Source organism: Streptomyces sp. NPDC056486 (assembly GCF_042795295.1).
Lineage (GTDB): Bacteria > Actinomycetota > Actinomycetes > Streptomycetales > Streptomycetaceae > Streptomyces.
Window position 1 is genome coordinate 1 of record NZ_JBHTSF010000053.1, and the last position, 54,268, is coordinate 54,268.

At 70.6% G+C, this 54,268-nt stretch carries 44 protein-coding genes and 2 pseudogenes; 26 read left to right on the plus strand and 20 right to left on the minus strand.

Features of this window, described 5'->3' with window-relative positions; translation table 11 throughout:
- Window positions 1-4: 4 nt before the first annotated feature.
- The 3 genes and pseudogenes from ACFQ7F_RS21730 to ACFQ7F_RS21740 all read right to left on the minus strand — a co-directional run.
- Window positions 5-133, minus strand: coding sequence for an LPFR motif small protein (locus ACFQ7F_RS21730; RefSeq protein ID WP_383272786.1), 129 nt, complete (start codon window positions 131-133; stop codon window positions 5-7).
- Between the two features lie 134 nt (window positions 134-267).
- The gene (locus ACFQ7F_RS21735) at window positions 268-636 is read right to left on the minus strand and encodes a hypothetical protein (RefSeq protein WP_383272870.1); all 369 of its coding nucleotides are present in this window, start codon (window positions 634-636) and stop codon (window positions 268-270) included.
- A 135-nt stretch (window positions 637-771) separates the two neighbouring features.
- Window positions 772-900 (minus strand): annotated as a pseudogene (locus tag ACFQ7F_RS21740) (hypothetical protein); the annotation flags it as partial.
- Window positions 901-1,110: 210 nt separating this feature from the next.
- On the opposite strand from ACFQ7F_RS21740, the gene ACFQ7F_RS21745 reads away from it, so the two are divergent.
- Window positions 1,111-1,245: an alpha/beta fold hydrolase gene (locus ACFQ7F_RS21745; protein ID WP_383272788.1), complete on the plus strand. Its 135-nt coding sequence runs from the start codon at window positions 1,111-1,113 to the stop codon at window positions 1,243-1,245.
- 23 nt (window positions 1,246-1,268) lie between these two features.
- On the opposite strand, the gene cpt is transcribed toward ACFQ7F_RS21745, so the two are convergent.
- Together cpt and ACFQ7F_RS21755 are read right to left on the minus strand one after the other, a co-directional pair.
- Window positions 1,269-1,802: a chloramphenicol phosphotransferase CPT gene (gene cpt / locus ACFQ7F_RS21750; RefSeq protein ID WP_383272790.1), complete on the minus strand. Its 534-nt coding sequence runs from the start codon at window positions 1,800-1,802 to the stop codon at window positions 1,269-1,271.
- Between the two features lie 61 nt (window positions 1,803-1,863).
- Window positions 1,864-2,331: a hypothetical protein gene (locus ACFQ7F_RS21755; protein WP_383272792.1), complete on the minus strand. Its 468-nt coding sequence runs from the start codon at window positions 2,329-2,331 to the stop codon at window positions 1,864-1,866.
- 148 nt (window positions 2,332-2,479) lie between these two features.
- Here ACFQ7F_RS21755 and ACFQ7F_RS21760 point away from each other — a divergent pair, with 148 nt between their 5' ends.
- Window positions 2,480-3,703 carry a 4-hydroxybenzoate 3-monooxygenase gene (locus ACFQ7F_RS21760; protein WP_383272794.1) on the plus strand — a complete coding sequence of 408 codons (1,224 nt, stop codon included), beginning with the start codon at window positions 2,480-2,482 and terminating at the stop codon, window positions 3,701-3,703.
- A gap of 36 nt (window positions 3,704-3,739) precedes the next feature.
- On the opposite strand, the pseudogene ACFQ7F_RS21765 reads toward ACFQ7F_RS21760, so the two are convergent.
- Window positions 3,740-3,913 (minus strand): annotated as a pseudogene (locus ACFQ7F_RS21765) (MerR family transcriptional regulator); the annotation flags it as partial.
- A 46-nt stretch (window positions 3,914-3,959) separates the two neighbouring features.
- Between ACFQ7F_RS21765 and ACFQ7F_RS21770 the strand changes: the two are divergent.
- The gene (locus ACFQ7F_RS21770) at window positions 3,960-5,462 is read left to right on the plus strand and encodes a SulP family inorganic anion transporter (RefSeq protein ID WP_383272796.1); all 1,503 of its coding nucleotides are present in this window, start codon (window positions 3,960-3,962) and stop codon (window positions 5,460-5,462) included.
- Between the two features lie 44 nt (window positions 5,463-5,506).
- Here ACFQ7F_RS21770 and ACFQ7F_RS21775 read toward each other — a convergent pair whose 3' ends face one another.
- The 4 genes from ACFQ7F_RS21775 to ACFQ7F_RS21790 all read right to left on the minus strand — a co-directional run bounded on the left by ACFQ7F_RS21775 (window position 5,507) and on the right by ACFQ7F_RS21790 (window position 9,855).
- Window positions 5,507-6,724 (minus strand): acyl-CoA dehydrogenase family protein, encoded by a 1,218-nt coding sequence (locus tag ACFQ7F_RS21775; protein ID WP_383272798.1) that lies wholly within the window; start codon window positions 6,722-6,724, stop codon window positions 5,507-5,509.
- Window positions 6,725-6,766: 42 nt separating this feature from the next.
- Complete coding sequence (gene sfnG / locus ACFQ7F_RS21780) at window positions 6,767-7,891, minus strand: dimethylsulfone monooxygenase SfnG (protein WP_383272800.1); 1,125 nt, start codon at window positions 7,889-7,891, stop codon at window positions 6,767-6,769.
- 189 nt (window positions 7,892-8,080) lie between these two features.
- Window positions 8,081-8,149, minus strand: a complete 69-nt coding sequence (locus ACFQ7F_RS21785; RefSeq protein ID WP_351157943.1) for a putative leader peptide — start codon at window positions 8,147-8,149, stop codon at window positions 8,081-8,083.
- Between the two features lie 164 nt (window positions 8,150-8,313).
- The gene (locus ACFQ7F_RS21790; protein ID WP_383272802.1) at window positions 8,314-9,855 is read right to left on the minus strand and encodes a carboxylesterase/lipase family protein; all 1,542 of its coding nucleotides are present in this window, start codon (window positions 9,853-9,855) and stop codon (window positions 8,314-8,316) included.
- Between the two features lie 147 nt (window positions 9,856-10,002).
- Here ACFQ7F_RS21790 and ACFQ7F_RS21795 point away from each other — a divergent pair, with 147 nt between their 5' ends.
- On the plus strand, window positions 10,003-10,779 hold the full coding sequence (locus ACFQ7F_RS21795; protein ID WP_383272804.1) for a uracil-DNA glycosylase: 777 nt from the start codon (window positions 10,003-10,005) through the stop codon (window positions 10,777-10,779).
- A 79-nt stretch (window positions 10,780-10,858) separates the two neighbouring features.
- On the opposite strand, the gene ACFQ7F_RS21800 is transcribed toward ACFQ7F_RS21795, so the two are convergent.
- The 3 genes from ACFQ7F_RS21800 to ACFQ7F_RS21810 form a co-directional block, all read right to left on the minus strand.
- Entirely contained in the window at window positions 10,859-11,050 is a 192-nt protein-coding gene (locus ACFQ7F_RS21800; RefSeq protein WP_383272806.1) for a CsbD family protein, read from the minus strand.
- 125 nt (window positions 11,051-11,175) lie between these two features.
- On the minus strand, window positions 11,176-11,637 hold the full coding sequence (locus tag ACFQ7F_RS21805; RefSeq protein ID WP_383272808.1) for a VOC family protein: 462 nt from the start codon (window positions 11,635-11,637) through the stop codon (window positions 11,176-11,178).
- Window positions 11,634-12,248, minus strand: a complete 615-nt coding sequence (locus tag ACFQ7F_RS21810) for a DinB family protein (protein WP_383272810.1) — start codon at window positions 12,246-12,248, stop codon at window positions 11,634-11,636. Before ACFQ7F_RS21810 ends, ACFQ7F_RS21805 begins: the two co-directional genes overlap by 4 nt.
- A 62-nt stretch (window positions 12,249-12,310) precedes the next feature.
- Here ACFQ7F_RS21810 and ACFQ7F_RS21815 point away from each other — a divergent pair, with 62 nt between their 5' ends.
- Window positions 12,311-13,285, plus strand: coding sequence for a helix-turn-helix transcriptional regulator (locus tag ACFQ7F_RS21815; RefSeq protein ID WP_383272812.1), 975 nt, complete (start codon window positions 12,311-12,313; stop codon window positions 13,283-13,285).
- Between the two features lie 154 nt (window positions 13,286-13,439).
- Complete coding sequence (locus ACFQ7F_RS21820) at window positions 13,440-14,513, plus strand: S1 family peptidase (protein WP_383272814.1); 1,074 nt, start codon at window positions 13,440-13,442, stop codon at window positions 14,511-14,513.
- 80 nt (window positions 14,514-14,593) lie between these two features.
- Here the strand turns inward: ACFQ7F_RS21820 and ACFQ7F_RS21825 are convergent, their stop codons facing one another.
- Together ACFQ7F_RS21825 and ACFQ7F_RS21830 are read right to left on the minus strand one after the other, a co-directional pair.
- The gene (locus ACFQ7F_RS21825) at window positions 14,594-16,102 is read right to left on the minus strand and encodes a carotenoid oxygenase family protein (RefSeq protein WP_383272816.1); all 1,509 of its coding nucleotides are present in this window, start codon (window positions 16,100-16,102) and stop codon (window positions 14,594-14,596) included.
- 186 nt (window positions 16,103-16,288) lie between these two features.
- Window positions 16,289-17,464 carry an agmatine deiminase family protein gene (locus ACFQ7F_RS21830; RefSeq protein WP_383272818.1) on the minus strand — a complete coding sequence of 392 codons (1,176 nt, stop codon included), beginning with the start codon at window positions 17,462-17,464 and terminating at the stop codon, window positions 16,289-16,291.
- Window positions 17,465-17,676: 212 nt separating this feature from the next.
- Between ACFQ7F_RS21830 and ACFQ7F_RS21835 the strand changes: the two genes are divergently transcribed.
- The gene (locus tag ACFQ7F_RS21835; RefSeq protein ID WP_383272820.1) at window positions 17,677-18,258 is read left to right on the plus strand and encodes a TetR/AcrR family transcriptional regulator; all 582 of its coding nucleotides are present in this window, start codon (window positions 17,677-17,679) and stop codon (window positions 18,256-18,258) included.
- A 109-nt stretch (window positions 18,259-18,367) separates the two neighbouring features.
- Here ACFQ7F_RS21835 and ACFQ7F_RS21840 read toward each other — a convergent pair whose 3' ends face one another.
- On the minus strand, window positions 18,368-18,931 hold the full coding sequence (locus ACFQ7F_RS21840) for a DinB family protein (protein ID WP_383272822.1): 564 nt from the start codon (window positions 18,929-18,931) through the stop codon (window positions 18,368-18,370).
- 201 nt (window positions 18,932-19,132) lie between these two features.
- Between ACFQ7F_RS21840 and ACFQ7F_RS21845 the strand changes: the two genes are divergently transcribed.
- From ACFQ7F_RS21845 to ACFQ7F_RS21855, 3 genes are all read left to right on the plus strand, one after another.
- A complete protein-coding gene (locus tag ACFQ7F_RS21845) occupies window positions 19,133-20,404 on the plus strand; it encodes an alginate lyase family protein (protein ID WP_383272824.1) in 1,272 nt (423 codons plus the stop codon).
- Window positions 20,405-20,655: 251 nt separating this feature from the next.
- Window positions 20,656-21,759, plus strand: coding sequence for a serine hydrolase domain-containing protein (locus ACFQ7F_RS21850; protein WP_383272826.1), 1,104 nt, complete (start codon window positions 20,656-20,658; stop codon window positions 21,757-21,759).
- A gap of 262 nt (window positions 21,760-22,021) precedes the next feature.
- On the plus strand, window positions 22,022-25,246 hold the full coding sequence (locus tag ACFQ7F_RS21855) for a family 78 glycoside hydrolase catalytic domain (RefSeq protein WP_383272828.1): 3,225 nt from the start codon (window positions 22,022-22,024) through the stop codon (window positions 25,244-25,246).
- Window positions 25,247-25,341: 95 nt separating this feature from the next.
- On the opposite strand, the gene ACFQ7F_RS21860 is transcribed toward ACFQ7F_RS21855, so the two are convergent.
- The gene (locus ACFQ7F_RS21860; protein WP_383272830.1) at window positions 25,342-25,530 is read right to left on the minus strand and encodes a hypothetical protein; all 189 of its coding nucleotides are present in this window, start codon (window positions 25,528-25,530) and stop codon (window positions 25,342-25,344) included.
- A 258-nt stretch (window positions 25,531-25,788) separates the two neighbouring features.
- Between ACFQ7F_RS21860 and ACFQ7F_RS21865 the strand changes: the two genes are divergently transcribed.
- The 3 genes from ACFQ7F_RS21865 (at window position 25,789) to ACFQ7F_RS21875 (ending at window position 29,856) form a co-directional block, all read left to right on the plus strand.
- Window positions 25,789-27,294, plus strand: coding sequence for a hypothetical protein (locus tag ACFQ7F_RS21865; protein WP_383272832.1), 1,506 nt, complete (start codon window positions 25,789-25,791; stop codon window positions 27,292-27,294).
- Between the two features lie 161 nt (window positions 27,295-27,455).
- Entirely contained in the window at window positions 27,456-28,874 is a 1,419-nt protein-coding gene (locus tag ACFQ7F_RS21870) for an NAD-dependent succinate-semialdehyde dehydrogenase (protein ID WP_383272834.1), read from the plus strand.
- A 154-nt stretch (window positions 28,875-29,028) separates the two neighbouring features.
- Window positions 29,029-29,856 (plus strand): aldo/keto reductase, encoded by an 828-nt coding sequence (locus ACFQ7F_RS21875; protein WP_383272836.1) that lies wholly within the window; start codon window positions 29,029-29,031, stop codon window positions 29,854-29,856.
- A 22-nt stretch (window positions 29,857-29,878) separates the two neighbouring features.
- Here ACFQ7F_RS21875 and ACFQ7F_RS21880 read toward each other — a convergent pair whose 3' ends face one another.
- A complete protein-coding gene (locus ACFQ7F_RS21880; protein ID WP_383272838.1) occupies window positions 29,879-30,139 on the minus strand; it encodes a hypothetical protein in 261 nt (86 codons plus the stop codon).
- Between the two features lie 471 nt (window positions 30,140-30,610).
- On the opposite strand from ACFQ7F_RS21880, the gene ACFQ7F_RS21885 reads away from it, so the two are divergent.
- The 9 genes from ACFQ7F_RS21885 (at window position 30,611) to ACFQ7F_RS21925 (ending at window position 44,679) form a co-directional block, all read left to right on the plus strand.
- On the plus strand, window positions 30,611-32,245 hold the full coding sequence (locus ACFQ7F_RS21885) for an ABC transporter substrate-binding protein (RefSeq protein ID WP_383272840.1): 1,635 nt from the start codon (window positions 30,611-30,613) through the stop codon (window positions 32,243-32,245).
- A gap of 12 nt (window positions 32,246-32,257) precedes the next feature.
- On the plus strand, window positions 32,258-33,274 hold the full coding sequence (locus tag ACFQ7F_RS21890) for an ABC transporter permease (protein WP_383272842.1): 1,017 nt from the start codon (window positions 32,258-32,260) through the stop codon (window positions 33,272-33,274).
- The gene (locus ACFQ7F_RS21895; protein ID WP_383272844.1) at window positions 33,274-35,229 is read left to right on the plus strand and encodes a dipeptide/oligopeptide/nickel ABC transporter permease/ATP-binding protein; all 1,956 of its coding nucleotides are present in this window, start codon (window positions 33,274-33,276) and stop codon (window positions 35,227-35,229) included. Before ACFQ7F_RS21890 ends, ACFQ7F_RS21895 begins: the two co-directional genes overlap by 1 nt.
- Window positions 35,226-36,233, plus strand: coding sequence for an ABC transporter ATP-binding protein (locus tag ACFQ7F_RS21900; RefSeq protein WP_383272846.1), 1,008 nt, complete (start codon window positions 35,226-35,228; stop codon window positions 36,231-36,233). Before ACFQ7F_RS21895 ends, ACFQ7F_RS21900 begins: the two co-directional genes overlap by 4 nt.
- A 54-nt stretch (window positions 36,234-36,287) precedes the next feature.
- Window positions 36,288-39,608: a serine hydrolase gene (locus ACFQ7F_RS21905; protein WP_383272848.1), complete on the plus strand. Its 3,321-nt coding sequence runs from the start codon at window positions 36,288-36,290 to the stop codon at window positions 39,606-39,608.
- Window positions 39,609-39,684: 76 nt separating this feature from the next.
- Window positions 39,685-40,824: a M20 family metallopeptidase gene (locus tag ACFQ7F_RS21910; RefSeq protein ID WP_383272868.1), complete on the plus strand. Its 1,140-nt coding sequence runs from the start codon at window positions 39,685-39,687 to the stop codon at window positions 40,822-40,824.
- Window positions 40,821-41,768 (plus strand): GNAT family N-acetyltransferase, encoded by a 948-nt coding sequence (locus tag ACFQ7F_RS21915; protein ID WP_383272850.1) that lies wholly within the window; start codon window positions 40,821-40,823, stop codon window positions 41,766-41,768. The genes ACFQ7F_RS21910 and ACFQ7F_RS21915 overlap by 4 nt, the downstream gene beginning before the upstream one ends.
- A 41-nt stretch (window positions 41,769-41,809) precedes the next feature.
- Window positions 41,810-42,916, plus strand: a complete 1,107-nt coding sequence (menC, locus tag ACFQ7F_RS21920; RefSeq protein WP_383272852.1) for an o-succinylbenzoate synthase — start codon at window positions 41,810-41,812, stop codon at window positions 42,914-42,916.
- 116 nt (window positions 42,917-43,032) lie between these two features.
- Window positions 43,033-44,679, plus strand: coding sequence for a PucR family transcriptional regulator (locus ACFQ7F_RS21925; RefSeq protein WP_383272854.1), 1,647 nt, complete (start codon window positions 43,033-43,035; stop codon window positions 44,677-44,679).
- 24 nt (window positions 44,680-44,703) lie between these two features.
- Here the strand turns inward: ACFQ7F_RS21925 and ACFQ7F_RS21930 are convergent, their stop codons facing one another.
- Window positions 44,704-45,858, minus strand: a complete 1,155-nt coding sequence (locus ACFQ7F_RS21930; RefSeq protein ID WP_383272856.1) for a serine hydrolase domain-containing protein — start codon at window positions 45,856-45,858, stop codon at window positions 44,704-44,706.
- A 196-nt stretch (window positions 45,859-46,054) separates the two neighbouring features.
- Window positions 46,055-47,221 carry a mannose-binding protein gene (locus ACFQ7F_RS21935; protein WP_383272858.1) on the minus strand — a complete coding sequence of 389 codons (1,167 nt, stop codon included), beginning with the start codon at window positions 47,219-47,221 and terminating at the stop codon, window positions 46,055-46,057.
- 355 nt (window positions 47,222-47,576) lie between these two features.
- On the opposite strand from ACFQ7F_RS21935, the gene ACFQ7F_RS21940 reads away from it, so the two are divergent.
- The 4 genes from ACFQ7F_RS21940 to ACFQ7F_RS21955 all read left to right on the plus strand — a co-directional run.
- Window positions 47,577-48,326, plus strand: coding sequence for a type VII secretion system-associated protein (locus tag ACFQ7F_RS21940; RefSeq protein WP_383272860.1), 750 nt, complete (start codon window positions 47,577-47,579; stop codon window positions 48,324-48,326).
- Entirely contained in the window at window positions 48,323-49,555 is a 1,233-nt protein-coding gene (locus ACFQ7F_RS21945; RefSeq protein ID WP_383272862.1) for a ricin-type beta-trefoil lectin domain protein, read from the plus strand. Before ACFQ7F_RS21940 ends, ACFQ7F_RS21945 begins: the two co-directional genes overlap by 4 nt.
- 160 nt (window positions 49,556-49,715) lie before the next feature.
- Complete coding sequence (locus ACFQ7F_RS21950; protein WP_383272864.1) at window positions 49,716-53,033, plus strand: right-handed parallel beta-helix repeat-containing protein; 3,318 nt, start codon at window positions 49,716-49,718, stop codon at window positions 53,031-53,033.
- Window positions 53,030-54,268: S8 family serine peptidase (locus tag ACFQ7F_RS21955; protein WP_383272866.1), on the plus strand; the 1,239-nt coding region annotated here is incomplete at its 3' end. The genes ACFQ7F_RS21950 and ACFQ7F_RS21955, both read left to right, overlap by 4 nt.

The following is a 54,268-nucleotide window of genomic DNA, read 5'->3' on the forward strand; positions in this document are numbered from 1 at the left end:
ACTCTCAGTGGCGGCCGTGGGCGCTGTCCGAAGCGCCGCCGAAGAGCCGTGCGACGGCGCGGAACGGCAGGGTGACAACCGTGGCGATGGCTCCACCAATGGCTCGGAGAACATCTGCGATGGCCTTCAACATGTGGGGCCTCCTTAGAGCCGTGGCTCGATAGTGATGAATTGCCGTGCGTCGCCGCATGGCCTCGTACACCCGGTTGCCCCGCGAGAGATCGTAAAAACGGATTCTGCTCGATCGAATTCAAAGATTGGCTGCGCTCAGCCTTGTGTGCTTTCCTCGGTTGTCGCCCGGTCGAGCGTGTCCGCCACCGTGGTGCAGGCGAGCCGGGTCACGGAGCGCAGCTCGGCGTCCGGAGTGCCGGCGCGGCTCAGTACGGCCAGCGACTGGTTGACGGCGACGACGAACGTGGCGAGCTCGTCGAGCGTCCCGGCGTCGGCCGATGAGTCCGCAAGCGCCGCCCGCACCCGCCGGTGCTGCGTGTCGAGCAGGCCGCGCACCTGAGCGCTGTTCCCTTCCTTCAGGGTCAGTGACTGCGCGGCGGACTGGGCGATGAGACATCCGACGGGGACCGACGGGTCGGCGATACGGCCCAGGACGACATCGAAGAACGCCTCGACGGCGCGCACCGGATCACCGGGGTGCGCCGCGAGCGCCTGCTCGTACCGGGCGCCGTAGATCGACGCGTAGCGGTCGAGGCACTGACCGAAGAGGGCGTCCTTGTTGCCGAAGGCGCCGTAGAGGGAGCCACGGCCGAGGCCGGTGGCGGAGCCGAGCGCATCGAGCGACGCGTCCGCGTACCCGCGCTGCCAGAACACCCGCATGGCCTGGTCAAGGGCCGCGCCGGTGTCGAACTGTTTCCGTCCTGCCACGGCGCGCACCTCCTGTTTCATGTCGCCGCGAAGGCGCTGCCCGATCACGCCGTCCGGCACTACGTCGACATCCTCGCCGCCGACCCGGAGGCCCTGCGCTCCAGCTTCGAGTTCTACCGCGCACTCGACACGACCATCGCGCAGAACCAGAAGCGCGGCACTCGACGCCTTACCCTGCCCGTCCTGGCGATCGGGGGAGCGGAGAACCTGGGCGCTTCGGTCGGCGAGACGATGAAGCTCGCCGCCGACGACGTGGAGAGTCTCGTCCTCGACGAGTGCGGCCACTACCCCGCCGAAGAGGCACCGGAGGCGATGCTGTCCGCGCTGACCGAGTTCCTGGCCCCGTACCGTCGGCAACAGGGCTAGGGCCTGTGCCCTGGGGCCCTTGCTCAGGCGGCGCGGGCGGCGATGGCTCGTGCGCACTCCAGGGACTCGGTGGCCGTCGTGTCCACCTCCATGTCGTAGCGCACGCCGTGGTGGACCACTTCCGCCTGGGAGGCGGCCATCCCGGCGACACGGTCGCCCCGCGCCGTCTCCCGGCCCGCGGCGACCGTGCTGTCACAGCGGACGCCGACCCACAGCACCGGCAGATCGCCGAGGGACTTCCGCCACCGCTCCTGCGACGCCGGGCCGCCCAGGAAGACCTCGTCCACGATGACCCGTGCGCCGGCGCGGGCCATCGTCGCGACCCCTTCGATCCACGCCGCCTCCAGCGTCCTGAACTCCGGGCCGACACTCACCCCGCCGTCCGCGGCGACCTCGAATCCCTCCGACGCGCTCCGCATGGACGCGGGCATCGCCTCGACGAGCGTGTCGCATCCGAAGGTCAGCCACGGGTCAGGAAGAACCGCTTGCAGACACCGCGCGATGCCGGACTTCCCGGAGCTGGAACCGCCGTTGAGGATGATCACTTGAGTCGTCACCGCGCCACAGTAGAAGCAGCACCGCGCCACGGGAAACGAATTGCCGTGCCTTGGGCCGGAGTCAGCCCGTGCCGTCGAACGGGCTGATGCGGCGGTACGCGGCGCGTGCGTGAAGGACGCGGCCCGCCGTCGTGCCGATGAGAGCCGCGGCCAACAGACAGCCCATCCACTCGGGATCCCGGTGCCCTGCCCAGGAGATCTCCCCGATGGGGTGGGCGGCGAAGAAGTTCAGCAGCATCCAGCACAACAGGGCCGTCCCCGGTGCCGCGACGAAACGGCCCCGCACTCCGAGCAGTGCGGCAAGCACCGAGAGAGCCGCGAGCGCGAGCCCCGTGCGGTCGAGCGCACCGAGCAGATCGAGCACGGTCACCAGCGCGAAGGCGCCCGCGTACGCGCCCGTCCATATGTAAGGCGTGGCCACAGGCTCGGGAACAACCCGCACACCCTTGGCGATGTATCGCCACTCCACCACCGTCGACTCCTCCCCACCGCCGGTCCGCCGGGGCGCCGATGCCCCGGGGACGTCCATGACCGGCGCCTCCCGCAACGGGACCGACGCATGCGCCGGAGACCGGGCACAGGGTGTGGTCCAGGGCAGATTGTCGCACCACATCCGTGGGCTTCCGCCCCGTCGGGGGTGGTCTCTCCTCTCGTCGTGTCCCCGTCATAATTCTCGGATGGACCTCGCCTCAACTCCCAAGCCCTCCGCGCCGCGACGGCGCACTCGCATCGTCGTCGTCGGAGCCGGACCGGCGGGGCTCACCGTCGCCAACATCCTGCGTGCCGCCTCCGTCGACTGCGTGGTCCTGGAGACGGAGAGCAGAGAGTTCATCGAACAGCGGCCCCGCGCGGGCTTCATCGAGGAGTGGGCGGTGCGTGCCCTGGAAGAGCGGGGGCTCGCCGACCGGCTCCTCTCGCACGCGCAGACACACGGGGAATGCGAGTTCCGATGGGCGGGGGAGCGCCACCGGTTCGCCTACGGCGAGCTGTCGGGGAACCGTCACTTCGTCTACCCCCAGCCGCTGCTGGTGACGGACCTGGTGCGCGCCTACGCCGACCGCGCGGGCGGCGACATCCGTTTCGGCGTACGCGACGTGGAACTGCACGACATCGACACGGACCACCCCGCGGTGTCGTACACGGACCCGGCGACGGGAGAGCGCATACGCGTCGACTGCGACGCCGTCGCGGGCTGCGACGGGGCGCGCGGTGTGACGCGTACGTACTTGGGGACGGAGCGGGCCACCGTCGCCCGGCACGACTACGGCATCGGCTGGCTCGCTCTCCTCGCCGAGGCGCCGCCGTCATCGGACTGCGTCGTCTTCGGTATCCATCCGCGCGGCTTCGCGGCCCACATGGCCCGTAGCCCCGAGGTCACCCGCTACTACCTCGAGTGCCCGCCCGGCGACGACCCCGAGAACTGGTCCCACGAGCGTGTCTGGTCCGAGCTGCACACCCGTCTGTCGGTGGCGGGGGCGCCGCCGCTCACCGAGGGGCGACTGATCGAGAAGCGCGTCCTCGACATGCACAACTACGTCGTGGAGCCCATGTCCTACGGGCGGCTGTACCTCGCGGGCGACGCCGCCCACCTCGTCGCTCCGATCGCCGCGAAGGGCATGAACCTGGCGCTGCACGACGCGCTGCTGCTCGGTGACGCACTCGTCGCCTACTGCGCGGAAGGGGACGACAGCGACCTGAGCGGCTACTCGGAGGCCTGCCTGCCGCAGGTGTGGCAGTACCAGGAGTTCTCCCAGTGGCTCTCGGAACTGCTGCACGGGCCGTCGTCGGGTGTCCCGTTCAAAGCGGGCGCCGCGGCTGCCAGGCTGCGCAGGATTCTCGGCTCGCCGGCGGCCGCGGCGGCCTTCGCGGAGATCTACATCGGGAAGGGCACGGGCGATTGACGCCCGGAGCCGGGGAGGTGCTCAAGCAGCGTGGTGGCGGACGACCATCAGCCGGGCGACATCGGCCTCGGTGTACAGGCGGAATCCGCCCTGCGAGCGGGCGGAGGGGATGACCAGGCCGGTGTCCTGATAGTGCCGGATGGTGCGCAACGACAGCTCGGTCCGTGCGGCGACCGTGACGTTAGGGTAGGGCCGCCCCTCTTTCCGCACGCCCCGGGTGATGCCAGGCGCTGCCCGAGCACGACAGGTACCTCTCTTGCCCCCGTCCGCATCGCCCTTTGCCGCCCGGCTGCGTGACCTGCGCCCCGGCTGGCTGTCCGACCCGAAGGTCTGGCGCACCGAGGTGCTCGCCGGTCTCGTGGTCGCGCTCGCGCTGATCCCCGAGGCGATCTCCTTCTCCATCATCGCCGGGGTCGACCCGGCGATCGGCCTGTTCGCGTCCTTCACGATGGCCGTGACCATCTCCGTCGTCGGCGGCCGCCGCGCGATGATCTCGGCGGCGACCGGCGCCGTGGCCCTGGTCATCGCGCCTCTGAACCGCGAGCACGGCTTCGGGTATCTCGTCGCCGCCGTGATCCTGGCAGGTGTCTTCCAGATCGCCCTCGGCGCGCTCGGCGTCGCCAAGCTGATGCGGTTCGTGCCCCGCAGCGTGATGGTCGGCTTCGTGAACTCCCTCGCCATCCTGATCTTCATGGCGCAGGTCCCCGAGATGCACGACGTGCCCTGGCCCGTCTACCCGCTGCTCGCGGCCGGTCTTGCCCTCATGGTGTTCTTCCCGAAGGTCACCAAGGTGGTCCCGGCCCCGCTCGTGTCCATCGTGATCCTCACCGCGATCACGGTCGCCGCCGGGATCGCGGTGCCGACCGTCGGCGACAAGGGTGAACTGCCGTCCTCCCTGCCGGTGCCCGGCCTGCCCGATGTGCCGTTCACCATGGACACGTTGACGACCGTCGCGCCCTACGCGCTCGCCATGGCGCTGGTCGGCCTGATGGAGTCCCTGATGACCGCCAAACTCGTGGACGACATCACCGACACCCGCTCCTCCAAGACGCGTGAGTCCATCGGCCAGGGCATCGCCAACATCGTCACCGGCTTCTTCGGCGGCATGGGCGGCTGCGCCATGATCGGCCAGACGATGATCAACGTAAAGGTGTCCGGGGCCCGCACCCGCCTGTCCACCTTCCTCGCGGGCGCCTTCCTGATGGTCCTGTGCATCGCCTTCGGGCCCGTCGTCTCCGACATTCCGATGGCCGCCCTGGTCGCCGTGATGGTGATGGTCTGCTTCGCGACCTTCGACTGGCACTCCATCGCGCCGAAGACACTGAAGCGGATGCCCGCAGGCGAGATCACGGTCATGGTCGTCACCGTGGCGTGCGTGGTCGCCACGCACAACCTCGCCGTGGGCGTGGTCGCAGGCTCGGTCACGGCGATGGTCATCTTCGCCAAGCGTGTCGCCCACCACGCCGAGATGACCGCCGTCCCTGACCATCACGACGGCAAGGTGACCTACTCCGTCACGGGCGCGCTGTTCTTCGCCTCGGCCAACGACCTCGTCGGACGGTTCGACTACGCCGGAGACCCCGACAAGGTCGTCATCGATCTGACGGCCGCCCATATCTGGGACGCCTCCTCCGTCGCCGCCCTGGACGCGATAGGGACCAAGTACGCCCAGCGCGGCAAGACGGTGGAGATCATCGGCCTGAACATGCCGAGCGCCCGGATTCACGAGAAGCTCAGCGGCGAACTCACCGGCCACTGACCGTCCTCGTGCCGAGGGTCACCGCCGATGGGCACTGCCGAGAGTCACGAATACCAAGTGGGCTCCGGGAGTTCACCGGTCAGGACGTGACGGCCGACCTCGCGGCGCTTGTAGGCGACGGGATCGTGCAGGGTGTGGGTGCGTACGTTGCGCCAGAACCGGTCGAGTCCTTCGGCGGACGCGGTGGCGCGGGCGCCGGTGACCTCGAAGACCTGGTTGGTGATCTCCAGCGCGACCTCCGTGGCCCGCGCCTTCACCGCCGCGACCCGCACCTCGAACGCCCCACGGGACTGCTCGGTGACCGCGTCCGGCTCGTCGTGCAGCGCCTGGCCCTCCAGGGCGACGGCGTCGGCCAGTGCCTCGACGGCCCACAGCTTGGCGGTGAGATCGCCGTAGATGTCGATGACGTACGGCTCATCGACGGCCGTGTCGTGGCCGCCGTGCAGCCAGGGACGGGACTTGGCCGTGGTGTAGGCGGCGGCGGTCTCCAGGGCACCGGCGGCGATGCCGAGGTAGAAGCTGACGAAGACCAGCTGAATGGTGGGGACGTTGAGCGTGTTGTAGACGCGCGGCGTGAACTCCTTGTCGACGTATCCGGCGGCCGACGCCCATGGTGTGCGTACGCCGTCGAGCGTCACGCCGCCGCTCTCGGTGAGCCGCTGGCCGATGTTGTCCCAGTCGTCGTGGAAGGTCAGGCCCTCGCTGTCGGAGGGCACGATGGCGAAGACATGCTTGTCCGTGCCGTCCAGAACGCCTTCGAGCACGGTGACGTCCGAGACCTTGCTGCCGGTGGAGAAGGTCTTGCGGCCGGTGAAGACGAGGTCGTCGCCGTCCTCCGTGACCACGACGTCGTGGTCACGCGGGTTGACCGCGCCGCCGAAGAACCACCTCTCACGGGCGGCCGTGGCTTCGACGTGCTCCCACTGCTCGCGGGTGCCGACCAGGCGTGCGGCCCAGTTCCACAGGTAGTGGTAGCCGAGCAGCTGACCGATCGAGCCGTCGGCCTTGGCGACCTCGCGCACGACGCGGTAGGCCGTCGGCCAGTCCTGACCCGCTCCGCCGTGCTCGGCCGGGCCGAGCAGCGTGACCAGACCGGCGTCCTTGAGCAACTGGACCTCGGCGTAAGGGGTTTCACCTGCCTTGTCACGGGCGACGGCGTCGGTGGCCAGTACGGCCGCGACCTCGGAGGCGCGGTCGATCCAGGCCCGGGAGTCCTCGGGCGTGGGGAGGGTCTGCCAGTCGGCGGGTGCGACGGTGCTCATATTGCTGCCTCTCTACGGGAGTTGGGGCTGGGGAAGGGTGTGTCAGTGCGCGGCGGAGGCCTCGAGTTCACGGACGATCGGGAGCACCTTCTTGCCGAAGTACTCGACCTCCTCCAGGTAGTGCAGGAACCCCAGGAGGAAGAGATCCACGCCGAGGCGCTTGTAGGCGACGATGCGTTCCGCGATCTGTTCCGGGGTGCCGATAAGACCCGTACGGAACCCGTCGTTGTACTGGACGAGGTCCTCGAAGGAGGAGTCCTGCCACATGCCCTTGCCGTCGGTGGCGGACCGTCCTGCCTGCTTCACGGCGGCGCCGAAGCCCTCCACCGCATCGGAATCGGCCCTGGCGACGATCTCGCGGAGCGTCTCGCGGGCCTCTGCCTCGGTGTCACGGGCGATGAGGAAGCCGTTGAGGCCGAAGCGGGGCGCGGTGCGTCCGGCGGCCGCAGCCGAGGAACGTACGTCCTTGATCTGCTCGGTGACGCCGTCGAAGTCCTTGCCGTTGGAGAAGTACCAGTCGGACACGCGGCCCGCCATCGCGCGGGCGGCCGTGGAGTTGCCGCCCTGAAAGATCTCCGGGTGCGGGCGCTCGGGGGTGTTGAGGGGCTTGGGCTTGAGGGAGAAGTCGCGGATCCGGTAGAAATCACCGGCCAGTTCGGCGTGGTCCTTGGTCCAGATGTCGCGCAGCGCCCGGATGAACTCCTCCGAGCGGCGGTAGCGCTCGTCGTGCTCGAGCCAGGGCTCGCCGAGCGCGGTGAACTCGTCCTTGAACCAGCCGCTGACCACGTTGACGGCGAACCGCCCGCCCGACAGATGGTCGGCGGTCGCGCCGAGCTTGGCGAGCACCCCCGGGTGCCACAGGCCCGGATGGACGGCGGCGATCACCTTCAGGCGCTCTGTGGCGAGCAGCAGGGCGAGGCTGAAGCTGGTCGACTCGTGCTGGAACTCGGCGCCGTAGCTGGCCATGTAGCGCACCTGGCTGAGGGCGTAGTCGAAGCCGTTGTTCTCGGCGAGGACGGCCAGTTCGCGGTTGTAGTCGTAGCCCCAGTCGGTGCGCTGCTCGATCTTGCTGGTGACGAGGCCACCGCTGACGTTGGGCACCCAGTACGCGAAGCGCGCGGGTTCGGTGGGGGAGGGTGCGGGGGCGGATGGTGGCACGGATGACATAGGGCACTCCTAAGGGGGTTTGGGGAGGTTTCGGGCATGCCGAGGCGCGCGACGGGACGCGTTGATCAGAGGGTGTGCGTCACGCGGCGTCGATCACGCACGACGGAAGAGTCCGCGGACGTGCGGACATGTGCGGACGCGCCTTCGGCGGATCAATGAAAGGAGGGGCCGAGCGGAAGAGGCCGGAGGTCAGCGGCGACAGAAGGCGCCGGCGAGACGTCCGAGGTCGATGTGGCGGCGTTGGGTGAGCCTGCGCATATCGATCAACTCCTCGCTGGACAAGGCCGGATCCCGCACATCGGACGACGGGAAGATGCCGGTCCGTTCACACGTTAGCGAGGGACACCGCCCGGGGTCGATTCGGCATTGACGAGGGGCTGATAGGGCATCCCTTTCACCGGTCTCTCTTCACCGGTCTCTTTTCACTGGCCCCCGATCAGCGGCAGGACAGGGAAGTCGTGGTTCTGCCAGATCCGGCGGGATGACTCTTCCGGATACGCGGTGACAGCCGGTCGCGTGTCGAAGAGCTGCACAAGGCGTTGCCCGGCGTCGTACGCGGGCCAGCCGGGATCGCCGTGCGCGGCGAACGCCGTCCACGCGGCGCGCATGCGGGCGGACAGCGCTTCTGCCTCCGGGGGCGGGCCCTCGCCGATCAGCGCGGCAGGCTGGCCGCGGTCGAGGTTGCCGAAGACGAGCGGCACGTCGAGGCCGTGGCAGGCGCCGAGGACACCGTCCATGCCAGGGGCGTGCCAGGTCAGCTCGTAGACGTGGGCGCGGCCGCCGGCGGCGGTCTGGGCCTGGGCGAGGTGAAGGCTCGGCATGCGGAACAGCGAGTCGGAGAGCACCAGTTCATGCAGCTCGTCCGGGCCCGCGGCCGGAAAACCGTCGCGGTAGCGGCGTGCGCCGTCCTGCCCCGGGCCGAAGACGTCCAGGGCGGTCGCCGCCTGCTCCTGCGTCACCTGGCCGAGCAGGCCGTCGAGGGCGGTGAGCAGCCGCGTTTCGTGGCGGGTATGGCCGACGAGGAGCTCGATGCCGCGGCCGGCGCCGTCGGCAAGCGCCTGCCAGGGAGTGACCGGCAGCGCATCGCCCTCGACGACCGGCGAGAACATGATCGACCTGTGCGCCACCTGGCCCCAACGCCCCGCCCACTGGACCGTCTTGGCGCCGACCGCATCACCGGCGGCGGACAGCAGGGCCGGGTCCACGGTGGACAGGTCGGCCACCGTGGGCCTGAGCCCCAGCTCGGCGGCGCAGGCGGAGGCGATGTCGGCGGCGAGTTCGGGCGAGAAGAACGTGCCCTGCACACTCTGCGCGACGGCCCGTCCGAAGAGCCCGGCCGCACTCGGCATCGCGAGGAGCGCGGCGACCGATCCGCCACCCGCCGACTGGCCGAAGACCGTGACACGATCGGGATCGCCGCCGAAGGCCCGGATGTTGTCCCGCACCCACTCCAGAGCGGCCACCTGGTCGAGCAGCCCCCGGTTGGCCGGCGCCCCCTCGATCTGCCCGAAACCCTCAAGCCCCACACGGTAGTTGAACGTCACCAGGACGACGCCGCCCTCGCGCGCGAGACGGCCGCCGTCGTACTCGGGGAGACCGGACATGCCGATCGTGTACGCGCCGCCTTGGAGCCACACCATCACCGGCAGCCCTGCGCCTGGCCCAGGCTCGGGCGACCAGACGTTGACCGTCAGCCATTCGTCGCCCACCACGTCCGCCGCCAGCGCGTCCATGCCGAAGTGACCGCCCTGAGGGGGCGGCGGTCCGTACGACTGTGCCGTCCGGACCCCGCCCCATCCCCGTACCGGCCGCGGCGCGGCGAAACGCAGCGGGCCGACCGGCGGCTCGGCGAACGGGACGCCACGGAAGACCGCCATCCCTGCCTCCCGGGTGCCGCGCAGGGCTCCGGCCACCAGGCGGACCACGGGCTCGGCCCCGGACGGCTCCGACGCGGCTACGGTCATCACAACTCCCTCTCCGGTCGGGCGGGAACGCGATCACAAGGCTTCGCGCGGCCCCGGACACAGGGGAGCATCTCGCCGTATCAGGATGCCGCGCCAGCCATTTACGGATGGGCACGACAGGCATCGGCACGATCTAGTGTGGCCCGCATGAATTCGCTGTCCGAGCTGGACGCGCGTATCTCGGGGTGTGCCGCGTGCCCCCGGCTTGTCGCCTGGCGGGAGGAAGTGGGGCGGGTCAAACGGGCTGCCTACATGGACTGGACGTACTGGGCCAGGCCGGTACCCGGGTTCGGACCGGCGGATGCGTCGATGCTCGTCATCGGGCTCGCGCCCGCGGCGCACGGCGGTAACCGGACGGGCCGGATGTTCACGGGCGACCGTTCCGGAGACGTCCTGTACAAGGCGATGTACGAGCTGGGCCTCGCGTCGAGCCCGCTGGCGGTGTCCATGGACGACGGCCTGACGCTGCGCGGGGTACGGGTGACGTCACCGGTGCACTGTGCCCCGCCCGAGAACAAGCCGACCCCGGGGGAGCGGGACATGTGCAGGCCGTGGCTCGTGCGGGAGCTGGAACTCCTTGGGCCGCGCCTTCGGTCGGCGGTGATTCTGGGGGCGTTCGGATGGCAGGCGGCGTTGCCCGCGTTCACGGCGGCGGGGTGGAGCGTGCCGAAGCCACGGCCGCGGTTCGCGCACGGCACGCGGGTGACGCTGGAGCGTGCGGAGGACTCCGGGCACTCCGGGCACTCCGGTCCGGGTCCGGGCCTGGGCCTGGGTCCGGTCACCCTGTACGGCTGCTTCCACGTGAGCCAGCGCAATACGTTCACGGGCCGGCTGACCCCGGACATGCTCAAGGACGTCCTGCGCGATGCGGCGGGCGAGGCGGGCATTTCACCGTACGCACCGCCGGACGGCGCACCTCAGTAACCGGCGAGGCACCCACCACCCGCGTCAGAACGACCGAAGCTCCCGCACACGGATGTGCGGGAGCTCGCGGCGGAGTTGGTCAGCTGTCGCCGGGCTTGAGGTTCTCCCGCGCGCCCTGGGCGCGGTCGCGCGCGTCGCCCATGGCCTTCTTGACCTCGCCCTTGGCCTGGTCGCCCTTGCCCTCGGCCTGCTTGTCACGGTCACCCATGACCTTGCCGCCCATTTCCTTGGCCTTGCCCTTCATCTTGTCCATGCCGCCCTTGTCAGCCATGACAACTCCTTTGTCGTTACAGCGCCCACCGGTCACACACATGGCGTGGGCCTCTGCAATCAACGTAGGCCGCCGGTGCGGACCCCGCCCGTCCAGCCGTCACGCACGGTCACGGCGGGGCCAGGTCAGTCCAGGCAGAACTCGTTGCCCTCGGGGTCGGTCATCACGATGTAGCCGGAGCTCATCGGGGGCGCGGGCTCGTCGCGGCGTACTCGCTTCGCTCCCAGCGCGACGAGTCGGTCGCACTCGGCCTCCAGGGCCGCCATCCGCTCCTCTCCCTCAAGCCCGGGAGCCGCACGGACGTCGAGGTGGACGCGGTTCTTGGCGACCTTGTCCTCCGGAACCTGCTGGAAGAGCACGCGTGGGCCGTGCCCGGTCGGATCCTCGACGGCCGACCTCGAGTTGCGCTGGTCCTCCGGTACGCCGATGCGCGCGAGGAACTCGTCCCACGCCGCAAGGGCGTCGGCGCCCTCGGGCAGGTCCACGCCGGGCGGGCCGGGGATGACGTAGTCCAGAGCGTCGCGCCAGAAGGACGACAGCGCACGCGGGTCATGGGCGTCGAAGGTGATCTGGATGGTGCGGCTCATCGGGTTGCTCCGTTCATGGCGGGATTCACGGGATTCACGGGATCCGCGTGACTCGTGTGCAGGTAGAGGTCGCGCAGCAGGCAGACCTCGGAAAGATGGTGGATCAGCTCGCGGTGGATGTGCAGCACCAGATCGGCCATGGGCGCCTCGGGGAAGGGCTCCTTCTCACCGATGGGGACCCGGAGCCCGGCATCGCCGAGGCCGCGTACCCCTGCCAGCCAGAGATCGAGCTGAGCGTCGAGCTGGTCGAGCGCGGTGGCCGCGCTCCCGGCGTACTCCCAGCTCTCGTACGAAGCCTCCGGCGCGCCGAAGTGCGCGGCGTTGCGCGCGGCGAGCACACCGACGATGACGTGACCGAGCCGCCAGGCGATCGTGGTGAAGGCCGCGGGTACCGGCTGCGGGAAGGCGAAGTCGATCGCGAAATCCCCGGCGCCGACCTGCACGGGCGCCGTCGAGCTGCCGCGCGGCCGCACGCTCCAGGCGTCCGGCACTGGCGACCAGAAGTACTCGTCGTCGGTGAGGCCGTCGAGCCGGTCCCGGAGCTGATGGTTCCAGTGGATCTCCCACTGCTCGCGCAGCGACCGGTTCCAGTCGAGTTCGTCTGCGTTCATGGGGCCACCCTGACACCCCAGGCGGACAGAATCGGTCCGCTATCTCTGGCAGGGTGTCCGCCATGGCCGGGGCACGCGGTGACGAACGAGGTACGACGGAGCGGGTACTCACCCTGCTCGGGCTGCTGCAGCAGCGCCAGGTCTGGACAGGGCCCGAGCTCGCCGACCGGCTCGGGGTCACGCCGCGCACCGTACGGCGCGATGTCGAACGGCTGCGCACGCTGGGCTATCCGGTGCATGCGGGCCAGGGCGTCGGCGGCGGATACCGGCTCGGGCCGGGGCAGGAGCTGCCGCCGCTGCTGCTCGACGATCAGGAGGCGATCGCCACCGCGGTCTCGCTGCTCGCCGGCGCGGTCGCCGGTGCCGGCGACGCCGCTCTCCAGGCGCTGACCAAGCTCGACCAGGTGCTGCCCGCCCGGCTGCGGCACGAGGTGCGCGCACTCTCCGGCTCGGTGGAGTTCTTCGGCGGCGGCCGTACGCCCGTCGACCCCGGGGCGCTCATGACGCTGGCCAGAGCCTGCCGCGACGAGGTCGAGGCGGGCTTCGACTATCCGTCCGGGAGCGAGGTGCGACGGCGGCGGGTCGAGCCCTACCGCCTGGTCGCCTCCGACCGGCGCTGGTACCTCCTCGCCTACGACCTCGACCGTGAGGACTGGCGCACCTTCCGTGTCGACCGGATGACCGACGCGTCCGCACGGACCTGGCGCTTTCGCCCGCGCGATGCGCCCGACGCGGCGGCGTACGTACAGGAGGGTGTGGCGAGCCGGGTCTACCCGCACCAGGCGCGCTTCCTCGTGCACGCGTCGGCCGACACGGTGCGCGCGCAGATTCCGGCGGCGGCGGCCGTCGTGCGACAGCGGGGGAGCGAGCGCTGCGAGGTGGTCAGTGGCGGCGAACGCCTCGACGCCGTGCTGATGCACGTGCTCCTGCTGGGACACGACTTCGAGGTCCTCGACCCTCCGGAACTCGGGAAACGCTGTCGCGAACTGGCGCAGAGACTGCTGTCGGCCGGAGCGACGATCGCACCGCCTCAGTAACGCGGTTGAACGCAACTCTCGTCTCTCCCGTATCTAGAACCGAACATTCCCCCGGCTTCGGTCGGCGGTCGAATTCGGGATCCGCACAGGAGGCGACGAGTTGAGGCACAAGCGAATACCCAGGCGAAAGGCCGTTCTGGCAGGTGCTGCGGCGATGGGCATGGTCGCAACGGCCGTCCTGCTGCAGCAGGCCAACGCTTCGCAATCCGGCACCGAGACCGATTCGGGGTCCGCCGCCAAGAGGCTCAGCGCGGCATCGGCGACGAAGCTGGTCGAGCCGTTGGCCTCGCAGCTCGGCGACGCCTACGGCGGGGCGTTCTACGACGAGGGTGAGCAGCAGCTCGTCGTCAACGTCGTGGGCAACGACAACGCGGTGAACGTCCAGGTGAAGAGAGCTGGAGCGGTGGCGCGCAGCGTCGACAACAGCACGGGTGAACTCGGCGCCGCCGCGAAGACGTTGGCCAGTCGGGCCACCATGGCCGGAACCGCGTGGGCCACAGACCCCAGGACCAACCAGGTCGTGGTCACGGCCGACCGCACGGTCACCGGTGAACGGTGGGACAAGCTTGAGGCGACCGTCAAGTCGCTCGGCACAGGAATGGCCCGCATCCAGAAGTCCGCGGGAGAGTTCAAGCCCTTCGCCGCGGGCGGTGACGCCATCTTCGGCGGCGGCGCACGCTGCTCGCTCGGCTTCAACGTGACGACCGAGGACGGCAGTCCCGGCTTCCTCACCGCGGGGCACTGCGGGGTGGCAGCCGAGAGCTGGTCGGATGCCCAGGGCGGCGCGGCCATCGCTACGGTCCAGGACGCGACGTTCCCGGGGGACGGCGACTTCGCTCTTGTCACCTACGACGATCCGGCCGCCGACGCCCCGAGCGCGGTCAACACGGGCGACGGCCAGACCGTGGAGATCGCGCAGGCCGCCGAAGCGGCGGTCGGCCTTGAGGTGTCCCGCATGGGCAGCACCACCGGGCTCCAGGACGGCGTGGTCACCGGGCTCAACGCCACAGTGAACTACGCGGAAGGGACCGTCACCGGACTCATCCAGACCGATGTCTGTGCCGAACCGGGAGACAGCGGAGGCTCATTGTTCACCAATGACGGGAGCGCGATCGGCCTCACTTCGGGCGGCAGCGGCGACTGCACCGCGGGCGGTGAGACGTTCTTCCAGCCAGTGACCACCGCACTTGCGGCGGTCGGCGCCGAGATCGGAGCCGGCGGCAACTGAGGTTCGCGCCGGCCTCGGCCGTCCGGCGGCGGCCAAGGCCGGCGCGGCGCATCAGAGCCGGAGACAGTTCCGATCCGGGGCTACACGTCCGCCACCCAGCTTCCGTGGAAGCCGAGCGGTACCCGCCCCGGCAGGCGGACGCGGGCCAGCGGGTGGCCGGTGAAGTCCTGTGCCGCGAGGATCACCAGGTCGGTCGCGCCGCGGTCGGGGTCGTGCACGTAGGAGAGGACGTAGCCGTCGTCCTCGTCCCGCGCGCCCCGGCGCGGCACGAACACCGGCTCGCTCGCCGCCGCGCCCTTCGGGAAGCGGACCACCTGCTTGCTGCCACGCAACATGTCGTGCTTGAGCAGGCAGTTGGTGAACTTGTCGTCCGGCACAACCCCGTCGACCGTCTCGTACGCGCGCCACATCTCGGCCGCGCTCGCCGCGTACCCGAAGCGGTGCCGACGGGAGATCAGGGATTCGTTGACGCGGGGGAATTCCTGCGGCAGATCGTCGATGCGGGTGCTGCGGACCCGTCCTGCGCGCAGGTCGATCGTCCAGCGGTCGAGTGTCGGCGCGCCGAGCGCGGAGGGGCCGCCGTTGCCCCGGCCCGCCGCGTAGAAGGGGGCGGGCATGCTGGTGTACTCCATCACCACCGTGTCGCCCTGGTCGTAGGCGTTCAGCGTGTGCGAGTAGAAGACCGGGTCGATTTCGAACCAGCGGGTGGCGCCTCCGGCCCGCGGCATGATCCCTACGCGCATGGGGTGTTGACCGTTCCAGACGTACGGCACCTTCGCGCCCGCCTCGGCAGCCGCCGCGTCGAACGTGATCGGGACGTCCACGATCACCACGTACTTCTGCGTGAGGGCGAAGTCGTGCATCATCGGCGCGTCCGTCACCGGGATCTTGCTGGACCGGGCAACGCGCCCGGTCCCGTCGATCATGATGTGCCGTACGTGGTCCCAGGTCGGGTAGTACGCCACCGCGTGCAACTCGTCCGCCGCGGCGTCGTACTTGGTGTGCGCGGTGAACGCACCCCGCAGCGTGGAGCGGAAGTCGTACGGGCGCACCGTGCCGAGTTCGCCGTCCAGCTCGTACGGCAGCGGCCCGCTTTCCTGGAGCGCCAGGATCCGTCCCTTGTACGGGATCACATGCGTGTTGCACGCGAAGTCGTCCGGCGGTACCCGGCCCGGATATGTCTCGCCCAGCTTCTTCGCCACCTGCGAGGAACGCACCCAGCGGTTGCGGTACCACTCGGCTCGTCCGCCGCGCAGCCGTACCCCGTGCACCATGCCGTCGCCCAGCATCCAGTGGTGCGCCCGCGGGTCATCGAGGCCCAGCGCGTTCGGTCCCGTGCGCAGGAAGCGGCCGTCGAGGTCGCGCGGCACGCGGCCGGTCACCTTCAGGTCGAACGCGGTCAACTCCTCGGTGACCGGCGCGAAAGCGCCCTCCAGGAACGGCAGTGACTTCGCACCACCGCCCGCCGCTGTTCGCGTCGCTGCTCGGGCTGCCGGGGCGTCATGCCCGAGCCCGTAGGTCCCGACCACGCTGCCCGCCGCCGCGAGCGCCGCACCTTGGAGAATCCTCCGTCGCGTATGACTGGTCATCCCGTCTCCCCGTTCGCCTTCGGTGCCCGGCGGAGGACCGCCGGACTGTTCGCTGGTGACGGGGACAAGCCTGCGCCGAAGGAGGCCGCAGATCAGGAGGTCTGGGGCCCGGGCCAGGGGTGGTGCTGATGCCACCCATCAGTCGGGGACGGCATCGGCGACGGCGGCGCCTGCGCGGGGCCGGGTTCAGTCGACCGGCTTGCCGGGCTCGTCGTGCGTGGAGCAGTGGATACCGCCGCCACCGGAGGCGATGGTGTCGATCCGGACCGGCACGACGTCGCGCTTGGGGAAGTGCTCCCGCAGAATGCTCCGGGCGCGGTTGTCTGCCTTCCGGTCCCCGAACTCGGGCATGAACACGGAGCCGTTGGCGACGTAGAAATTGGCGTACGTCGACACGAAGTCGTCGCCGTCGCCGGTGATCCTGTCCAGGTCGGGCTGGGGCAGATCGACGATCTCGAAAGACCGGCCCCTGGCGTCCTTCGCCTTGCTGAGCACGGCCTTCGCCTGGTCCGCCGCGCGCGACCAGGAGTCGGCCGGCATACCGGGGAAGGCCCGGTCCAGGAGCACCACACCGGGCGCGGTGAAACGGACCAGGCTGTCCACATGAGCGTCGGTGATGTCCTCACCGCGCACGCCTGCCAGCCAGATCACCTTCTTGATGCCCAGGGTCCGCTTGAGCTCGGCCTCGACCTGATCGCGGCTCTTACCGCGGTTGCGGTTGTCGTTGACGACCGAGCTCTCGGTGATGAGGAGCGTGCCCTCGCCGTCGGTCTCGAAGGAGCCGCCCTCGGCGACCAGGGGCGCCTTCCTGCGGGGGATGTCGTACTTCGAGAGGAGGGTGCGGCCCACCCGGGCGTCGTGGGTGTGCTCCTGCTTGTCGCCCCACCCGTTGAAGTTGAAGTCGACACCGACGACGTCGCCGTCCTGCTCCACGAACACCGGCACGGTGTCGCGGGCCCACATGTCGTCGACGGCCAGCGGGATGACCTCGACGTCGCGCCCGCAGGCCTTCTGGGCCGCGTCCTGCTGATCCGGCCTGGCCAGCATCACGACGTACTCGTACTCCGCGATGGTGCGGGCGACGCGGGCGATGTCCTTGCGTACGTAGGGGAGGTCCTCCTCCCACACCGACTCCAGGGCGGGCCACGACATGAAGGTGCGCGCGTGGCTCTCCCACTCGGCGCCCATGCGCAGCCCCTTGGCCGCCGTGTCCCGGTCACCGGCGGTGCTCGCGGCCCGCGCCTGCTCGTCGCCGGTCCCGCACGCCGAGGCTCCGAGGACCGCAGTGCCGATTCCGGCGATCGCGCGGAGGGCCGAGCGGCGGGAGGGGAGGGACGGGAGCGACGGGAAGTGGGGGGACACGGTGAACTCCGATCATCGTGAGGGGATCAAGCTGTCCATCGGCCTGGCGGGACGCTCTGCAAGCGTGGCGAGCACGGCGCGGACGGAGCCGCTCGATGCCTCGACTCTGCCATGGACTGAAAATTCAGTCAAAGATGCACCCGCTGCGGTGCCGATTTCTGCCGGTCGCCCGAGATCACCGGGCAGCGGACGGCCCGATAGGGTTCGGATCCATGGCGCCTCGCACTACTCAGATCCTCGAAGCGGCCGCACGGCTCATCGCCCGTCGCGGCGTCCGTGGCCTGCGCGTCGAAGAGCTCGCCGCCGAGGCGGGTGTCTCGACCGGGCTGATCTACTACCACTTCAAGGACCGCACCGGGATCCTGCGTCAGACGCTGGAGTTCATCAACGACCGTGCCGAGCGCTACACCGCCGGCCAGGCGTCGGACGCCGGACCGCTCGCTCCGCGCGAGGAACTGGCGGAGATTCTCCTCCTGGAGCTGCAGGACACCCCGATGGTCAGGGAGAACAGCTCCGCCTGGGGTGAGCTGCGGGCGAGTGCCGTCTTCGACGAAGTACTGCGGGACGATCTCGCCAGGGCGACCCTGGCGTGGGTGCAGGAGGTGGCGGCCCTCCTCGGCCAGGTGCAGCCGACGGCCCCGGCACCCGCCCTTGCCGCGTCCGGTGAGCGGCTCACCGCGCTGCTCGAAGGGCTCAGCATGCGCTGGCTCAGCGGCGGCCTGCAGCTCGGCCACGCGCGCGACCTGCTGCGTGGCGCCATCGACGCCGAGCTGGCGCTGTTGCGGGGGAAGTAGGACCTACCGCGTACCGCGGGTCCTGTCGTGGATCCTGTCGGGGTCTTGCTACTTCTTGACTGAAAAGTCAGTCAAGAAGTAGCACCTGATCCTCTCGGGCGGATTCGACTCAGGCCATGCTCGTGGCGCCGTCCATGGACTCACGGATGATGTCGGCGTGGCCGGAGTGCTGGGCGGTCTCGGTGGCGATGTGCATCAGCACCCGGCGAACCGACCACTGCGCACCGGCCTCGAACCACGGGGCCTTCGGCAGCGGCCATGTGGCGTCCAAGTCGGGCAGGCCGGCGATGAGTTCGTCGGTCCGGCGGGCCACTTCGGCGTAGTCGGCCAACACGCCCGCCAGCGTCTCGCCGGGCAGCAGCCGGAATTCGTCGGCCCGACGGGCCCGGTCGGCCTCGGTGATGGCCGTGAAGTCGGTCATCGTCGACGGGCCGCCCAGGATGAAACCCGCCCACATCTTCTCGACCTCGGTGACGTGCTTGATCAGACCGCCGAGACACAGCTCGCTCGCGGTGGTTCGCAGACCGGCCTGCTCGTCGGTGAGGTCACGGGTGGTGAAGCGCAGGAAGTGCCGGTGCTTGGCCAGTGTCTCCAGCCATTCGGCACGCTCGCCGGTGACGGCCGGACCCTCCGTCAGGTCGTCGGGGGTGGTGGTCGGTTCGTTCGCAGCCATGGTCTCCGCCTTCCAGTGTTCTGTTCCGCCGTTCAGGAGCCACGCTAGGGCCCGTATAGGACAGAGGTCGTCCTATACGCGTCGTCCTATACGCACCCGTTGCTTGAGTGGCCCGGCGGTCTTACGCTCACCCGGTCCACATGGCGAACGTTGTTCATATCCATGACCGACCCGTGACTGTGACTGTGACTGGAGTGTGTGATGCGCGCAAGATCCCGGATACGGTTCGGCGCCTTGCTCACCGCGGCGGCGGCCCTCGCCTCCGCCTTGATGCCGACCGCCACCGCGACCGCCCGCGAGAGTGCCCCGCGCACGGCTGTGCTTGACGGCAAACGGCTCCAGGAGACCAAGCTGCTTCTGGACCGCGGCGACCCCCAACTCAAGCGCTCCGTAAGGGAGTTGCAGAAGCGCGCCGATGCCTGGATCGACCAGGGACCCTGGACGGTCGTCGACAAGCCGAAGCCCGCGCCCGGCGGTGACGTGCACGACTATCTGAGCCAGGCGCCCTATTGGTGGCCCACCCAGACACCGACGGCCGACAACCCGTGGGGTTGCCCATATGAACAGCGCGACGGGCAGCGCAACCCCGAAGTCGACACGGGGACCGACCGCCAGGACGTGGAGAAGGTCTTCGACTCGACGTACGACCTCACGCTCGCCTGGTACTACACGGGCAAGAAGCGCTATGCCGAGAAGGCCGCCTCCGTACTGCGCACTTGGTTCCTCGACCCGGCGACGAAGATGAACCCGAACCTGAACCACGCGCAGTTCATCCCCTGCAAGTACGACGGCCGGGCCATCGGCATCATCGACTTCTCGCAGTCGTACACGAGCGTCGTGGACGCGATCGCGATCCTCGGCACGGGCGCACCCGGGTGGTCGAAGAGCGACCGCTCCGCGATGGAGAAGTGGAACAAGGACTTCCTCGGCTGGCTCGTCGACAGCGACTTCGGCAAGCAGGAGGGCGCCGCGCAGAACAATCACGGCACGTTCTACGACATGCAGGTCGCCGCTCTCGCCTACGCCACGGGTGACACCGCCCTCGCCCGCCGTACCGTCCTCGACGCCCGTGCCCGCCGTATCGACCCGCAGATCGCGGGCGACGGCAGCCAGCCGCAGGAGCTCGCACGGACGCGGAGCTGGCACTACTCGACCTTCGACCTGGTCGCCTACACCCGGCTCGCCGCGATCGGGCGGCATGTGGGCGTGGACCTGTGGGCCCACCAAGGCCCCGACGGGCAGAGCCTGTTCAAGGCCGTCGACTATCTCCTGCCCGCGGCTACGGGGGCGGCACAGTGGCCGCATCCCGAGCTGGAGTTCCACCGGTTCGCGGCGAGCGACATCGTGCACGCGGCGGCTGATGCAGGGCACCCGGCCGCGCGCAAGGCGGTCCCGAAGCTGGAGACGCCGCCCGGCGGGGATCTGTGGGCGCTGCGCCCGGCGGCCGAGCAGCTGGACTCGATCGCGGGCTGAGCGGGGGATGGCGAGGGGCGGCCCAGGGGTCGCCCCTCGCCGCCTTCTCCTGTCGGCCGGTGTGTCGGGGGTTATCCCTACCTTGAGCTGGGCGGTTAGCAGGATCGATCAGGGGTGCCACATCCGGAAATGCTGGGGCCAGGCAAATGCCGCTGGGTTCCCGACGATTCCGTAGGAGTTGGCTAGTGCGTGAGCAGGTATGGCAGAGGTTCATTTCTCCCGGGCGGCAGGGTGGCCGACGCGGAGCCGCCGTGTCGGCCGCGGCCGGGGTGGTCGCGGGCGTCATGACGGTGGCTGCCTTGTCGCCGACCGTGGCGTCCGCCTCCACCAGGCCGGACACCGTCCAGGAGGGCCTCGACGCACTGGTGCGCTCCGACGGAGTACCCGCAGCGCTTGCGAGCGTCAAGGGCGGTGAAGGCCGTGCCCGTACCTACACCGCAGGGGTCGGTGACCTGGCCACAGGATCGAAGGTGCCAAGGGACGGTCAGGTGCGGATCGGCAGCAACACCAAGACGTTCACCGCGGTGCTCGTGCTGCAACTGGTCGGCGAGGGGAAGATCGCCCTCGACGCCCCGGTCGAGGACTATCTGCCGGGCCTCGTGCGTGGGGACGGGATCGACGGGCGCCACATCAGAGTCCGTCAACTCCTGCAGCACACCAGCGGACTTCCCAACTACGTCAAGTATCTCGGCGAGGACGTCCGGCACTACGAACCCCACGAACTGCTCGACATCGCTCTCCAGCACAAGGCCGACTTCGAGCCCGGGGAGAAGTGGGCGTACAGCAACACGAATTACGTGCTGGCCGGTCTTCTCGTCGAGAAGGTCACCCACCGTCCGCTCGCCGAGGAGCTGGACCGGCGCATCATCAAGCCCCTAGGTCTGCGCCACACCTATTTCCCCGCGCCGGGTGACGTGACCATCCGGGAGCCTCATCCCAAGGGCTACTACCAGGATTCGGCCGACGCGCCTCTGCGCGACGGCACGGAACTGGACCCCTCCTGGGGCTGGGCGGCAGGGCAGATGATCTCCACCAACTCCGACCTCAACCGGTTCTTCACCGCACTCCTCGCGGGCAGGCTGCTCCCGGCGGCCCAGCTCGCCGAGATGCGCACAACTGTCCCGGCCGGAGCCCCCTTTGCCTCCGGCGCCCGTTACGGACTCGGGCTCGTGAGCACACCGCTGTCGTGCGGCGGTGTCTACTGGGGCCACGGCGGTAGCACCACGGGATACGAGACCCGGGGCGGCGTCACCGCCGACGGCCGCGCCGCCAACATCGCGGTGACCGTCCAGCCGACCGACCCGGCAACCATGAAGCGCGTCGACCGTGTCGTGGACAAGGCCCTGTGCCGCTGAGCTGAGCGGCACCTCCGCGCGAACCGCACCCCGTGAGAACGGCACCTCGCGTGAACGGCACCCCCGCGCCTGCGCACACCTCTTGAGTTGCCCGCTGTGCTCGACCTAGGCTTACCGGGCCGTAAATGAAACGTTTCATTTACGTTTTGGGCACTCGGATTCATCATCCAAGGGACGTGTGATGAGCGAAGAGCGTGAGACGCGGCGCGGCGGTGCGTGGAACCGTCGGGCCTTTCTGAGAACTTCCGCAGCCGGGGCAGGCGTGGGTGTTCTCGCCCTGAGCCAGGGTGTGGACAGCGCTGCCGCGGACGACCGGGACGAGGAGCGGGCGGATGCGGGGGTGTTGAGGGTCGAGCGGACCACGGTCGAGTACGCGACGTCGCTCCTCGGCACGGACGTGGCCAAGCCGAGGCTGGGTTGGGAGCTTTCGGCGCCGGGGCACGGCGCCCGACAGAGCGCGTATCAGATCAAGGTCTCGCTCGCTGCGCGCGAGTCGGGGGAGGGGGCAGCGACGGGGGCGGGGGCGAGACAGGTGTGGGACTCCGGCCGCGTCGCCTCCTCGCGGACCATCGGAGTCCCTTACGGCGGGCCCGCGTTGAAGCCCCGTACGCGCTATCACTGGCAGGTGCGGGTCTGGGATGCCGACGGCCGCGCCTCCGCCTGGAGTGCCTCGCGCTGGTGGGAGACCACGCTGGCCGAGGACGCCTGGCAGGGGCACTGGATCGGCGCGGACGCGGCCCCGAAGCCGCCGGGCTTCACGGGAGCGTCCTGGATATGGTCGCCCGGCTCCACCGTGGAGGACGCCCCGGCAGGAGCGAGGTGGTTCCGGGGCGTGCTCGAACTGCCCGAGGGGATCGACGTGTCCGCCGCCCGGGTCGTGGCCACCGCTGACGACGACTTCACCCTCCACCTGAACGGCGAGGAGGTGCTGCACGCCCCGGAGCAGACCGACGGCTGGCGCACCGCCCGGCTCGCCGATGTGACCGAGCGGGTACGAGGTGCGGGCCGGCGCGTGGTGGTCGCCGCTCGCGCGACGAATCGCGGCAGTGCTTCGGTCAACCCCGGTGGCCTGCTCGTCCGTCTCCTTGTGGAATCCGGCGGCGGTTCCCACGAGTTGGTGACCGGATCGGGGTGGCGGTGCGCGGAGTCGGAGCAGGACGGCTGGCAGCGGGCCGACTTCGACGACAGCGGGTGGTCCGAGGCGAAGGTGCTCGCCCCGTTCGGAGAGGGCCCCTGGGGCAGCGACGCACAGGTTCCGCCGGCCGAGCAGCCCGCGCCGCTGCTGCGCCGCGAGTTCACCGTCCGCAAACCCGTGACACGCGCCCGTCTCTACATCAGCGGACTCGCCTACTACGAGGCCCACATCAATGGCCGCCGGATAGGCCGCCAGGTGCTAGACCCGGGTTTCACGGACTACGAAGAGACGGTCTTCTACGCCGTGCACGACGTGACGGACCGGATCCGGCGGGGTGCCAATGCCATCGGTGTGACGCTGGGCCGCGGTTTCTACGGCATGACGACACCCAACGTATGGAACTGGCACAAGCCGCCGTGGCACGGGGAACCCCAGCTCATCGGCCAGCTCGAGATCGAGCACCCGGACGGCTCCCGCACCACCGTCGCCACGGACGGCTCGTGGCGGATCACCGAGGGCCCGACCCGGTCCAACTCCCTCTACGCGGGGGAGACCTACGACGCCCGTGAGCATCACGACGGCTGGACCGATCCCGGCTACGACGACGGCGACTGGCGGCGGCCCGTACGCCTGGATCCGCCGAAGGGGGCGCTGCGCGCGCAGCCCCACGACGCGATCGAGGTCATCGACACCGTGCGGCCGGTCGCGGTGAAGGCGCACGGCGACGACTGGATCGTCGACATGGGGCGCACCTTGGCGGGGTGGACGCGGCTGCGCGTGCGGGCCGGTGCGGGCACCCTCGTCCGGCTCGTGCACGGCGAGAAGCTCAAGGACGACGGAAGCGTGCACGCCGAGACGGGCCATGTGCCCGGCCGTTTCCAGACCGACGAGTACATCTGCGCGGGTGGCGGAGCCGACGAGGTGTGGGAACCGCGCTTCTCGTACAAGGGCTTTCGCTATGTGCAGATCAGCGGGCTTCCCGGCAAGCCAGAGCCGGACGACGTGCTCGGCCGTCTGGTGCACACACCCGTCGACGACACCGGGAGCTTCACCTGCTCCGAGCCCTTCTACGAGCGGCTCGAAAAGGCCATGCGCCGCACGATCCAGAACAATCTGCACGGCATCCCCACGGACACGCCGATGTACGAGAAGAACGGCTGGACCGGCGACGCGCAGGTCGGCGCGCCCGTCATGATGTACGCACTCGGCATGCACCGCTTCCTGAGCAAGTGGCTCGGCGACCTGCAGGACAGCCAGAACAAGGACGGCCAGCTGCCGGTGATCGTGCCGAGCGGAGGCTGGGGGTACGGGGATCTGGGGCCGTCCCCGGAGTGGACCACGGTCTATCCGTTCCTCGTGCGCGAGATGTACCGGGTCTATGGCGACGAGCGCGTCATCGAGGAGCATCTGCCCGCCCTGATCCGGTACTTGGACTGGGAGATCGACCGCCTGAAGGACGGCCTGGCGGTGACGGCGCTCGGTGACTATCTGTCCCCCGGCTACGGGGGCAACCCGCCCGAGGACACCCGGCTCACCGCGACCGCCTATCTGCACCGGGCGCTCACCGACACCGCCGAGATGGCGCGCGTAGCGGGTGACAACGATGTCCGCGCACGCTTCCTGGCCACCGCCGAGCAGATGAAGAAGAGCCTCAACGCGACATTCCTCGCCCCCGAGGGCCACTACCGCACGGCCAAGGACCCCGAATACCGCCAGACCAACAACTGCGTTCCGCTGGCCTTCGGCCTGGTTCCGCCCGGCGCCCGGGCGAGCGTCACGGCATCGCTGCTCGATGACATCGCGAAGCGGGGCAACCACCTCAACACCGGCTGCCTCGGCACCAGTGTGCTGCTCCGCTCCCTGAGCGCGCACGGCCACTCCGACGTGGCCCACGCCATCGCCACCCAGCGGACGTACCCGAGCTGGGGTCACTGGTTCGACAACGGCGCGGACACCATGTGGGAGATGTGGCCGCTCGACTCACGCTCACGCGACCACTACTTCCAGGGCACGGTGGTGCAGTGGCTGTACGAGAACGTGGCGGGGCTGCGTCCCGGCGACGAGGGGTACCGGACCTTCACCGTGCGGCCGGATGCGCGCACGGGTGTCACCTGGGCGCGCACCGAGTTCCACACCGTGCGGGGCCCGGCCGAGGTGTCCTGGTCACGCGTGGACGAGACCGTGCGTCTCACGGTGCGCGTGCCGGTGGGTGCGACGGCCGAGGTCCATGTCCCCGCCGTGTCGCGCAAGGCCGCGCGGGCTCCGCAGGGAGTTGAGTTCGTGCGCACCGAACCGGGCTACGCGGTGTACAAGGCGCCGCACGGAACATGGGGGTTCAGCGGGCGTCCCTGACGACGCGGCGCCCGCCACGCCGATGCGGGCGCCGCACGCTCGGGTTCCGGCCACGGCATGTGTCGCAGTCGTGGCCGGTGCCCGGGTGACGGCAGTCAGCCGAACCGGCTGTACAGGCCCGCGGCGACGAGGAAGAGCACGATCACGACCGCCAGGATCAGCGTGCCGGTTCCTTGGTTCTGGGAGCGTTCCTGGTCGGCGCGCTTCTCCTCGATGAAGGCCTTCGCGTCGGCCTCCGTGCGCGTGCGGACCCACTGGCCGTTCTGTCCCGGGTTGGGGAACACCGTGCACCTCCTGTGTCAATTCCGGTGCGCCTTACCACTTTTCACATTGGCAAACCTCACCGGCAACAGTTGCCCCTCAGGGGTGATGCGCACCCTGGAGACGAACCTCCATGGACGCCGCCTTGCCGTGTCGCGTCAGCATGCGCTCGCGAATACCTCGGGGTAATTTGTCCACGTTTGTGATGAAGTATTACTTCTGCCCTGCGCCCTGTAGGTCAGCGGAGGAGCCCTACAGGTGTGTAAGGGGAAAGCCGGGCGATGGCCAAGACCTTGAACGTCCCGCTCGTCGCAATGGAGCGCCGCAGCCCGATGCGGGCCCCGCGCACCCCGCGACGTACCGGAAGTCAGATCTGGCCGGCGGTCGTGGCGGTGGCTTTCACGTTGGCCCAACTGGCCCTGGTGCGGCCCACAATGGGTCTCGGCTGGGATGAGGCGGTGTACGTCAGCCAGGTCAGCGGCCACGCTCCGGCGGCGTTCTTCAGCGCTCCCCGTTCCCGCGGGATCTCCCTGCTGGTCGCGCCGATCGCCTCATGGTCGTCGTCCACCTCGCTCCTGCGGGTCTATCTGGCCCTGCTGTCCGGCCTCGGCCTCTTCCTGGCGCTGCGCGTCTGGCGCGGTCTCTTCCCCGTACGAGTGGTGGCCCTCGCCGGCGCCCTGTTCGCGACGCTCTGGGTGACCGTCTTCTACGGCCCGGAGGTCATGCCCAACTACTGGGTCGCGATCGGTGCCCTGGCGGGCGTCGGCTGCTTCCTGCGGGCCCAGACGGACCGGCGTGACCGGGCCGCGCTGTGGGGCGTGGGCGCGAGCGCGGCGCTGATGGCGTGGATGCGGCCCATCGACGCCGTCTGGGTGAGCCTCCCGCTGCTCGTCCTGCTGGTCTGTGTCCGCAGATGGCGTCGACCGCGGTTGCTTGCGGCGCTGGTCGTGGGTCTTGGGGCGGGGGCGGTCGGATGGATCGGCGAGGCGTACGCCAGTTTCGGGGGTCTGGGCGCCCGCCTCGCCGATGCCTCACGGATCCAGGGCGGCCTCGGCTGGAACATCGCCGTCCTCGATCAGCTGCGCAGCCTGCGCGGCCAGACCCTGTGCCGCCCGTGCACCGCTTCTGTTCCGGCCCCTGAGCTGATCGCGTGGTGGTTCGCCCTGCCGCTGCTCGCCGCGCTCGGCCTTGTCGTCGCGGTCAGGGCCCGGCGTACCGCGGGCACACTTCTGCCGCTGGCCTGTGCCGCGACGGCGAGCATCCCGTACCTGTTCATGATCGGATACGCGGCGCCGCGCTTCCTGCTGCCGTTCTACGCGCTGCTCGCCATCCCGGTCGCCGACGCCTTCATCCACCTGGTCACCGCCTCGCGCCCGGCGTGGAGGCCGGTGGTCGTGACGCTGGTGGCGCTTGCCGCCGCCGGGCATCTGGCGGTGCAGTACGCGGTCCTCGAGGGCGCCGTGGACCGCTCCACCGCCGCCCGCCAGAACTGGTCCCGCACGGCATCCGAGCTCCACCGCCTCGGCGTACGGCCGCCGTGCGTACTGACCGGGTACGAGGCGCTCCCGATCGCCTTCTACGCCGGATGCTCCTCCGCCCAGACGCAGGGGCACAACGCCAGCACCACCCGTGCGGACCTGGTGCGGACCGCACGGCGGACGCCGACGGCCGCGCTCGTCCCGGTGGAGGAAAGGCCGCCGGGGTACGCGCGCGGCTGGCCGTCCCGTCGGTTCGGTGGCCTGCGCATCCATGTGGGCCCCGCGGCAACGGCAGGAATCCGGGGATGACCTTTGGATGACCCTCTTGCAGGGCACCCGGCTCCCGTGGGGAACAGGTGCACCCTTTTGCGATATATGAACGGTTTGCGCATCGTGTTGTCGGGTACCCCGGGATGGGGCCGGAACGTGACGTTCCGCCCTGCGCCCTCAATCGTCGCTCTGGAGAGTTCATGTCAGATCAGCGCAAAAGTTCGTTTGCGACCGTGAGCCCCTACACGGGGGAGACCCTCAAGGAGTTCCCGGCCATCGAGGGCGAGGAAGTCGATTCCAGGGTCGAGACCGCGGACCGTGCGTTCGACGCATGGCGGAAGCGGCCGATCGCGGAGCGCGCGGCCGTCGTCGCTCGCGCGGCAGGCCTGATGAAGCAACGCAAGGAAGAGCTCGCCCAGATCATCACGCTGGAGATGGGCAAGCTCATCTCCGAGGCGCGCGGAGAGGTGGACCTCGCCGCGTCGATCCTGAAGTACTACGCGCAGCACGGGCCGGACTTCGCCGCTGCCGAGACGCTGGAATTCGAGGGGGAGGGAGAGGCGTACCTCGTCAACGAGCCCCTCGGTGTGCTGCTCGGCGTCATGCCGTGGAACTTCCCGCTCTACCAGGTGGTCCGTTTCGCGGGGCCCAACCTGGTGCTCGGCAACACCGTGCTGGTCAAGCACGCCGGTATCTGCCCGCAGTCCGCGCTCGCCCTGGAGTCGCTCTTCCGTGACGCCGAGGCCCCCGAGGGCGTCTACACGAACCTGTTCGTGAGCCACGACGAGATCTCGCGCATCATCGACAACCCAGTGGTCCGCGGGGCCTCCCTGACCGGCAGCGAGGGAGCAGGCGCCAAGGTCGCCGAGCGGGCCGGGCGGAACATGAAACCCAGCCTCCTGGAGCTCGGCGGCAGCGATGTCTTCATCGTCCTCGACGGTGCAGGACTCGAGCGCACGATCGGGGCCGCGGTGGCGGGCCGGATGGCGAACACCGGCCAGAGCTGCGTGGCCTCTAAGCGCTTCATCGTGCTCGGGGACGTCTACGACGACTTCGTCGACGGGATGCGCCGCAAGTTCGAGGAGCTGCGCCCCGGAGACCCCGCGGACGAGGCGACCACTCTGGGCCCGCTCTCCTCCGAGCAGGCGGCATCGGACCTGGCCGACCAGCTCCGCGAGACGGTGGACCAAGGTGCGGAGCTGGTCACCGGCGGCCACCGGATCGACCGCCCGGGTGCCTTCGTCGAACCGACGATCATCACCGGCGTGAAGCCGGGGATGCGGGCCTACGCCGAGGAGCTCTTCGGTCCTGCCGCTGTCATCTACCGGGTCGCCGACGAGGACGAGGCCATCGCCCTCGCCAACGACAGCCAGTACGGCCTCGGCGGATCCGTGTTCTGCGCGGACGTGGAGCGGGGGCGCCGCGTTGCGGAGCGCGTGGAGACCGGCATGGTCTGGGTGAACCACCCGACCTCGACCCAGCCCGACCTGCCGTTCGGCGGCATCAAGCGCTCCGGCTACGGGCGTGAGCTCTCGAAGCTCGGCATGCAGGAGTTCGTGAACCGCAAGCTCGTCCGCGTCCTGCCGCCGGACGCCGAGCTGCACGGAATCGCAGGCTGACCGATCCGGCCGCGCCCAGCGCACCCGCGGCGGGACAAAAGCTGTCCATCCGTGTGTTTTGCGGCCGAGATGAGCGGAGAGCAGTCCCCGACGCACCGCCCTCCACCCGCGAGAACAGCAGTAGACCGAGAAACCAGCAACACAAGGAGTCATCGTGACCGCAGTACCTTCCATCACCCTCAACAACGCAGTGCAGATCCCCCAGCTCGGCTTCGGCACCTTCCAGATCGAGCCGGAGGAGACCCGGGAGACGACGCTGGCCGCGCTGGAGGCCGGCTACCGGCACATCGACACGGCTCAGATGTACGGCAACGAGAAGGAGGTCGGCGAGGCGGTCCGTGACTCCGGTCTCGACCGCGGCGACGTCTTCGTGACCAGCAAGCTCAACAACGGCGCCCATGCGCACGACGACGCCCTCAAGGCGTTCGACCGCACCATGGAGGACCTCGGACTCGACTACCTGGACCTCTTCCTCATCCACTGGCCGCTGCCCGGCAAGGGCGACTTCGTGGAGACCTGGAAGGCCCTGGAGGAGATCTACCGCTCCGGCCGCGCCAAGGCCATCGGAGTCTCCAACTTCCAGCCCCACCACCTGCGCCGGCTGATGCAGAACAGCGACGTGGTGCCCGCGGTCAACCAGATCGAGGTGCACCCCTACCTCACCCAGGACGACGTCAGGGCCTTCGGCGCCGAGCACGACATCGCCACCGAGGCCTGGTCGCCCATCGCGCAGGGCAAGGTGCTCGACGACCCGACCATCAACCGCATCGCGCAGCGCGAGGGCAAGTCGGCCGCCCAGGTGACCCTGCGCTGGCACATTCAGCGCGGGGACATCGTCTTCCCCAAGTCGGTGACCCAGAGGCGCATCGAGCAGAACTTCGACATCTTCGACTTCGAGCTCAGCGAGGGCGACATCGGTGAGATCTCCGCGCTGAACCGCGACGAGCGGACCGGCTTCGACCCGGACACCTTCAACGGCTGAGGGCCGCCTCTCCCCGTACAGGTCAGCGCACTGGAACAGGCCTTGTGTCGGACTCGATGACGGTGAGGACAGCTACCACCCGATCGAGCCGTCTGCGCGCCCGGGCCGCGTCGGACGTGGACACCACGACCTCGGCGGTGGCCCGGGCGGGGGCGCGGACCGCGTAGGTCAGCTCCCGTACCGGCACCGGGCGCAGGGCGGAGACGATCCGGCCGAGCGCCTCGCGGCTGTCGTGGAGCGTCACCGTCAGCGTGGTGAGGGGGTGGGACTCGTCAGGAGTCATCGCGGGTGCTTCCTTGTCTTGGTCTGCCGACCGGGTGAGGCCTTGCACGGATGGCGAAAGCAAAAAGACCCCTCGCGGAATGCGAGAGGTCTGCGTGCGGGCGGTGAGCCGCCTGGGAGGGGTTGCCTCCAGGTCACCTCGGTGCCGGCACGCCGCAGCTAATAATGAGCTGGCGCAGCATGGCGCGGATGTTTCCACGGAACGGTCGCACCGGCAACGCCATCTCATGCAGCGGACACCGCACCCCATGGCCTGACAGCGCGCCATGAAGCCTCATGCGCGGACCGCTTCACCGGTATCTGCGATATCTGCTCCGATACCCGCCCAGTAGCTGCCCGGCGGCTCGGGCACCGTCTGTCGGTGCCGATGAAGCAGGCCGCTCCGCCTTGTCGTGGGCGACGAAGTGTTGTCCGTGCCCCCGCCCTACCTTTCGGACATCACCGGTTCGAAGCCTCGGAGGTGGGGATCCGCATGTCCATGTGGGATGAGCTCAACCGTCCGCCCGTATCGCCCGCGGGACGTGTCCTGCCGCTGGTGGCGGCCGCCGCGTTCCTGGTCAGTGGCTGCGGAGGCGGTTCCGGCTCGGGCACCGCGGGGAAAGGCGAGTTGGCGGACGGCAAGACGTTCACCACGGCCTACGCTTCCGACCCCGGCGCCCTCGACCCGGCGAAGACGGTGATGTCGATCGCCATCGGCGTCAACCGCTACCTGTACGACCCGCTGATCCACCTCAACGCCAAGGGTGAGCCCGAAGCAGGCCTCGCGCAGAAGTGGGAAGCGACGGCGAAAACGGCGACTTTCACGCTGCGCCCCGGCATCAAGTGTTCCGACGGCTCGACGCTGACCGCGAGCGACGTGGCCGCGAACATCGACTACATCGGTGACCCGAAGAACAAGTCGCCACTGGCCGGCGTGCAGATCCAGCCGGGCACCACGGCGAAGGCCGACGACGGGCAGCGCACCGTCACCCTCACCAGTGGCGCCCCCGACGCGTTCCTGCTGCGCAACGCCGGTTCCGTGCCGATCGCCTGCGGCAAGGGTCTCAAGGACCGCACGGCACTGGCCAAGGGCGGCAAGGGGAGCGGCACCGGCATGTTCACCATGACCGAAGCCGTCACGGGCGACCACTACACCCTCACCCGGCGCAAGGACTACACCTGGGGTCCGGGGGCGTCCAAGCAGGGGGCCAAGGGGCTGCCGGACACGGTGAAGATCCGGGTGATCCCCAACGAGACCACGGCCGCGAACCTGCTCCTTTCCGGAGAGCTGAACGCCGCGCCGATGTCAGGACCCGAGCAGAAGCGCCTTGCCGCGCAGAAGTTGTTCCACGCCGATGTGCAGGCACCGCTGGGCGAGCTGTACTTCAACCAGAGCGGGGCTCGCCCCGGAGCGGACGAGAAGGTGCGCAGGGCGCTGGTCCAGGCGCTGAACCTGCCCGATGTCGGCAAGGTGATCACCAACGGCACCGGAAAGCCGTCGCAAGGCATGGTCACCGACGAGCCACGGGCCTGCACCGGCGATTCGGTCACCGGCAATCTCCCGCAGCACGACCTCGCGGCGGCCAAGTCGGCCCTGAGCGCGGCTGGTTGGAAGCCGGGCGCTGGTGGAATCCGTACCAAGAACGGCAAGAAGCTCACGATGAGCTTGATGTACGGCACCCAGAACGGGCCCAACATGGCAGCGGGGGCCGAGCTGATCCAGAAGGAGTGGAAGAGCCTCGGGGCCGAGGTCAAGATGAAGCCTGCGGACAGCCCCGGACTGAACAGCACGCTCTTCGGCTCCGGCAACTGGGACGTCTCCATGGGTCCGATCTCCCTCGGGGTGCCCACCCAACTCGTCCCGTTCATGTCCGGTCCGACGCCGCCGAAGGGCGTCAACTTCGCGGGAGTCGACAACCCCGAGTACCAGGCCCTCGTACAGAAGGCTTCGGCCAAGGTGGGCGCCGCGGGCTGCCCGCAGTGGCAGCAGGCCGAGAAGGCGCTGATCAAGCACCTCAACGCGGTGCCGTACTACAACTCCCTCACCCCGGTCTTCGGCAAGGCCGCTCGCTTCGAGGTCAGCCAGGGCTCGATCGTCCCGTCCTCGATCCGCATGTACGCCAACTAGGGGGACGGTCCGATGACGACCGCGACAACCGCGACGGCCGGCGCCGAGGCGCCGCCGGCGTCGGCTGCCCCCGACTGGCGGGGCAACCGCTGGCTGCTGTTCGGCCTGCGCCGCTCGGCCCGCCTTGTGGTGTCGCTGTGGGTGCTCGTCACAGCGGCGTTCCTGATGATCCACCTCATCCCCGGCGACCCGGTGCGCGCCGCTCTGGGCATGACCGCTGCGCCGGACCTGGTTGCGGCGCGGCGCGCGGAGCTGGGTCTCGACGACCCGCTGTGGCAGCAGTACCTGCACTTCCTGGGTGGTCTCTTCACCGGCGATCTGGGGAGTTCCACCATCAGCGGCCAGTCCGTGACACAGACGATCGGCGACCGGCTGCCCGCGACCGTGCAACTGGCCGGACTCGCCTTCGTGCTGGCCCTCGCGGTGGCCGTACCGCTGGGCACGGCGATGGCCGCCCTGACCCGGGGCGGGCGCCGCCGCGGCGCCGAACTGGCCTTCACCTCCGTCAGCGTGCTGCTTGCCGCGATACCGGAATTCCTGCTCGCGGTCGTGCTTGCCTACGTGTTCGCGGTGCGCCTCGAGTGGTTCCCCGTCGCGGGCCGAGAGGGGCCGGGCTCGTACGTACTGCCGGTGCTGGCCCTGTCCATCGGCCCCGCATCGGTGCTCGCCCGGATCGGCAGGGTGGAGATGCTGTCGGTCCTCGGCCACGACTATGTGCGCACCGCGCGCGCCAAGCGGCTGCCGCCGCGCCGCGTGTATGTGCGCCACGCGCTGCCCAACGCCCTGACCGCCACACTCACTCTCGGCGGCCTGCTGCTCTCGGCGCTCGTCGCGGGGACGGTCCTCGTGGAGAACGTGTTCGCCTGGCCCGGACTCGGCTCGACGATCGTGCAGTCCATCGTGCAGAAGGACTATCCGGTCGTGCAGGGCATCGTGCTCGTCTACGGGGCCGGAGTCCTCGTGGTGAACCTGCTCGTCGATGTGGTGCTCGCTCTGCTCGACCCGCGCTCCGCGATCGGGGAGGCCTGATGTCCGCGACCCGCTCCCGATGGCCGTCGGTCGCCCGCACCCCCGTGGGCGCCTGCGCCGGTCTGTTGCTGCTCGCGGTGGTCGTCCTGGCCGTACTCGCCCCGATCCTGTGGGGGGACAGGGCATCCGTGGTGGACACCGCCGCGATCCAGCAAGGTCCCTCCGACGCGCATCTGTTCGGCACGGACAACCTGGGCCGCGACATCTTCTACCGCGTCCTGGTGGCCACCCGCCTTTCGCTGCTGCTCGCGGTGAGTGCCACCCTGCTGGGGGTGGTCCTTGGCCTTGTTCTGGGCGCGCTGCCCTCCGTGCTGCCGCGCAGGGCGGGGCGGTTCGTGACCTCCGTGGTGAACATCGCCGTCGCATTCCCCGGCCTGCTGCTCGCCCTGTTCTTCGCGGTCATCTTCGGAGTGGGCGCCACCGGCGCGGTCCTCGCGATCGGCCTCGCGATGGCCCCGGCCTTCGCCCGGCTCACCCAGACGTTGAGCGCGTCGGTCGCGGGCCGGGACTTCGTGGCCGCCGCCCGGACCGTCGGCGTCGGCCGGATGCGGCTCCTGGTCCGCCACATCCTGCCCAACATCGCCGAGCCGCTTGCCGTCAACGCCACCATCGGCGCGGGCGCCTCGCTCCTCGCCTTCTCCGGGCTCTCGTTCCTGGGCCTCGGCGTACAGGCCCCGGACTACGACTGGGGCCGGCTCCTCGGCGAGGGCCTCGGCCGGATCAACCTCACCCCGGCGCCCGCGCTCGCGCCGTGCGTGGCGGTCGTCGTCACCGGCCTGGCGTTCAACCTCTTCGGCGAGGCAGCGGCGGCCGCTCTTGGCGTACGTACGCTGTCACGCCAGGCCGTCGGCCCCTGTCCGCTCCCACCACCCGTCGAGGACACCGCCGCGGATGTGGCCGCGCACCGACCGGACACCGACGGGCAGCCGGTGCTCGCAGTGGAGAACCTTCAGGTCGCCTTCCCGGGGCCTGCGGGATGGACCACCCCGGTGCGAGGTGTCAGCTTCGCCGTACATCCGGGCGAGGCCGTCGGCGTGGTGGGTGAGTCCGGGTCGGGCAAGAGCCTGACCGCGATGGCCGTGTCCCGGCTCATCGAACACCCGGCCCAAGTCAGCGCCCGGCGCCTTGAGTTCCTCGGTACACCGCTGCTGGACACCGAGGAGCGGGAGCTGCGCCGGCTGCTCGGTACCTCCCTCGCGATGGTCTTCCAGGACCCGATGTCCTCGTTCAACCCGGTCACGAGCATGGGGCGACAGCTCGCCGAGGTCGCCGAACACCACCAACACCTCTCCCGCGGGGCCGCGTTGGCGCGGGCGGTGGACCGGCTGCGCGCCGTGCACGTGCCCGCACCCGAGCGGCGTGCGCGCCAGTATCCGCACGAGTTCTCCGGCGGGATGCGACAGCGCGCGATGATCGGCATGGGCCTGATGGGCGACCCCAGGCTGATCATCGCCGACGAGCCGACCACCGCCCTCGACGTCACCGTGCAGCGGCAGGTACTACGCCTGCTCACCGAAGTCCGGAACGAGCGGGCCACCGCCATCCTGCTCATCAGCCACGACATCACGGTCATCGCCAGGACCTGCGACCGGGTGCTCGTCATGTACGCGGGCCGCATCGTCGAAGACCTGCCCGCGGCCGACCTGTTCACCGCGGCCCGGCACCCCTACACCCGGGCGCTCCTCGCCGCCGTACCGGACCTCGACACGGACCGCGACCGCCCCCTGGCCGTGATCCCCGGCCGCCCGCCGGAGCCGGACCGGATACCGGAAGGGTGCGCGTTCGCCCCGCGCTGCCCCTCCGCGGACGACCACTGCCGCCGCGAGGACCCGGAGCCGGTCACGTACACGGTCGGGCACCGGATCGCCTGCTGGCACCCCGGCCAGGACGCGACCGAACCGGTCGGGAACAAAGTCCAGGTCGAAGAGACCGCGACAGGAGGAGGGACGGCATGAGCGAGCTCGTCTTCGACGGGGTGAGCGTGCGCTACGGCGCCCGCCGTCACGCCCTGACCGCGGTGGACGGCGCGCACCTGACCGTGCCGTCCGGCCAAGTGGTCGGCCTGGTGGGGGAGTCGGGCTCGGGGAAGTCGACGCTGGCCCGCGCGGCGGTCGGCCTCGCCCCGCTCACCGCGGGCCGCATCCTCCTCGACGGGACCGATGTACGCCGGCTGCGCGGCCGGCGTCGGCCGCTGCAGATGGTCTTCCAGGACCCGTACTCCTCCCTCGACCCGCGGATGAGCATCGGGGACTCCGTCGCCGAGGCCCTGCCGCGCGAGCGAGGCCGCGGCGCGGCGGCTCGTCGCTCCGAGGTCGCCCGCCTCCTTGAGCAGGTCAACCTCGGTCCGGACCGGGCCTCGATGCTGCCCGGACAGCTCTCCGGCGGCCAGCGGCAGCGCGTGGCGGTCGCCCGGGCACTGGCGGGGCAGCCGCGGGTCGTCATCGCCGACGAGATCACCTCGGCCCTCGACGTCTCCGTGCAGGGCGCCGTGCTCAACCTGGTCCGCGACGTACAGCGGCAGATGAACCTGACCATGCTCTTCATCTCGCACAACCTGGCCGTGGTGCGCTACCTCAGCGACCATGTCGCCGTGATGTATCTCGGCAGGATCGTGGAGGCAGGGCCCACCGAGCAGGTCCTCGCCGACCCGCGCCACCCGTACACCCGCGACCTGCTCGCCGCCGTGCCGAGCCGTACCTCGGCGTCGGCACTCGGCGTGGAACCAGTCGATGACGCCCTCGCGGCCACCGAGCCCGCCGACCCGCACCAGCCGCCGCCCGGCTGCCACTACCACCCCCGCTGCCCCGCAGGCCCCCAGCTCCATGACGGGCGCGAACTGTGCCGTACCGAGGATCCGGCCGAGGGTGCCGCGGCACGACCCCACCGGGCCGCCTGCCACTTCGCGACCACCGCCGACCTGGCCCTCACGAAACGGCCGCAGACAGAAGGCGCCGGGTGACATGACACTCGTACACCACCCCCATTCACCCCGTCATCGAGGAGACAGCACACCGTGACGCGACGCCTGGCCATCGACGACCTCTACGCCATCGCGCTGCCGGAGCAGCCGGCGCTGTCACCGGACGGCACACGCATCGCCTACGTGCTGCGCACCGCCGACCGCGAACACGACCGCGAGGAACGCGCGTTGTGGACAGTGCCGACCGGAGGTGGAGCCGCGCGACGGCTCACCCGCGGCCCCGTGGACACCGCGCCCGCGTGGTCCCCCGACGGCCGGTCGATCGCGTTCCTGCGCGGCGGCGACGGCCCTTCGCAGCTGTGGCTGCTGCCCGCCGATGGCGGCGAACCCGAGCCGGTCACGAACCTTCCGGCGGGCGCGGGGGCACCGCTGTGGAGTCCGGACGGCACGGCGATCGCCTTCCCGGCACCGGTCGAAAGCACCCCGGGCCCCGAGGCGACCGCAGCCCCCGTCGTGGCCGACCGGCTCGACTACAAGACCGACGGACACGGCTTCTTCGGCACGGTCCGCAGCCATCTGCACATCCTGGATCTCGAAAGCCGTGAGGTCCGGCAGGTCACCCACGGCGACTGGCACGCGGGGAGCCCGGCCTGGTCGCCGGACGGCCGCAGCCTCGCCTTCTGTGCGGCACGCGGAGCCGACGCCGACCTGACGCTCCGCTCCGAGGCGTACGTCGTGGACTGCCTGGCTTCCGGAGCCGAGCCGCAGTTGGTCGGCTCCGGCGACGGCACCGCGCACGCCGTCAACTGGACCGCCGACGGCGACGCACTCCTTGTCGTGGGCCGTACGGACACCACACTCGGTCACGCGAGCGTGCTGCGCGTCCCGTCGCACGGCGGCGAACCTGTCGACCTCACCGCCGGACTCGACCGCAACGTGATGCCCGGCGGCCCCGGCTACCCGGGCGCGCTGCCCCGACCGGCAGCCGACGGCCGCCTTGTGCTGTTCTGCCTGCGTGAGCGCGGCTGCACCCACCTGTACGCGATGAACGCCGACGGCAGCCAACCGCGCGTGCTCGTGGGCGGCGCGGGGCGCGTCGTCTCCGGCATGTCCGCTGTCGGCGACACCGCCGCCTTCGTCGTGGCGACGTCCACCTCGTACGGAGAGATAGCGACCGTCGAGGTGTCCACCGGCCGCGAGCAGGTGCTCACCCGGCACGGGGCGGGCCTGGGGAAGGTGCGGCTCTTCGAGCCGCAGGAGCGGGAGTTCACCACCTCCGACGGCACCGCCGTGCACGGCTGGCTGCTGCGCGACCCGGCCGCCACCGGCCCCGCGCCGCTGCTGCTGGACATCCACGGCGGCCCGCACAACGCCTGGAACGGGGCGGCCGATCCCTTCCACCTGTACCACCAGGTCCTTGCGGCACGAGGCTGGTCGGTGCTGCTGCTCAACCCCCGTGGCAGCGACGGCTACGGCGAGGAGTTCTTCACCGCGGTACGCGGCGCGTGGGGCAAGGCCGACGCCCCGGACTTCCTCGAACCGCTGGACGCCCTGGTCGCCGAACGGATCGCCGACCCGGAGCGCCTTGCCGTGGCCGGCTACAGCTACGGCGGCTTCATGACCTGCTACCTGACCAGTCGTGACAACCGTTTCGCCGCCGCCGTCGCCGGTGGCGTGGTCAGCGATCTGACCAGCATGTGCGGCACCAGCGACCAGGCCTTCCCGCTGGCCGCGGCCGAGCTGGGCGGCACGCCGTGGCAGAACCGCGAGCTCTACGCCGAACTCTCCCCGTACTCACGGGTGGAGCATGTCCGCACCCCGACGCTGGTGCTGCACGGCGCGGCCGACGAGCGCTGCCCCGTCGGGCAGGCCGAGCAGTGGTTCACCGCTCTGCGGGTGCGGGGCGTGCCCACACGCCTCGTGCTCTACCCGGGCGGCGCGCACTTGTTCCTGCTGGAGGGACCGCCCTCGCACCGAGCCGACCTCGCTCGTCGCGTCGTCGACTGGGTGGAGCGTCACACCGGTGCGGCCGGGCGTCCCGCCGGTGCCCCGCTGGACGTCGCGCACTGGGAACGTCGGCTCGGCGAGCTTGCGGCCAGGCACCGGGTACCGGGCGCGGTCCTTGGCATCTCCCGCGGCGACGACATGGCCGTGGCCGCCTCCGGCGTGCTCAACAAGGACACCGGCGTGAGCACCACCGAGGACTCGCTCTTCCAGATCGGGTCCATCACCAAGGTGTGGACCGCCACCGTGATCATGCAGCTGGTCGACGAGGGGAAGCTCGACCTCGACGCCCTCGTGTCCGATGTCCTTCCGGAGCTGCGCCTTTCCGATCCGCGGACGGCGAAGCAGGTGACCGTACGGCATCTGCTCACGCACACCAGCGGCATCGACGGCGACATCTTCACCGACACCGGTCGTGGCGATGACTGCATCGAGCGCTTCGTGGACGACTTGGGCACGGCGGCGCAGATTCACCCGCTGGGTGCGACGTTCTCGTACTGCAACTCGGGCTTCGTGCTCGCGGGCCGGGTCATCGAGAAGCTCACCGGCATGAGCTGGGACAACGCCCTCAAGGAGCGGCTGTGCACCCCCCTGGGCCTCACACACACCGTCACGCTGCCGGAGGAGGCGCTGCGCTTCGGCACCGCGATGGGACACGCCGCCCAGGGCGATGAGGACCCACGGCCGGTCCCGGCATGGGGCCTGCCCCGCTCGGCAGGTCCGGCCGGGCTGATCACCGCGACGGTCGCCGACGTCCTGGCCTTCGCCCGTATGCACCTTGCCGGTGGCCGCACCGCCGACGGCACCCGAGTCCTTTCGCAGCAGGCGGCGTCCGCGATGACCGAGAGGCAGGTCGACCTGCCGGACGTGCACACGCTCGGGGACTCCTGGGGTCTCGGCTGGATCCGCTTCGACTGGGGCGGCCACCAGCTCGTCGGACACGACGGCAACACCATCGGCCAGTCGGCGTTCCTGCGCGTGCTGCCCGAGCAGGATCTCGCCGTCACCCTCCTCACCAACGGCGGGAGCAGCCACGACCTGTACCTGGAACTGTTCGGCGAGATCTTCGCAGAGCTTGCCGGGGTCACCGTGCCCGAGCCGCTCAAGCCCCCGACCGAGCCGGTGACGGTGGAAGTCGACCGCCATCTGGGCCGGTACGAAAGGGCGGGCGCGCGCATCGAGATCCTTCAGGGCGCCGACGGGCCACGGATGCGTCAGACGGTGACGGGGCCGCTCGCCACCATGGTGCCCGAGACGGTGCAGGAAGCCGACCTGGTGCCCGTGTCGGACGGCCTCTTCGTCGTACGCCTGCCCGGCAGTCCGTCCTGGATCCCCGTGACGTTCTACGCACTCCCGACCGGAGAGCCGTATGTGCACTTCGGCGTCCGCGCGACCCCGAAGGTGTCCTGACGTGAAGCAACCGCACGGCATTCAGATTCCTCATGACCCCGCCCGCGTCGCCCAGTTCGAGGACACACTGCCCGCGATGATCGACGACATCGGGCGCCTGGTACGCACCGAGTCGCCGTCGGCCGATCTCACCGCCGTGGCCCGCAGCGCCGAGGAGGTCGCCAGGATCGGCGCATCGCATCTGGGTGCCGAGCCGGACGTGATCACCGTGGACGGCCGCACTCATCTGCGCTGGCGTCTGGGCAGCGGCCCCCGGCGCGTCCTGCTGCTCGGCCACCACGACACGGTGTGGCCCATCGGCTCCCTGGACACCCACCCGTTCACGGTCCGGGACGGCGTGCTGCGCGGACCCGGCTGCTTCGACATGAAGGCCGGACTCGTCATGGCCTTCCATGCCCTCGCCGCGCTCGGCGCCGACGCCGTCGCCGGGGTGACCCTCCTGGTCACCGGCGACGAAGAGCTCGGCTCGCCGTCATCGCGGGAGCTGATCGAGTCCGAGGCGGCCGGTTGCGCCGCGGCGTTCGTCCTTGAGGCGTCCGCCGACGGCGGCGCGCTGAAGACCGAACGCAAAGGAGTCTCCCTGTACGAGATACGAGTCGCAGGCCGGGCCGCCCACGCGGGCCTGGAGCCGCACCTGGGTGTGAACGCCGGCATCGAGACCGCCCACCAGATACTCGCGGTCGCCGCACTGTCCGACACCGGCGCGGGCACCACGGTCACCCCCACTGTCCTGACCGCCGGGACCACCACCAACACCGTCCCCGCCCACGGACGGTTCGCCGTCGACGTCCGCGTACGCGACGCCGTGGAACAGGCCCGCGTGGACACCGCTCTCCGCGGGCTGCGGCCCGTGCTCGACGGGGCGACGCTGGAGGTGACCGGCGGACCCAACCGCCCACCCCTGCCACACGCCGCGTCGGACGCGCTCTACCACCGAGCCGGGCAACTGGCCCAAGAGCTCGGCATCGGCCCGCTCACGGCTGCCGCCGTCGGGGGAGCGTCGGACGGCAACTTCACCGCGGGCGTCGGCATCCCGACCCTGGACGGCCTCGGCGCGGTGGGCGGCGGAGCACACGCCACCGACGAACACGTGATCGTCGCGGAACTCCCGCGCCGCACAGCCCTGTTGACGGCACTCGTCGGGGCCGTGCTCGCCGAGCAACCGCAGGCAGCACGCGAGAGTGACACGACAGCGATCGGCAGGAGCCCCCGATGACGGACACGTCCGCTGCCACCCCCTTCGCGCCCGGCACCGCTCACCGGGTCGCGGCAGACGCACTGACCGCTGCCGACGCCGCGGCGCACGCGGCCGGTTGCCACGTGCGGCCGATCAGCGCCCTGCCCGATCTGGAGGCCGCCTGCCGGCTCTTCGAAGGCATCTGGAAACCGGGCAGCGAGAACGCGCTCGCGACCACCGAGCTGCTGCGTGCGATGGACAAGGCGGGCAGCTATGTCGCGGCTGCCTTCGACGGCGAGGAAGGCCCGCTCGATGCCGCCCTCGACGGACGAGAGGGCGGCGAACTGGTCGGCGCCTGCATCGGCTTCTTCGGCCCGCCGCCCGACGGCGCCCTGCACAGCCACATCGCCGGTGTCTCGGCCCGGATGCGCGGCCGCAGTGTCGGCTTCGCCCTCAAGGCACACCAGCGCGCCTGGGCGTTGCAGCGTGGCGTGGCCCAGGTGTCCTGGACCTTCGACCCGCTGGTGCGGCGCAACGCCTACTTCAACATCGGCAAGCTGGCGGGCAGGGCCGCCCAGTACCTGCCCAACTTCTACGGCCGCATGAACGACGGCATCAACGGCGCGGACGACACCGACCGCCTCCTGGTGGAGTGGCGGCTTGCCGCCCCCGAGGTCGCCGCGGCCTGCGACGGCCACCACCGGGCCACTGACGCGGCGGCAGAACTGGCCGGCGGCGCCACCGTCGCCCTGGGTGCCACCGCCGACGGCCGGCCGCACGCGTACTCCGTCATCGGGCCCCGGACCCTGGTCGCCGTGCCCGAGGACATCGAGCAACTGCGCCGCACCGACCCGCAGTCAGCGGCGGCCTGGCGCTCCGCCGTGCGCGACGCCCTCGGCGGGCTCATCGCCGACGGATGGCAGGTGACGGGATTCGACCGCGCCGGCTGGTACCTCCTCGCAGATCCTCGTACCCCCTCGTAGACGCAGATCCTCGTACTCCCTCGTAGACAGGACGACGAACAGTGAAGCTCACCGGAGTCGAACTCCGTCAGGTCCGGCTGCCGTTGGTGGCCCCCTTCCGCACCTCGTTCGGTACGCAGACGGAACGCACGGCGCTGCTCCTGCGCGCGGTGGGCACCGACGCCGAGGGCTGGGGGGAGTGCGTGGCCATGGTCGATCCGCTGTACTCCTCGGAGTACTCGGCCGCGTGCGCCGACGTGCTGCGCCGGTTCCTCGTCCCCGCCCTCGGCCGGTGCGCGAGCCTCGACGCGGTAGGCGTCGCCCCGGCCCTCGAACCGTTCAGGGGCCACCGGATGGCGAAGGCCGCACTGGAGATGGCCGTTCTCGACGCCGAGCTGCGCACCCGCGGGGTGCCCCTTGCGCGAGAGCTCGGCGCCGTCCACGACCGTGTGCCGTGCGGGGTGTCCGTGGGCATCATGGACTCGGTGCCACAGCTGCTCGACGCGGTGGGCGCCTACCTCGACGAGGGGTATCGCCGCATCAAGCTCAAGATCGAGCCCGGCTGGGACATCGCGCCGGTACGTGCGGTACGCGAGCGCTTCGGCGACGACCTGCTGCTCCAGGTCGACGCCAACACCGCCTACACCCTCGCCGATGCCCGGCATCTCGCCCGACTCGACCCGTTCGACCTGCTGCTGATCGAGCAGCCGCTTGACGAGGAAGATCTCCTCGGCCATGCGCAACTCGCCAAGGCCCTTGCCACACCGGTGTGCCTGGACGAGTCGATCACCTCCGCCAGGTCCGCCGCGGCGGCGATCACCCTGGGCGCGTGCAGCATCGTGAACATCAAGCCCGGCCGGGTCGGCGGCTATCTGGAGGCCCGCCGTATCCACGACGTGTGTGCCGCGCACGGCGTGCCGGTGTGGTGCGGCGGCATGCTGGAGACCGGCCTCGGCCGCGCCGCGAACGTCGCCCTGGCCGCGCTGCCGGGCTTCACGCTGCCCGGCGACACCTCCGCGTCCGACCGTTTCTACCGCACCGACATCACCGAGCCGTTCGTGCTCGCCGATGGCCATCTCACGGTCCCCGACGGCCCCGGACTCGGTGTCGCGCCGCTCCCGGAAGCCCTTGAGGAGGTCACCGTCGACACGGAATGGATTCCGTTGTGACGGGCCCCTTCGCGACGGGACCCTTGTGGCAGCCGACGAGAACACCGCACAATCCCGACGACACCGACGAAGAGCGGCCGCAAGCACCGCCTGGGGGACGGGGGGTACGAGGCACGGTGAACACACAGCCGCGGGCCAGTCTCGGGCGCGTCCTTGAAGACCTCGGCACCACCCTGCTCGACCTCGTGTGCGGTGACCCGGACACGGCGGACGGGATCGGCGGTGTGGTCATCCACGACCCGCTGGACGACCCGGTACTGCCCCGCAAGGCGCTGGTGCTCGGCATCGGCGTCCACGGGGCGGACGAGACCGCCCGGCTGCTCACCGCCCTCGGCGGCGCAGGCGCGGCGGCGCTGGTGGTCCGTGCCCCCGCGCAGACCGACGCGGCGGTCACCGCGGCGGCACAGAGATCCGGCGTCGCGCTGCTCGCGCTGACCCGCGGCGCCTCATGGGCCCAGCTCGCCGCGCTGCTGCGCTCACTGCTCGCTGACGGCGATGTCGGCGAGGCAGGCCCCCAGTCCCTCGGCGGCACCCCGTCCGGCGACCTGTTCGCGGTGGCCAACGCGGTGGCCGCGCTGCTCGACGCCCCGGTCACCATCGAGGACCGCAGCTCCCGCGTCCTCGCCTTCTCCGGCCGCCAGGACGAGGCCGACCCCTCCCGCGTGGAGACCGTCCTCGGCAGGCAAGTACCCGAACGCTTCACCCGCCTGCTGGAGGACCGGGGAATCTTCCGCTCCCTGTACCGCAGCGACCAACCGGTCCATGTCGCCCCACCCGGGCCCGACGGATTCCACATCCCGCGCGCCGCGATCGCCGTACGCGCCGGTGACGAAGTCCTCGGGTCCATCTGGGCCGTCGTCCGCACCCCGCTCACCGCACAGCGCGGCCAGGCGCTGCACGACGCGGCCAAACTCGTGGCCCTGCACATGCTGCGCCTGCGGGCCGGCGCCGACGTCGAGCGCCGGCTCCGTGCCGACCTGGTCTCCACCGCCCTCGAAGGCGGATCAGGCGCCGCCGAGGCACTCGGCAGGCTCGGCCTGACCGACTACGCGGGAGTCGTCCTCGCCCTGGCCGTGCCGGACCCGCCCGAGCTGACCGGTTCGACCGACCTGCACGCCCAGCACACGGCCGAACGCCAGCGCCTGGCCGACGCCTTCGCCATGCACCTCTCCGCCATCCACGCCCGCGCCGCCACGGCGCTCATCGGCGACGTCGCCTACGGCATCCTCCCCGTGCCGCACCAGCAGACAGACGCGGAGGAGAGGGCGGCCCGCATCGGCACCGACTTCCTTACGCGCATCGGCGACCGGCTGACCCCGCTCATCGGCATCGGCCCCGCGGCCCAGGACGCCGGCGCCCTTGCCCGCTCCCGCGAGGGAGCCGACCGGGCACTGCGCGTCCTGCGCACCAACGGAGGCTCCCGACAGCTCGCCCGCATCTCGGACATCCACGTCGAGGCGCTCCTGCTCGATCTCGCCGACCTCGCCGCGGAGCGGGGGGATCCGCCGACAGGTCCCCTGGCCCGGCTGCTCGCCTACGACAAGCGGCACGACTCCCAACTGGTCGACACACTCAGCGCCTGGCTCAACGCCTTCGGCGACGTCCCGGCCGCCGCCGAAGCGATGTACGTCCACCAGAACACCTTCCGCTACCGCCTGCGCCGCGCCACCGAAGTCGCCGGGACCGACCTCACCGACCCCGACGTCCGCTTCGCACTGATGCTGCAACTGCGCCTGCTGCGCCGCCCCGATGGTCGGTGCTAGGCGCGCGGGAGCAGGCGCCCCCGTTCACTTCGGGCAGTACTCCGCCTCGATGACCGCCTGGCTGTTCCCCGCCCAGTCGCCGTTGAAGTTGAAGGCCAGCGAGTGCTTGCCGTCCGCAGTGGTCACGGCCTGGGACGCCGAACCCTGGATGTTGCCTCCGTGCCCCCAGACCGTGACGCCGCAGGACGGCGAGAACTTCATCAGCCCAAGGCCGTAGTCCGTGATCAGACCGGCCCCGCTGACCGGGACGGTCGTCTTCATCTCCTTGAGCTGCTGGGCGGGCAGCAGCTTGCCGCCGAGCAGGGCGGAGTAGAAGCGGTTCAGGTCACCGGAGTCGGAGATCAACGCGCCCGCCGAGCCCGCGGCCGACGGATTGAGCTCGGTGACGTCGTGGACCGCTCCGGTCGGCTGCGGCATCAGGGAGAGCTTGGAGTACGCACGGGAACTCGGCGCGGGCATCGACGAGGCGGTGCGGGGGACGGAGGTGGCGTACAGGCCGAGCGGCTGGATGATGCGCTGCTTGATCTCGTCCTCGTAGGGGTGGCCCGTGACCTTCGCGACGATCATTCCGGCCAGGGTGTAGTTGGTGTTCGAGTAGCTCCAGCCCGCGCCCGGGTCGAAGAGCGGCTTGTAACGCATGGCGATGCCGACCAACTGCTGGGGCGTGTAGGTGTCGTAGCGGTGCTCCAGGAACTTCTCGGTGAAGCCGTTCTCCAGGAACTCCGGGTCGGCGGTGTAGCTGGGGATCCCGCTGGTGTGGTTGAGCAGCTGCCGCACAGTTGTCCGGCGACCGTCGTTGCCGTTGCCCTGAACGACACCGGGCAGCCACTTGTCGACTTTGTCGTCGAGGTCGAGCTTGCCCTCGCCCTGCAACTGGAGCAGCACGGTGGCGACGAAGGTCTTGGTCATGCTGCCGATGCGGTAGCGGTCGAACGCCGAGCGCGGCGCGCCCGTCGTGCGGTTCCCGACACCCGAGGTGCCCGTCCAGACCGAGTACCCGTCCTTGATCTGCCCCGCGACTCCGGGCACCCCGTCCTTCACCGCGGCGTCCATGGCCGCCTGGGTCCGGGCATGTCCCACACCGCTGCCGGCCGCCGCGGGTGAGGTGAACGAAGCGGCGGTCAATGCCGCCGCTGCCACCAGACCCACCGTGCCGATCCGTGCTCTGCGCACTGCCATCTGCTGCCCCTCTCGGTTGCTGCTGTTCCTCGAACCGGTGATGTCCGGAAGCTAGGGCAGCAGGCCCGGCCGCCGCTTCGTCGCGGTCGACAACGTGGGGCGGGGCGCTCATCGGGGGCAACGAAGAGGGGCCATGGGGTGGCGTGCGGAAGAACGAGCGGTGCGGGGCGGCTGTCGTCGCTGCCCCGGCACAGTGTCAGGTCGACCAGACGGTCCGGCCGTTGTGCACGATCACCACTTTGCCGTCGGGCCTGAGGATCAGCTGGGCGCCCTCGTGACCGTGGCTCTTGGACGCCCAGATGGGGCGGTCATCGGCGTTGTGGATGACGAGATTGCCGTCCGGCTGGAAAATCGCCCGGTGGTTTTCGCCGAAGGTCATGGACGCCCAGATGGGCTTGCCCTTCTCGTTGTAGACGACGAGGTTGCCGTCGGTCTGCATGACCATGCGGATGCGGTTGGTGGTCCAGGCCTGCTTGACCTCCAGAACGCTGGGTGCCGAAACGGTCTCGGTGCTCCAGTTCGGCTTCGGGGCGGCCTTGGGCTTGGGGTCGGGCTTCTTCTCGGGCGAGCTGCTCTTGCTGGGCTCCGGCGGAGGCACGGCGGCTTTGGGGACGACCGTCTTCGGGGCCTCGGACTTCTTCGGCTTCTTCTTGTCCGGGGACGGACCGGGCTTCTTGGCCACGTAGTCCCCCGCCGGGTCGGAGTCGGGGTTCAGGACGGTGTCGGAGCCTCCTGCCTCCTTGACGGTGTCAGAGGGCCCGTCGTCCCTCGCGCTGCCGACAAGGAGCAGCGGTATCGCGATCAGGGCGGCACCGACGATCGCGGCACCCGCGAGGACCGGCTTGCGGGGGCGGCCGCTGTCGACGCCGGTCTTGGTCTTGACGCCGGGCGGCGCCGTGCCGACGGCCGCAGCCACGGCGACGCCCTCGTCCGGACTCGCGGTGGTCTTGGCGGGTGCGGCGGCCGCAACGGCTGTGGTCTCCCCGGCCGGGGAGGTGCCGGACTCCGCATCGGGGCTTGCGACCGGGCTCGGCTTCTCCTCGTCCGGTACGGAGGAGGTGGGCTTCTCCTCCGGTGCGGTGGATGTGGCCGGCGGCCCGGTCTCTCCTGCGGGGACGGCGGGGGTGGCGGCCGTCTCCGCGTTCGCGCCGGGGGTGCGGGGCTGGGGGGACATGCGGTACTCCTCCTCGGTGGCGGAGCTGTCGATGTGGGCACGGACCCGTGCGGCGGCCCGGCCGGTCGAGAGCCTGCCGCCGCCACTGGTATCGGGTGGGGGCGTGTCGAAGTGAGCCGGTTCGGCCCGGTACTTGATGCCGGTCTCCGCGTGGTCAGTCGCGGTGGCGGCCGCGGGCCGGTCCGACACCTCCGGGCCGCGAGGTCTTCCCGTACGGTCCTGGCCGGGACGTCCGGCCGGAACGCACTGTCCATCGGCGGGGCCGACGGCCTGCACAACTTAGCCCGTCACGGGGTCGGCAGCCGCTCATCGCGCCACAACTGCCCTTGTGCTTTGTCCGCTCACGCCTCACTGCTCCCGGAACGTTCCCCATTCGGGCACCGAACGGGCACGCGGGAGACCGAAACGGATCTTCCCCGGCCGCCAACGGGTGGGCCGCGTATGGCATTGTGTTGACTCCCGACATGATCAGTATGATCAGTGTCGGCGCGCGCCTGTTGTGCGGCGCCCAAGGATTCGTACGGACCGAAGAGTTCAGGTGGAGATGCGGCCCGCAGAACGGCAAGAGGGCAGGCATGACGGCCTGGCCGTGGTGTCCGGTGGATCCGGCCCGGCCGCCGCTGCCCCCGCGTCAGCCGTTGAGGACGCACCAGAGGCCACCGTCACACCCGAGATACCCGAGGCGGTGCGCGCCGCCGCCCGCCGGGCGCCGGGACACTGGATCGGCGTGGTCGACCCCGAGTGGACCGAGGAGCGGACACCGCCGGAGTGGGCGGTGCTCGGGGAGTGGCAGTCGGACGAGAGCGGGGGCGTGGGGGACTACCGCGCCAACCCGGCGTACCGGCCATCGGCCCGGGTGCTCGGCTGGCCGGAGCCCACCGACCCGGTGGACGCGGCGGCGCAGCGGGCCGCCACCGGATACGGCTCGGTGGACGAAGCGCTCGCGGCGCTCGCCGAGACGGAGATCACCGTGGTGCGTGCGCCGGACGGCGGACCGCTCACGGCGACCGGGCAGGACGGGGAGCCGGTTGTGCTGTTGTTCACCTCACCGCCACACGAATTCATGTCCCCGGTACTTCGCCATGGCAGGCTTCCCGCGCGGGAGTTGGCCCGTTCACTGAGTGGCTCGGGCACCCTGCTCATGGTCAACGCCGGGGCCGCGGCCCCCTTGCTCGTCCCGGCGGACAGCCTTCTCGGTCTCATCGGCACCGCGGACCGCAGCGGCCCTCCGGCCGCGGCCCGGACCGACACCTCTCCTGAACTCTCGCCCCCCATCACAGGGAGTACCTCGTGACGCGTTCGGCCCAGCAGCCCCCCGCCCCGCAGGGGGCCAAGACCGGTTCCGACGGTGAGGAGACGACCGCCGCGGCCACCGTCGCCGGGCCCAAGTCGAAGACACAACCGGAGACCGGACCCGAGCTCACGGAGGCGAAGGCCGGAGCCGAGTCCGGCGCGGAGGCCTCCAAGACCGAAGCCAAGCCTGAGGCCGAGACCAAGACCGAAGCCAGAACCAAGGCCGCCGGAGCCGGAGAGACGGCCGAGGAGGGCAAGAGCCCCGAGCCCGAGTCCGAGCCCGAAGGCGGCACCGCGTCCAAGAGCGGGGCGGCCGCCTCCGGCACGGGGCCCGAGGCCGAGACCGACCCCGGTGCCGCCGCGGCGGCCAAGAGCCGACTTCCCGCGCTCGTACGGACCGTGTCCGCGACCGCGATCGGCAAGCCGCAGCAGCGGACCGGGCCGGTGGGACGGCCGGGCCGGGCCGTGCTCGCCGGGGCCGCGGTCGCGGGGGCGCTGCTCGTGTCCGTGCCGTTGCTGACGCTCGGCGGGGACGACGACAACGGCGGCAAGGGACGGGCGGCGGCTGCCGGAACCGTCCTCGGCGGCGATGAGCAGGACGCACCTGGCGAGTTCGCGGAGACCAAGCCCGACGCCGGTTCCAAGGACGACGACAAGGACTCCGACAAGTCCGACAAGCAGGAGAAGCCGGAGAAGCCTGCCGCGCCCGCTCCGACGAAGGACGACGGCGAGAAGGACAAGTCGCAGGACGACGGCAAGAAGGCCCAGACGGAGAAGCAGGCCAGTCAGAAGAAGTCCGACGGGAACAAGGACCAGCCCAAGAAGGCCGGTGGCGGCGTGACTCTCGGCGCCCCCGTCTCCTTCCGCAGTCACCTCTCGGGCCGCTGCATCGACGTACCGGGCAGCAACTTCACCGACGGCAAGCAGCTGCAGATGTGGGACTGCAACGGCGCCCCGGCGCAGAAGTTCCAGTTCGCCTCCGACGGCACCGTACGCATCCAGGGCCTGTGCCTGGACGTCGCCAACGCGAACTTCAACGACCGTACGGCCATCCAGATCGCCCGGTGCAACGGCGCCGACGCCCAGAAGTTCGCGCTGAATCCCAGCCACGACCTGGTCAATACGGTGGTCGGCAAGTGCGTCGACATCAACGGCAGCAACCGTGAGAACCACGCCCCTCTCGAGCTGTGGGGCTGCACGGGCAGGGACAACCAGAAGTGGAGCGTCTGACCGGACGCCCGGACCCGGACACCCCGGACCGGGAGCACACCACTCCCGGCGCCCGCCCGTTCCCACGGGCGAGGCATGATGGCACCGTCGGCTCGCCGACACGCGCCCCCGACGAGGGGGCGTCCCGCTGTAGACGCCGCCATGGCAAGGAGGTCGGTGCGTGTCGCGCCAGGTACTGACGGTCGGTCCAGGAAGCCAAGACCGCTACCGGACGATCGGTGAGGCACTCGTGGCCGCAAGGACCGGTGCGCTCATCAGCGTCCGGCCCGGGACGTACGCGGAGAACCTCGTGATCCACACCCGGGTCACCCTCACCGCCGCCGAAGGGCGGGGCACCGTGGAGATCCGGCCGCGCTCGGGCAGTGTGCTCGCGCTGCGCGCCGACGCCGTGATGCTCTCCGAACTGACCCTGCGCGGCGGCGACGCCGAGCTGCCGACCGTGGACATACGGCGCGGACAGGCCGCACTCGACGGCTGCGAAGTCATCGGTGCCGCCTGGACCGCGATGCTGGCCGGGGGCACAGGATCCCTCGCGCTGCGGGACTGCCGGGTGAGCAACCCGCAGGGCGCGGGCATCGTGGTCACATCGACCACGCCCACCACCGTGGAGTCCTGCAACTTCGAGCACCTGGGCACCAGCGGCCTGGTCATCGCGGAGGAGGGCGACGCACGCGTCCGCGGCTGCACGGTGCGCGGTGCCCGCGGCAACGGCCTGCTCGCCAACGGCGACGCCCGTGGCACCGTCGAGGACTGCGACTTCTCCTCGACCGACAAACCCTCCATCGCCCTGGAACAGAACTGCTCCCTCACGGTGACCCGCACCGTGGTGCACGACACCAGCACCGGAGTTCACCTGAGCAGCGCGGGCCGTACGACGCTGGAGGACGTCCGCGTCACCGGCGCGTCCGGCAACGGGATCGCCCTTGCCGGGGGCACCGACCCGGTACTGCGCCGCTGCCGGGTCTCGCGCACCCGCGGCCACGGCGTCCTTGTCACCGACCGGGCGCGCGGCACCTTTGAAGACTGCTGGGTGGACAGCGCGCAGGGCGCGGCGCTGCGGGTCGCCGGGGGCGCTTCCCCGGCGATGACCGGCCTCACGGTCCGCGACTGCGACGGCGCCGGGCTGCTCCTGGAAGAGGACTCGGCGCCCGAGCTGGACCGCCTGGAAGTGATAGGCGGCTCGCCCGCGATCGCGGTGCGCGGCGGCGCCAACCCCCTGCTGCGCCGGGCACGTCTGGTGGAGCCCTCCGGTGACGGCATCGCGGTCACCAAGGACGCCCGTGGCCGCGCGGAGGACTGCGAGATCGTCCGGCCGAAGGGCGCGGGCGTCCGCGTGGCCTCCGGCAGCACCCTCTACCTGGCCGGTGGCGGAGTCTCCGACACGGACACCGTCGGCCTGATCGTGGAGGACGGCGGCAACGTCACCGTCCGCGACTTCCGCATCGAGATATCCGGTGAGGAAGGGGTGATCGTCGCTGCGGGCGGCGAGCTGACCGCCAACCGCACCACGGTCCACGGCCCGAAGAGCCACGGGTTCCTGCTCAGCGAGGGCGCGCTCGCCTCGCTCAGCGGCTGCGAGGTCTCCGGCGGCGAGCAGGACGGCTTCCGGGTGGAGTCCACCGCGCCGGTCTCCGTCGTGAACTGCCTCGCCCGGGAGAACGCGGGCGGCGGTCTGGTGCAGACCGCGCCCGGCGACCGGCTCGCCGTGGAGGGCCTGAACAGTGTCGGCAACGGCAAGCGGGACGCCTGGGGCACCGGCAGCGCCGAGAACACCGACCCGGCGGGCTCCGGCGCCGGGGACGCACCCCCGCCGGACCGCGCGGACGGCCCGCTCGGCGCCCTCAACGCGCTGATCGGCCTGGAGAACGTCAAGCAGCAGGTGGGCACTCTGGTCAACCTGACCCAGCTCGCCCAGCGCCGTGAACAACTCGGTATGTCGGCCCCGCCGATGAGCCGGCACCTGATCTTCGCCGGGCCGCCCGGCACCGGTAAGACCACCGTCGCCCGCCTCTACGGGTCGATCCTGGCCGAACTGGGCTCGCTGCGCAGCGGGCACCTGGTGGAGGTCTCCCGCGCCGACCTGGTCGCGCAGGTCGTCGGCGGTACCGCGATCAAGACCACCGAGACCTTCCAACGGGCGCTCGGCGGCGTGCTGTTCGTCGACGAGGCGTACACACTCACCTCGGACAGCAACAACGGCGGCGCGGACTTCGGCCGCGAGGCGGTGGACACTCTGCTGAAGCTGATGGAGGACCACCGTGACGACGTGGTGGTGGTCGCGGCCGGCTACTCCCGCGAGATGGACTCCTTCCTCGGCTCCAACCCGGGCCTGGCATCGCGCTTCTCGCGGACCGTCGAGTTCGAGAACTACTCGGTGCCCGAACTGGTCGCGATCATGGAGAACATGTGCGGCCAGCACCAGTACGAACTGGGCGAGGGCACCGCCGACGCGCTGGCCGCGCACTTCGAGGCGATGCCGCGCGACGCCGGCTTCGGCAACGGACGTGCCGCGCGCGGGGTGTTCGAGGAGATGGTGGACAGACAGGCGGTACGGCTCGCCACCCTGCCGCAGGTCAGCGAGAGCGACCTGCGGATGCTGCTGCCCGATGACGTCTCCACCACCGCCGCCGCGAAGGGCGCCGAGACCGCAGCGCCGGACGACGACCCGCTCACCCGCCTCGGCGACATGGTCGGCCTGGCCGAGGTGAAGCGCGACGTCGCGGACCTGGTCAACCTCATCACCACCGCCCGACACCGTGCCGCCGCCGGTCTTCCGGTGCCCTCGCTCAGCAACCACCTGGTCTTCACCGGGCCGCCCGGCACCGGTAAGACCACTGTCGCCCGCCTCTACGGGGAGATCCTGACCCAGCTGGGCATCCTCGATCGGGGTCAGTTGATCGAGGCGGCCCGCGCCGACCTGGTCGGCCGCTACATCGGCCACACCGCGCAGCTCACCCGCGAGGTCTTCGAAAAGGCCCGCGGCGGCGTGCTGTTCATCGACGAGGCATACACCCTCACCCCGGCGGGCGGCGGCGCCGACTTCGGGCAGGAGGCGGTGGACACCCTCCTGAAGCTGATGGAGGACCACCGCGACGAGGTGGTCGTCATCGTCGCCGGATACACCGACGAGATGGAACGCTTCCTCGCCTCCAACCCGGGCCTCTCCTCCCGCTTCCCGCGCCGGATCGGCTTCGCCGACTACTCCTCCGAGGAACTGGTCACCATCGTGCGCTCCCAGTCCGCGAACATGGGCTACGAATGCGGCCCCGGCACCGGACCGCTCCTGCGGGAGTACTTCGACTCGCTGCCCCGGGACCGCACCTTCGGCAACGCACGGCTGGCCCGCCAAGTGGTCGAGACGATGGTCACCCGCCAGGCGAGACGCCTCAGTTCGCTGTCCACACCCACGCTCGACGACCTGCGCATCCTCGTCCCCGACGATGTCGTGGCGGCGGCACCGAAGGCGGCTCCCCGATGAATTCACACGCCCGCGGGACCGCCCGCCTGCTGTCGGGCACCGGCCTCGCCGCCGCCCTGCTGCTGCCCGTGGCCCTCCCGGCCCAGGCGGCACCCTTCTCGCGCCCGCCGACGGCCGACGGGAAGAAGGGCCAGGAACTGCCCGGCATGCCCTCCGCGCTCGACCCGGACGCCGCGAACGCGGCCTGCACTCCCGCCTCCCGCGAGAAGGCGAAGAAGCAGGACTGGTCGCGCCAGCGCCTCGATCTGGACCGGCTGCACCGCGACAACACCGGTGCGGGCGTGACCGTCGCCCTGATCGGCACCGGTGTCGCCCCCGACGCAGCCGGGCTCAAGGGCCGGGTCACCGCCGTAGGAGCGGCCGGTGAGGACTGCGTGGGCCACGGCACCTTCCTGGCCGGGCTCATCGCCGGGAACGGCGGGGAGAGCCCGCGCCTTGCCGGGGTCGCCCCGGGCGCGAAGATCCTGTCCCTGCGCGGCACAGGACCGCGCGGTCAGGACAATCCCGATCTGGTCGTACAGGCGCTGCGCGAGGCGACCGAGGCCCGGGCCAAAGTCATCGCGATCGCGGTGGCCCTGCCGCGCCGGGACGAGGCGTTGACCCAGGCGGTCGCCGACGCCCGCCGTGCGGGCGCCGTGGTGATCGCCGCCGCCACCCCGGACCCGCCCCCGCGCGGTACCGAGGAAGTGCCGTCCCGCGTCTACTGGCCTGCCGGTGAACCGGGTGTCGTCTCGGTCGCCGACATGCTTCCCGCCGGTGTCCGCCCCGACGGCTCCCTGCCCACCAGCGGCATCGACCTGGCAGCCCCCGGCGCCGGAGTGGTCTCCGGCGGCCCACGCGGCGACGGGCACTATCTCGGCGCCGGTGCTTCGGTGGCCGCCGCCCAGGTCGCCGGAGCCGCGGCAGTGGTCCGCTCCGCCCACCCCGACGAATCACCCAAGGTCGTCGAGCGCCGCCTGACCTCCACCGCCTACCCCGCGGACATCCCCCAGCTGGACGCCTACGCCGCCGTCACCACGGTCCTCGGCGACTCAGGCGCCCCCACCGGCGCCAAGCATGCCGCGGAACCCGTGGCCGTCCGCGACACATCCGCTACCGACCGCGCGACCGGCCGCGCCACCCTCTTCGTGCTGCTCGGCTCCGCCGCCGTGCTCGCCGTCCTCTGGGGAGCGTTCGCGCTTCCCAGGGCCCGCAGAAGGGGATGGCGTCCGGCGGGCGCAGGAGGACCGGCGCAG

Bases quoted from the DNA above. Each gene is read 5' to 3' on its own strand.
- ACFQ7F_RS21940 (WP_383272860.1), top strand. From the start codon at position 47,577: ATGCGGCCCGCAGAACGGCAAGAGGGCAGGCATGACGGCCTGGCCGTG.
- ACFQ7F_RS21755 (WP_383272792.1), bottom strand. From the start codon at position 2,331: ATGGACGTCCCCGGGGCATCGGCGCCCCGGCGGACCGGCGGTGGGGAG.
- ACFQ7F_RS21825 (WP_383272816.1), bottom strand. From the start codon at position 16,102: ATGACCAGTCATACGCGACGGAGGATTCTCCAAGGTGCGGCGCTCGCG.
- ACFQ7F_RS21760 (WP_383272794.1), top strand. From the start codon at position 2,480: ATGGACCTCGCCTCAACTCCCAAGCCCTCCGCGCCGCGACGGCGCACT.
- ACFQ7F_RS21870 (WP_383272834.1), top strand. From the start codon at position 27,456: ATGTCAGATCAGCGCAAAAGTTCGTTTGCGACCGTGAGCCCCTACACG.
- ACFQ7F_RS21805 (WP_383272808.1), bottom strand. From the start codon at position 11,637: ATGAGCCGCACCATCCAGATCACCTTCGACGCCCATGACCCGCGTGCG.
- ACFQ7F_RS21730 (WP_383272786.1), bottom strand. From the start codon at position 133: ATGTTGAAGGCCATCGCAGATGTTCTCCGAGCCATTGGTGGAGCCATC.
- ACFQ7F_RS21795 (WP_383272804.1), top strand. From the start codon at position 10,003: ATGAATTCGCTGTCCGAGCTGGACGCGCGTATCTCGGGGTGTGCCGCG.
- sfnG (WP_383272800.1), bottom strand. From the start codon at position 7,891: ATGTCATCCGTGCCACCATCCGCCCCCGCACCCTCCCCCACCGAACCC.
- ACFQ7F_RS21835 (WP_383272820.1), top strand. From the start codon at position 17,677: ATGGCGCCTCGCACTACTCAGATCCTCGAAGCGGCCGCACGGCTCATC.
- ACFQ7F_RS21915 (WP_383272850.1), top strand. From the start codon at position 40,821: ATGACGGACACGTCCGCTGCCACCCCCTTCGCGCCCGGCACCGCTCAC.
- ACFQ7F_RS21810 (WP_383272810.1), bottom strand. From the start codon at position 12,248: ATGAACGCAGACGAACTCGACTGGAACCGGTCGCTGCGCGAGCAGTGG.
- ACFQ7F_RS21880 (WP_383272838.1), bottom strand. From the start codon at position 30,139: ATGACTCCTGACGAGTCCCACCCCCTCACCACGCTGACGGTGACGCTC.
- ACFQ7F_RS21775 (WP_383272798.1), bottom strand. From the start codon at position 6,724: ATGAGCACCGTCGCACCCGCCGACTGGCAGACCCTCCCCACGCCCGAG.
- ACFQ7F_RS21800 (WP_383272806.1), bottom strand. From the start codon at position 11,050: ATGGCTGACAAGGGCGGCATGGACAAGATGAAGGGCAAGGCCAAGGAA.
- ACFQ7F_RS21790 (WP_383272802.1), bottom strand. From the start codon at position 9,855: ATGACCGTAGCCGCGTCGGAGCCGTCCGGGGCCGAGCCCGTGGTCCGC.
- ACFQ7F_RS21885 (WP_383272840.1), top strand. From the start codon at position 30,611: ATGTCCATGTGGGATGAGCTCAACCGTCCGCCCGTATCGCCCGCGGGA.
- ACFQ7F_RS21930 (WP_383272856.1), bottom strand. From the start codon at position 45,858: ATGGCAGTGCGCAGAGCACGGATCGGCACGGTGGGTCTGGTGGCAGCG.
- ACFQ7F_RS21895 (WP_383272844.1), top strand. From the start codon at position 33,274: ATGTCCGCGACCCGCTCCCGATGGCCGTCGGTCGCCCGCACCCCCGTG.
- ACFQ7F_RS21745 (WP_383272788.1), top strand. From the start codon at position 1,111: ATGAAGCTCGCCGCCGACGACGTGGAGAGTCTCGTCCTCGACGAGTGC.
- ACFQ7F_RS21865 (WP_383272832.1), top strand. From the start codon at position 25,789: ATGGCCAAGACCTTGAACGTCCCGCTCGTCGCAATGGAGCGCCGCAGC.
- ACFQ7F_RS21815 (WP_383272812.1), top strand. From the start codon at position 12,311: ATGGCCGGGGCACGCGGTGACGAACGAGGTACGACGGAGCGGGTACTC.
- ACFQ7F_RS21890 (WP_383272842.1), top strand. From the start codon at position 32,258: ATGACGACCGCGACAACCGCGACGGCCGGCGCCGAGGCGCCGCCGGCG.
- ACFQ7F_RS21910 (WP_383272868.1), top strand. From the start codon at position 39,685: ATGATCGACGACATCGGGCGCCTGGTACGCACCGAGTCGCCGTCGGCC.
- ACFQ7F_RS21900 (WP_383272846.1), top strand. From the start codon at position 35,226: ATGAGCGAGCTCGTCTTCGACGGGGTGAGCGTGCGCTACGGCGCCCGC.
- ACFQ7F_RS21820 (WP_383272814.1), top strand. From the start codon at position 13,440: ATGGGCATGGTCGCAACGGCCGTCCTGCTGCAGCAGGCCAACGCTTCG.
- ACFQ7F_RS21845 (WP_383272824.1), top strand. From the start codon at position 19,133: ATGCGCGCAAGATCCCGGATACGGTTCGGCGCCTTGCTCACCGCGGCG.
- ACFQ7F_RS21840 (WP_383272822.1), bottom strand. From the start codon at position 18,931: ATGGCTGCGAACGAACCGACCACCACCCCCGACGACCTGACGGAGGGT.